Raw genomic sequence first — 48,785 nt, forward strand, 5'->3', positions numbered from 1 at the left:
TGGCGGTGAGCACGCGCCCCTTGTCCGGGATTTCGGTGTCCAAGATGTAGTCGAAAGCGGAGATGCGATCGGAGACCACCATGAGCAGGGTCTCCTCATCGACCTCGTAGATCTCACGGACCTTGCCTGCGGAGACGTGGTCATACGATGAAAGTTCTGGACGCATGATTAAGCAGTGTAGACCTCTCACCCCACGGGTGCACACCTTATGCTCAGGTTTGTTCTGCCCCGCAGGCAAGGCGGGGTTTTAGATGATTTCTCCTGGGGTGTAGTTCACTGCCTCCGGGTACTGATTGGCCAGCTCTTGGACGTGGTTGAGCACCCGCTCCACCTGCGATTCGGCCTCGCCGATGAAGGCGTGACGATCAGCCAGGGCGGCGTTGAGTTCCTCTTCGCTCAAAGGCAGGCGCTCATCGGCGGCCAAGCGCTCGATCAGATCCTGCTCGGCACCATTTTCGCGCATATTCAGCGCCACCGCCACGGCATTTTCCTTAATCACCTCGTGGGCCTGTTCGCGGCCCACCCCGGCGCGCACGGCGGCCATGAGAATGCGGGTGGTGGCGAGGAAGGGCAGGTAGCGATCCAGCTCGCGCTCGATCATGGCGGGGAACACCCCGAACTCGTCGAGGACGGTGAGGAAGGTTTCAAACATGCCGTCGATGGCGAAGAACGCATCGGGCAGGGCGACGCGGCGAACCACCGAGCAGAACACATCGCCTTCGTTCCACTGCTGGCCGGCGAGATCGGCCACCATGGTGAGATAGCCGCGCAGCACCACCTGCAGGCCGCAGACGCGCTCACAGGAGCGAGCGTTCATCTTGTGCGGCATCGCCGAGGAACCCACCTGGCCTTCCTTGAAGCCTTCGGTGACTACCTCATTGCCCGCCATGAGACGGATCGTGGTGGCCAGCGAGGAGGGGCCGGCACCCAGCTGCACCAGCGCGGAGAGCACCTCGAAATCGAGGGAGCGCGGATAGACCTGGCCGACGGAATCGAAGGTGCGGCTGAAGCCGAGGTGATCGGCGATGCTGCGCTCGAGAGCGGCCAGCTTCATGGGATCGCCGCCCATGAGATCCAGCATGTCCTGGGCGGTGCCCATCGGGCCCTTGATGCCGCGCAGTGGATACTCCTCCAGCTGGTGTTCGATGCGCTGCACCGCCACGAGCATCTCGTCTGCGGCGGAGGCGAAGCGCTTGCCCAAGGTGGTGGCCTGGGCGGCCACATTGTGGGAACGACCAGCCATCACCAGCGCCTTGTTCTCTGCGGCCAGCCGGGCCACGCGGCTGAGCACGGCCACGGATTTATTGCGAATGAGCTCAAGCGAGGAGTGCAGCTGCAGCTGCTCGACATTCTCGGTGAGATCGCGGCTGGTCATGCCCTTGTGGATGTGCTCATAGCCGGCGAGGGCGTTGAACTCCTCGATGCGGGCCTTCACATCGTGGCGGGTGATCCGCTCGCGGGCGGCGATCGAATCGAGGTCGATCTGCTCCACTACCTCTTCATAGGCGGTGATGGCCTCGGCGGGGATGTCCACTCCCAGCTCGGCTTGGGCGCGCATCACGGCGATCCACAGGCGGCGTTCCGTGATGATCTTGTATTCGGGGCTCCAAATCTGCGCCAGTGCGGGCGAGGCATAGCGGGAAGCAAGGACATTAGAGATGCGTGGTGTCGACATAGTGGCTATTATCGCACGCCGCGCTCTCGGGGCGCGGGCATTCGCTTATCGACGCTCTCCTGCTGCCCCACGAGTGGGCAGGAATTAGCGGCGCCGCTCGCAGAAACGCTCCAGGGTTTTCACCGGGCCGGCGGCGATGAGAATGTCATCGGGGCCGATAACATCGTCTGGCACGGTGGGCCGGAAGCTACGCCCGGAGCGCTTGAGGGCCACAATATCCGGTTCGGCTTCGGCGACCTGGTGCCCGTGCAGCCAGCGCGGCGCGGCGAGCTTGACCATGGCGTAGTCCACGTCGAACTCGATATAGTCCTCGGCGTGGCCGGAGATCACATGCGCCAAACGCTTGCCGGTGGAAAACCCAGGGCGAATGAGGTTATTCACGCCCATCGAGCGCAGGATTGTGGCATGCGCCTTGGAGTCCGCTTTGGCCCACACCCCCGTGACTCCGAGCTCCTTGAGGTTATTTACTGTCAGCAGCGAGGCCGACATGTCCTCGCCGATGCCTACGATCACGTGTTCCGCATCGAGCACCCCGAGCTGTTTGAGGGCCTCGATATCGGTGGCGTCGGCGATCACGCTGTGGGTGAGTTTTTCCGCCTCTTTGAGGGCGCGTTCGGAAATGTCCACGCCCACCACGTCCACTCCGGAGGCAACCAGCTCCTCGCCGAGAGCGAGGCCGAAGCGCCCCAGACCGAGAATGACAACTCTTTGCTTAGCCAATGAAGGGCCTTTCTTTGGGATAGGACAGATGGCTGCGTTTTTGGGAGGCGAGCGCGGCCACCACGGTAATGGGGCCGATCCTGCCCGCGAACATCAACACGATAAGGATCAGCTGGGCCGCCGGCGGCAGTGCATCCGTGATGCCGAGGGAGAGTCCCGTCGTCGAGAATGCGCTAATGACTTCGAATGTCACCTTCTCCATGCCCAGCTCCGGCGCCAGCATGGTCACCCCAAGGGTAGCGCCAACGATGAGGGTCAGCGACATCATGATCACCGCCAGCGCCTGGCGCACGGTGGCATTGGGGATGCGCTTGCGGCGAATATCCACCTCTTCCCGGCCCCGTACCTCGGCCAGCACCACCACGAGCAGAACGGCCACCGTGGTGATGCGAACACCACCGGCAGTGCCGCCGGAGCCGCCGCCGATGGCCATGAGCACCTCGGTGAGAACGATATAGCCCGGGTGGATGGTTTCCATGTCGATGGCATTAAAACCGGCGGTACGGGTGGTTGCCGAGTGGAAGAAGGACAGCAGCCACGAGGTGTCTTCGAACATGCGCGCACCGAGGGTGCCCACGAGGAGCAGGATGATGGTGCCCCAGACGGTGAACCAGCCAGACAGCGATTTCATCGCCCGGGAGGGGGCGGCCACAATATAGAACCCCACACCGCCGACGATGATCGCCGCCGCCACGGGCAGCAGGATCAGGGCATCATTGGCATAAGGGATGAGTGAGTCGCTGTGCAGCGCAAAGCCGGCGTTATTGAACGCGGAGACGGCGTGGAATCCGCCCTGCCACACGGCCTGGCCGGGAGCGAAGTCATAGCCCTTGGCAAAACGTGCGGCGAGCAGGATCGCGGTGAGAAGCTCCATGGTGAAAGAGATTCCGACGATCGTGAGCACCGCTTTTTTCACATCACCCAGATGCGAGACCCGCCCTTCGGCGGTGGTGGTGATGCTGGATGTGAGACCCACTTTGCCTAGGGCCAGCCAGCTCACCAGCACGGTCAAGGTCATAATGCCTAAACCACCCAGCTGGATCAGCACCATGATGATGGCCTGTCCGGTGTGGGAGAAGTAGCTGGCGGTATCCACCACAATCAAACCGGTTAGACATACAGCCGAGGTGGCGGTGAACAGAGAGGTAATGAAGTCATAGCTCTGCCCTGGCGCATGGGCCACGGGCAGACTCAGTAGCGCGGTACCGATGGCGATGAGGATGAGGAATCCTCCCGCCACGAGGAACGCAGGTCGTTTCATGGAGCGCTAGTATATGCCTCTCTTAGGTTCATAGGTAGTTACACAGGCGTGTTCATTCTTACACCCGTTTCGCACACTTTTCGCTGCGCACACCCCATGACCACGACGCGCACCCGCCCGCCACCGAGTACTGCTCTCGGCGACGGGCGGGTGCGACACAGTGCGGGGCGGTGAACTTTTCTGCGCTGCACTGCGGGGAGGCTGCGCCGCTAGGCGTCGCCCTCCCCCAAATCGAAGGGGATGCCTGCGGGGAGCTCATCCCGTTCAGCATTGGCGCCGGGGTTGACTCCCTTCGTCACCTGCACGGGGTTGCCGGAGGCGATGGAGTGGGCCGGCACATCGCGGTCCACCACGGAACCAGCAGCGATCACGGACTTACGGCCAATGGTCACACCTGGCAGCACGGTGACGCCAGGACCAATCCACACATCGTCTTCGACCGTAATGGGCTTGGCAATTTTCCAGCCATAGGAGCGCATCTCCGCATCGTGCACCGGCGGCATGGCGGTGTAGAGCTGGCAACCGGGGGAGATATTCACGCGCTCCCCGATCTTGACCTCGGCGGAATCGAGGATCGTCACATTGGCCTGGATGCGGCTGCCCTTGCCGATGGAGGTGTGCACGCCGTATTGGATATAGATCGGCGATTCCACCTCGGTGTCCTCGGTATCGAAGTGGCCGAGCAGATCGAGCAGCAGATCCTGCTGACGGATCTCATCGGTGGTGTTGTTGAAGTCACGCAGGGTGCGGGCCGCGGTACGACGGGCCTCTGCGGGCTCCTTGGACTTCGGCAGGTACCATTCGCCGCTGCGCATCTGCTCCAGCGTGGAGTAGGTCTCGGGATCAAAACTGTTTTCGCTCATGGATCCATTGTGCACTACTCCACACTTAAGATGAAGGGCTTGTTGGATCACAAGGGGTAGACGGCCCCCGTTTGGGTGGCAGGGCGCTGGGCGCCCTGCCAGTCCTGCAGCGCTAGATGCTGATCTCGCCGCGCTGCGCCTTTAGAGCGATATCGCTGCGATAAAAACCGCCCTCGAGCTCGAGGGACTCGATCAGTTCATAGGCCTTAGCCCGGGCGTCTTCCACATCAGTGCCCCGCGCCACTGCGTTGAGTACGCGCCCGCCATTGGCCACGAACTCGCCTGCCTCCGTACGCTTCGTGCCGGCGTGCAGTACATAGGAATCCCCCTCATAATCCGCGGCGCCGAGGCCATGGATCACATCGCCCTTCTGCGGTGAGGCCGGGTAGCCTGCGGCGGCGAGAACCACAGTCAGGGCCGCTCCCTCGTGCCACTCAAGCGGCGGCAGCTCCGCCAGACGCCCCTGCGCGGTCGCGGCCAGCACCCCGGCGAGCGGGGTTTTGAGCAGCGCCAGCACGGCCTGGGTTTCGGGATCGCCGAAGCGGCAATTGAACTCCACCACGGCAGGTCCCGCACTCCCCCACGCCAGGCCGGCATAGAGCAGGCCCGAATAGGGGCAGCCGCGGGCCACCATCTCGCGGGCTACGGGCTCGCACACCTCATCGACGATGCGCTGGACGGCATCCTCCGGCAGCCAGGGCAAGGGGGCGTAGGCGCCCATGCCGCCGGTATTGGGGCCCTCATCATTATCGAAGGCGCGCTTGTGGTCCTGCGCCGGCAGCAGCGGCACCACGGTCTCGCCATCGACAAAGCAGAAGAGTGAGACTTCGGGGCCGTCGAGGAAGGATTCCACCAGCACCGGATTGCCGGAGTCCAGCACCGAGCGGGCATGAGCCGCCGCCTCGGCGCGGTCACTGGTGACCACCACTCCCTTGCCGCCGGCCAGGCCATCGTCCTTGACCACGTACTGCGGGCCGTACTCGTCCAGCACGGCCTCGATGTCCTCGCTCGACTCGATGCGGGTAGCCGTCGCCGTGGCCACCCCCGCGGCGTTCATCACATCCTTGGCGAAGGCCTTGGAGCCCTCGATCATCGCGGCCTCCTTCGAGGGGCCGAATACGGCGATACCGGCCTCGCGCAGGGTATTACCCACCCCGGCCACCAGCGGGATCTCCGGACCCACCACCACAAGGTCGGCCTGCAACCCGGTGGCGAGTGCGGTGATCTGCGCGCCATCCTCCACGTCGATGGCGGCGCCCTCCCATTCGGGATGACACACCGCCAGATCCGTCATGCCATCGCCACCAGGGGCGATGTGCAGATCCGTGACGGAGTCGTCTTTACTCAGTGCCAGCAGCAGGGCGTGTTCGCGGGCGCCCGACCCGATAACCAAGATGCGCATGGTTCTTAGTGTAGCGACCGCACACACACGCAACCCCCCGTCTCGTGTGGCGCCACATTCGCGTGGCTAACTCGTCTAGCCTTGAATATATGAGCAGCATTTTCACGAAAATCATTTCCGGAGAACTTCCCGCCCGTTTCGTCTACCGCGATGACCGCGTGGTCGCTTTTCTTGATATTCGGCCCCTCACCTATGGCCACACCCTCGTGGTCCCGGTGACCGAGGTGGATAAGTGGACTGACTTGCCCCAGCCCGAGCTGCGTTCTCTCACTGAGCTCGCCCAGCAGGTGGGCCGCGCCCAGATCGAAGCCTTCGGCTGCGAGCGCGCCGGCACCGTGATCGCCGGTTTCGATGTGCCGCACACCCACATTCACGTCTTCCCCGCCAACGCGATGAGCGATTTCAACTTCAGCAATGCCATCGCCGAGCCCGAGGAGGCCAAACTCGACGAGGCCGCCGCCAAGCTACGCGCGGTGCTCGACACCGACGACAACGGCTACCCCAACCGCTAAGGGGACGCGGCCATGGCACATACCACCGTCGAGCTCGACGGCGAGGACTACAGTTTCGACTGGCCCGCCGACACCACGTTGTTGAGCGCCATGCTCGACGCCGGCATCCCAGCACCCCACTCCTGCACGATGGGTCAATGCGGGGCCTGCCAATGCACGCTCGAAGGCGGGGAATCGCACATGGAGAATAATGCCGTGCTCGATGACTATGACGTGGCCGATGATCAGCGTCTCGCCTGCCAAACCAAACGCGACGCCGAAGGCCCCTACGAGGTCAGCTATCTCTTCTAGGCGTCGGGATCAGGGGTGCGGGGCAGGCGCACGCTAAAGACGGCGCCGCGCCCCTCGGCGGTGTCGAGGCTGATCTGCCCCTGGTGGGCGTCGACAAGCGAAGAGACGATCGCCAAACCGAGCCCGCTGCCGCCCGAGGCGCGGGAACGAGAGGTATCGGCGCGATAAAAACGCTCGAATACATGCTGGGCGTCGTGCTCATTCATCCCTGGGCCACAATCGGCCACACTGATCTCCACCTGCTCGGGGGTGGACTGCACCCGCACCGTGATGGGTTCGGCGCCGTGAGCACGTGCATTATTGAGCAGATTCACCAGTACCTGCCGGATCTTATCGGCATCCACCGTCGCCCGCGCGGGGCTTGGGGCTTCCACGGTGATATCCGCGTCACGATAGTCGCCAACCACCCGCTGACACAGCTCCACCACGTCCGTGTCCTGCAGGTTTAGGGTCATGCCCTCCGCCCGGGCGAGGGCCAGCAGCCCCTCCACCAGCTCGCTCATGCGGTCGGCCTCTTCCCGCACCTTCGCCACGACCCGATCCGGGTCATTCATCGCCCCCGATTGATAGAGCTCCGCATAGCCGCGGACGCTGGTCAGCGGGGTGCGCAGCTCATGCGAGGCATCGCCAACGAAGCGACGCATCTGCTCTTCCTTGTCCTGGGCGGCGGTGAGCGAGGACTGCAGCTGCTCCAGCATGGTGTTCATCGCGGCACCCACCTTGCCCACCTCCGTGGAGTGCGAGGTGTACTGCACGCGCCGATCAAGGTCGCCGCCGGTGATGGCTTCGGCGGTATCGGCCACATTGCGCAGCGGCTGCAAAGAACGATGCACCACCACCGCGGCGATACCGGCCGCCGCCAGCAGCACCATCAGGCCAATACCCCATTGCGCGGTGCGCAGATTCCGCAGCAGCCGCTCCTCGTCCGCCACCGAGCGCGCCACCACGGTGATGCTGCGATTATCGCTGATCGCCACCACCCGCCACTTCGACTCATCCGCCGAACCGGGCGAGGCGCCCACGGTAAAGGGGCCTTCCCCGATGCGCACCATGGACAAATCGGGGGAGGAATTCGAATCGTTATAGCGCACCGAGGTGCCATCGCTAAAGATCTGCTCCACATAGAAGCTCGAGGGCGGCCGGGGCTGGGTGGATTGGGACGAATAGAGCTCGCTATTGCGGGCCCAGCCGCTCGCGGCACCCACCAGCTGGCCATCGACCTCGTTATAGGCAAAATTCCGCATGATCGAATTCACCGCGGTGGCGCTGGCGATCATGCCCACCCCCATGATGGCGACCACAATGAGCACCACAGACACCCGCAAGGGCAGGCGCTGGGGACGACGCCACCTGCGGGGCTGATTCTCCTCGGCGGAATAGGCGGAAGCCATGGGCTATTAATCCTTCGGAACGCGCAGAATATAGCCGACGCCGCGGACAGTATGGATCAGGTGCGGCTCGGTGGTATCGAGTTTGCGGCGCAGATAGGAGATATAGGATTCCACCACATTGCCATCGCCGCCGAAATCGTAGTTCCACACGGCGTCGAGGATCTGAGCCTTCGACAGCACGATCTCGGCATTGTCCATGAGATAGTGCAGCACGTTGTACTCGGTGGGAGAAAGCTCCACGACCTCGCCGGCTTTGCGCACCTCGTGGGTGTTATCGTCCAGCTCGAGATCGGCGTAGCGCAGCACCGGCCGCTGCCCGGCGCGCCCGCCAGGCTCGGCGGGCTGGCTGCTCTGGGCGCGGCGCAGGATTACCCGCAGCCGCGTGACCACCTCCTCCAAAGAGAAGGGCTTGGTCACATAATCATCGGCGCCGAGGGTCAGCCCGCGGATCTTATCCGGCACCTCATCCTTCGCGGTGAGAAAGAGCACCGGGGCGTCATTGCCGTGGGCGCGGATAGTCGATAGCAGCTCGAAGCCGTCCATATGCGGCATCATCACATCAAGGATGAAGGCATCCACCTGCTCGGTTTTGAGCTTCTCCAGCGCTGCCGGCCCGGAGTAGGCGGTGACCACGGTGAAGCCCTGGAACTTCAGCGATACGTCGAGCAATTCGACGATGTTCGGTTCATCGTCTACAACCATCACTGTCACACTCATGGCTTCTATTCTGCCCTAGCCTTTCACCCTGGTTGAAGTGGAGGATGCCGCTGGGGTGGCTGGGGGCTGCGCTCGAGGCCCACCGGCCCCTGCCTTGCAGCGCGAGAAGGCAGGGGCGCGGGGCCGGGGCGGCGAGGTGCCTAGAGGTGTTTAGAGGTGCTTGACGCTGGGGCCGATATTGCGCAGGTTGGCGCGAGCCAAGTTCACCATGCGGCCCACGCCGCCGCCGAAGACGGTGCGGGTAGCGGCCTTGGAGAAGCCCAAGAGCATCTCCATGGTGATGTTCGGCGGGATGGACAGCGCATTCGGATCGGTGACCACATCGATGAGCACGGGGCCGTCATAGGCCAGGGCCTCGGCCAGCTTGGGCTGCACATCCTGCGGATCTTCGATGCGCACGTGCTTGATGCCGATGGCCTCGGCGATCGCGGCATAGTTCACGCCCTCATGGTCGGTATCGCTTTCCGGCAGGCCCTGCACGAGCATCTCCAGCTTGACCATGCCGAGGGAGGAGTTATTAAACACCACCGTCTTGATCGGCAGGTTGTGCAGCTTCACGGTCAGCAGCTCGCCCATGAGCATGCCGAGGCCGCCATCGCCGGACATGGAGATCACCTGGCGCTCGCGGTTGGCGGCCTGGGCGCCGAGGGCCTGCGGCAAGGCGTTGGCCATGGTGCCGTGACGGAAAGAGCCGAGCAGCGTGCGCTCACCCGTGGGGTTGTTGATGTAGCGGGCGGCCCACACATTGCACATACCGGTGTCCACGGTGAACACGGCATCGTCATCGGCCAGCTCGTCGAGGACATCGGCCACGTACTCGGGGTGAATGGGCTTCAGTTTTTCCACGCCCGTGGTGTAGGCATCCACGATGTCATTGAGCTTGGTGTAGTGCTCCTTGAGCATCTTGTCGAGGAAGCTGCGATCCTTCTTTTCCTCCACATGCTCCAGGATATTTTCGATGGTGGCCTTCACATCGCCCACCACCGGGTAGTGCACCGTGGTGCGGCGGCCAATGTTTTCGCCCTTGATATCCACCTGGGCCACGTTCTTCTTCGGCAGGAAGTCATCGTAAGGGAAGTCGGTGCCCAGGAGGATGAGCAGATCGGCCTTATCGCAGGCATCGTGGCAGGCGCCGTAGCCCAGCAGGCCGGACATGCCCACGTCATAGTTATTGCCGTGCTGGATAAACATTTTTCCGCCAAGGGCGTGGCCGATCGGGGCCTTCACCTTTTCCGCGAGGGCAAATACCTCCTCGCGGGCGTCGGCGCAGCCGGCACCGCAGAACAGCGTCACCGTATCGGCCTCATTAATGGCCTCCACGAGGCGAGCAGCGTCCGTGGGGTTCGGGTACACCACGGGGCGCTTGGAGGTGACCGCGGAGTCCAGCCAGCGCGTGTCCTCTACCTCTTCGGTGGAGATATCGCCGGGAATAATCAGCACAGACACACCCTTGCCGGCCAAGGTGGACTGCACGGCGTGATGCGTAATGCGGGCACCCTGATCGCCGCTGAAGACGGTCTCGCAGTAACCGGAGGCCTGGCGGAAAATCTCGGCCGGCTTGGTCTCTTGGAAGAAGTTGGACCCGATCTGGGCCGCTGGGATGTGCGAGGCCAAAGCCAGCACCTTCGCCCCATTGCGGTGGGCATCCATGAGTCCCTGAATGAAGTGGGTATTACCCGGGCCGCAGGAGGCGGCGCACACGGCGAGTTCACCAGTAACGAGGGATTCGGCCCCGGCAGCAAACGCTGCGGCCTCCTCATTGCGTACGTGCACCCATTCAATGCTGGACGAGGATACGGCGTCCACGATGGGGTTCAAGCTATCGCCGACGATGCCATACATGCGCTTGACACCGAGATCTTCCAAGTATTTCACCAATACCTGTGCGTATGAAGCCATGACTATTCTCCTTAGAGGTTTCTGTGCGGGGATTATTGGGGGCCGCTGAGCGTGCAGCGCAGCTGCAGTAGGGCCTCCACCCCGCTCTACTGTGCCCCTTTCCCGCGCCCCGCGCTAGGGCCCCGCCCGCGCCCAGCGGGCCCACCGGCCCAGATTCTCGGCTGTGTGCTGGTTTTTTATTCCCCTCCGTGCCGCTGATCACACATCCAAGCAGCAGGCGGGCTGCGGCGGCGCGGTGGTCTGCGCACTGGCTAGGGACTGCGCAGCACAGGGCGCTTGTTATTCTGAGCCTTGGCACTCACTTAGTACTGGAAAGCTATCTGTTTTCGCGGAATGAGTGAAAGCCCCCGGCACCTAATTTTTCGTAGAGGACACACGCATCATGGGCACTCGCCGCACCACATCGCGCACCGATTCCACCACCGTCTTCTGTTGGGGGCTGTGGGACTGGGGCTCCGCCGCCTTCAACGCTGTACTCGTCACCTTCATCTTCGGGGTGTATCTCACCGACTCGGTGGGCCAGACGCTCAGCGGCTCCACTCCGGCATCATCCTATTTGGGCTGGGCGATCGCGCTCGCCGGAGTGGCCATTGCCCTGCTGGCCCCCATTGTGGGGCGCCGGAACGATGTGCGCGGCACGCGTCGACGCGCTCTGCTGGTGTGGTCGGCCGTGACAGTGGCGCTCATGGCCAGCTTGGCTTTTATCCGCAATGATCACCCCATCTATTTCTGGGTGGGCATCACCATCATGGGCCTGGCAAGCATTACGTTCCAGTTCGCGGAGGTCAATTACTTTGCGCAGCTGGGGCAGGTCTCCACCAAGGCGAATGTGGGACGAGTATCGGCCTTCGGCTGGTCCATGGGCTATTTCGGCGGCATCGTGCTGCTGCTCATCTGCTTCTTCGGGTTTATCTCCGGCGATGGCGGGCTGCTGGGGCTATCCACCGAGGGCGGCTTCAACGTGCGCATGGTGGCACTGCTCGCGGCCGCCTGGTTTGGGGCCTTCGCGCTGCCCACCTTGCTGCGCGTCCCCGAGATCGAGCCGCAGCCCGAGGCGCACACACCGCGCGGGGTGGTGGATTCCTATAAGGACCTCGGCCGGGTGATCGCCCAGCTGTGGCGCAACGACCGGCGGGCGGTATTTTTCCTCATCGCCTCCGCGGTCTTTCGCGATGGGCTCGCCGCCGTCTTCTCCTTCGGAGCGGTGCTCGCGGTCACGGTCTACGGCTTGGGCGCGGACGACGTCATCCTCTTCGGTATCGCCGCCAATGTGATCTCCGCACTCGGGGCCTTAGGCGCCGGCTGGCTGGACGATCGCTTCGGCCCGAAGCCGGTGATTCTCGCATCGCTGGGGCTGATGGTGCTCGATGGGATCGCCCTCTTCTTCGCCGAGGGACCCCGCGCCTTCTGGATTCTCGGGCTGATCCTGTGCTTCTTTGTCGGCCCCGCCCAAAGCGCCTCACGGTCCTTTTTGCAGCGGTTGAGCCCCGCTGGCCGTAACGGGCAAATGTATGGCCTCTACGCCACCACCGGGCGCGCCATTAGCTGGCTCGCCCCCGCCCTCTTCGCGCTGTTCGTGGCTCTGTCCGGCAGCGACCGCGCGGGCGTATTGGGCATCGTGGTCGTACTCGCTGCTGGGGCGCTGCTCCTGCTGCCGGTGCGCCAACCCGAGTTGGATCGCAGCAGCCAGCCCGCCTAGCGGCGCTCTAAGCCCCAGCGCAGAAAAAACCGGAACCTCACGCGGTCCCGAGGGGAATAGACACCTCGGGATAGCGGGCTCCGGTGATTGCATGTGCCTCCGGCCTGAGTACAGGCCGGAGGCTGAGCTATGCTCGCGGTTTAGACCTGAGCGATAAGCTCCTCCAGCGGGGTGGCGGAGAGCAGGTAGGGGGCGACCTCAAGCACGGTGAACGCGCCGGTCTTGCCCTGCTCAGCCAAGCGGTGTGCAGCGCGGCCATAGGCCACCATCACACCACCGGTGAAGTCGGGGTTACGCTCCAGCTGCAGCTTGTATTCCACAAGGTGCTCGGAGAAACCGGCGTGACCGTGGCTGATCACATAACCGCCGTGCGGCATGCCGGTGTGCTCGGCATCGAAGGTGGCCTCATCAATGAAGTTCACCTCTACCTCGTAGCCGACGAAGTAATCCGGCATGGTGCGGATCTCTTCCTCGATACGTGCGTGCTCGGACTCGTCTGCAACGACCCAGCACTGACGCTTGTGCACGGCCTCAACCTGCTCGCCATTGCGGGCCTTCTCCAGCACCTCGGCGTCCGGCAGGGTGTACTGCACAGCCTTCTTCACGCCCTCGATACGACGCAGCGCATCGGAGTGGCCCTGGGACAGGCCCGGACCCCAGAAGGTGGACTGCTGGCCATTGATGAAGGAGCCAGCCATCACACGGTTGAGGGAGAACATACCCGGATCCCAGCCGGTAGAAACGACGGCGACGTTCTCGCCCTGCTTCGCAGCAGCATCCATATCGCGGTAGTGGCGCGGGATGTCGTGGTGGTTGTCATAGGTGTCCACCGTGGTGAAGTGCTCAGCGAACTTCACGGCCTGCTCGGGGATATCGGTAGCGGAACCGACGCACAGGAACAGCACATCGATCTGATCCTTGTAGTCCTCCACCTTGTCCACGGGGAAGACCGGGGTGTCGGTATCGAGGCTATCGCGGCGGGTGAAGATTCCGGCCAGCTCCATGTCGGGCTGATCGTTGATGATCTTCTCCACGCTCTTACCAAGGTTTCCGTAGCCGACGATGCCGGCGCGTACAGTGCTCATTGTCTCTCCTTCAATAGTTTGACTTCTTGAGATAAGCACACGCTACATGGATTCCGGCGCTCTGCCCACTTTTTCTCCGTGCCACTATCCTCTAGCTGCAAGAATTTCCCTGTTCACCTATAGAAAAGGGGCCTAGAGTGGTGAGCTATTTCACATTTTTCCGCTTATCGACGCCACCCTGCCGCCCCACACACCCCGAAAACGAGAACGAGGCCCCTCCCTCAGAAATGAAGGAATAAGGGGCCTCGGGCGTAGGGTGCCGCGCCAGATTTAGGAGCGGGAGTGGCTGAGCATCAGCCCGATGAACAGGCCGGCGCCACCGATGAGGTTACCGACGCTGGCCCACAGGATGTTGTACACCATCCCGCCGAGGCCATACTCCGCCCCGGCGAGCAGACCGGCCGGCATGTAGAACATATTGGCCACGCAGTGCTCGAAGCCGAGGAGCACGAAGAGCATGATCGGGAACCAGATGCCGAAGAGCTTGCCCACGGTGTGGCGTGCGGCCGTGGCCATGAGCACGGCGGCGCAGACGAGAACGTTGCAGAGGATGCCCTTGACCACGATGCTGCCCGCGCCAGCGTGAGCCTTCTTATCGGTGAGCGTGAGCAGGAAGTCGGTCATCTGAGCGTCGAAAAGCCCAGATTTAATAGCGGCCGCAGCGATAGCGAAGGCGCCGACGAAGTTGAAGAGGTAGACGATGCCCCAGTTGCGGAGCATGGCGCCCCACGAGAAACGGCCGCGCAACGGTCCGGCCGCCATCATGGTGTTCGAGGTAAAAAGCTCCATCCCGAGGAGCACGATCGCCATCAGGCCGACGGGGAATACCGCCGAACCCAAGAAGCGCAGCAGGCCGACGCTATCGGTCTCCGACTGCGGGGCGGCGAGAATGACATTGCCCACCGCCCCGAGGCTAATGGCGGCGCCGGCAAAGAAACCCAGAATGATTAGCGATACCAGCGGCTTGGCTGCCTTGGCTTTGCCCGAGGCGAGCGTGGCATCCACGACCTCGACGGGCGTGGCAGTAGGTGCTGGTGCAACGGCAGTGGACATGCGGGAACAACCCCTTCATAGTCGTGGACAATAGACGATAAAACTACACTGACCACGGCCGTGGCCATGCACGGCACGTTCGCAGCCTTAGACATTCTATTTTCCTAGGCTACTCTCAGGAAAACCAGCAGGTACTCAGGAACCCCCTCCGCGCACACAACAAAGGCCAGATGCGAACGGCTACGCTCACATCTGGCCTTCAGGTTGAGCTGGAGACGAGACTTGAACTCGCAACCTACGGTTTACAAGACCGTTGCGCTACCGATTGCGCCACTCCAGCACATACATGCACCGCCCGTAGAGGCGGCGAGGTACGAGGCACGATATTACAGTCCGGCGGCCGGGATTTCCAAGCCAGAACCACCGCGAGGTGGCGTCGTCACGCTAGCACGGACAGGCATGTTTCAGAAGCGCTACAAAAGTAGGGTGTGCGCAGTCTATATGCGCCAGATGCCCAGGCGCGTTAGACTGCCAATCTGCGCAGTACAACGCCTGAATTTCCGGATTCTGCCTCGCCGGCGGACGGCTGTGCGCGCTCTCCCCTATCATTCGCCACCAGAATGGGAAGTTCCACCTCCGTGACTAGCGTTTACTCTCGTTTTAAAGAGTGGGTGTTCCCCTCGGGCCGCGTGGCCACCATCGACGCCTCGCAGGCTGCCGCGCCGCCCTCCCCGCTCGCACCTATTGACCTCACCGATGCCGACCAAGTGGCCTTCGTGATGGACGTCGCCATCCGCATCGGCGATATTCTGCTCTCTTCCGGAACCGCCAATAACGATGTGAAATCGCAGATCCACACCGTGTGCTCGTCCTATGGTCTGCACTACTGCCACGTGGACATCACGATGAACACCATCACCGTGTTCTCCCACGTGGGCGGCAAGCGTCGCCGGCCGGTGAGCGCCTTCCGCGTGGCCGGGCGCATCGACGTGAACTTTTCCAAGCTGAGCGACGTCGACCGTCTCATCCGCTCTATCCAGGCCGGCGCCACCCCGCCGGAAGTGGCAGACAAGATCCTCACCGAGATCATCGCCGCCCCGCCACCCTATGGCGCCAAGATTTCGGTGCTGGGCTGGGCCTCGATGGCGGCCGCCGTCTCGGTGCTGCTCGGCGGTAATGCGCTAGTGGCCTCGCTCTCCTTCGCCACCACCCTGGCCATCATGGTGATTAATATCCTGCTCGACCGGCAGGGCATGCCCTCTTTCTTCCAGAACGTCTTCGGCGGCTTCGTCGCCACCCTGCCCGCCGCCTTTGGCTATCGCCTAGCTACCGAATTGGGCTGGTCCTTCAACCCCAGCCAGGTCATCGCGACCGGCATCATCGTGTTGCTGGCCGGTCTGACCCTGGTGCAGGCACTCCAAGACGGCATCACCGGCGCGCCCGTGACGGCCTCGGCCCGCTTCTTTGAAACGATGCTCATCACCGGCGGCATCATCGGTGGCGTCGCCCTCGGCATCGAGGTGGCCTCCACGATGGGCGTCGAGCTGCCGCCGATTCAGACCTCTCCGCCGCTGCAGTTCTCCTCCTCGGTGGTGAAGGTGGCGGCGGGTTCACTCGCCGCGGCCACCTTCGCGGTGGGCTCCTATGCGGAGTGGTCGACCGTGGCGGTGGCCTGGCTCACCGGCGCAGCCGGCTTCTCCCTACACCTGCTGGTGCTGCAGCCGCTCGGAGTGGGGGCGCTGACCTCCACGGCCATGTCCGCCACCATGATCGGCCTGGCCGGCGGCCTGCTGGCCCGCCGATTCTTGATCCCGCCGCTGATCATCGCCATCTCCGGCGTGACCCCCTTCTTGCCGGGTCTGGCGGTCTATCGCGGCATGTACTCCATGCTGAATGAGCAGCTGATCAACGGCTTCACCTATATCGCTCTGGCAGTCGCCACCGCCGGTGGGCTCGCTGCGGGCGTGGTGTTTGGTGAATGGATTGCCCGCAAGCTGCGCCGCCCGCCGATCATGCGCGCCTATCGCGCTATTCGCCACCCCCGCCGCTACAGCACCGCGACGACGACAACGCAGCCCCACTCCGGTATTGACCCCGTCTAGGCTGCACGTCCGCGCCACCCATGGCGTATAATTGCTTCCTTGACGTCTGTTTACGCTTTCTCTTATTTCTCACAGGAGGATCCTTGCCACCCAAGGTGACTGACACCCGTTCCACTGCCGCCGAGTCGCTGCACGCGGTTGAAAAGGAGACAGCCGAAGCCGCACGGAAGATCGTGTCCAGCTACTCCGAAGACTTCCTCGACGCTGTCACTCTCTCGTGCATGCTCGGAATCGAACCAGAGGGGCTGATCTACTCCAAGGTGGCCGCCGAGTTCGAGGAGCCGGAAGAGAAGAAAGCAACCAAGAAGGCGACGAAGAAGGCCAGCAAAAAAGCCTCCAAGAAGTCCTCTAAAAAGACCACGCGCAAAAAGGCTACGAAGAAAGCGTCGAAGAAGGCCAGCAAAAAGGCCACCAAGAAGTCCTCTAAGAAGACCACGCGCAAAAAGGCTACGAAGAAAGCCAGCTCCAAGGCCACTAAAAAGGCCACCTAGACCCTAGCGTGGCGTCGTCGCTAAGCGGAAGGAACGATGCCGCGAACCACCTCCGCTTGAGAAGTAAGGCCTGCCCGTGTCCAGCGCTAGCAGTGAACGCTATTCCTTTATCGTCGTTGCCAACCGACTCCCCGTAGATCTCGAGCGCGACTCGAAAGGCAATCAACGCTGGGTTCCCAGCCCCGGCGGGCTGGTCTCTGCGCTGACCCCCGTGCTCGCTGCCCATGAGGGCGCGTGGGTGGGCTGGCCCGGCATCCCAGATGTTTCGCCCGAGCCGCTGCACTCCGAGAAGGGCTATGATCTCCACCCCGTCACGCTGCGCCAGCGCGACTTCGAGGAGTTCTACGAGGGCTTTTCCAATGCCACTCTCTGGCCGCTCTACCACGACCTCATCGTCACCCCCGAATACCATCGCCACTGGTGGGAGACCTACCGCGAAGTGAACCTGCGCTTCGCCGAAGCCACCGCCGCCATCGCCGAAGAGGGCGCCACCATCTGGGTGCAGGACTATCAGCTGCAGCTGGTCCCCGGCATCCTGCGGCATCTGCGCCCCGATCTCACCATCGGGCTCTTCTTACACATTCCCTTCCCCTCCCCCGACCTGTTTCGGCAGCTGCCGTGGCGCGAGGAGATCGTGCGCGGCATGCTCGGCGCCGATGTGATCGGCTTCCACTTAGACCGCGACGCCGCGAACTTCGTCCACCTGGCCCGTAGCGTCGGCGGGCTCGCCGGCTCCCATACCGGCCAGCCCGATGAGCTCGCTATCAGCGAGTACTGCGCCGACGGAGAGTGCGATCTGGACACGGATGTCTCCGCCCGAGAACACCACTGCTACCGGGCCACGGTGACCACCGCGACCGGCCGTAGCGTGCGCATCGGCTCCTTCCCGATCTCGCTCGATACCTCTGAGATCACCGCCGCTCTCCAGTCGGCGGATGTGCCCGCCCTGCGCTCCCGGCTCGGCGACCCCGAGGTACTAATCCTGGGCGTCGATCGCCTGGACTACACCAAGGGCATCGAGGCCCGCCTCGACGCCTGCGAGGAACTATTCGATACCGAGGCGCTCGACCCGGCCAGTACCGTCGTGGTCCAGGTGGCCACCCCTAGCCGCGAGCGCATCGAGCACTATCGCACCACCCGCGCCCGCGTGGAACACACGGTGGGCCGGATTAATGGCCGCTTCGGCGAGATCGGCCGCCCCGTGGTGCACTATCTGCATCACGCCGTGGACAAAACGGAGCTGGTCAATCTCTACGCCGCTGCCGATATCATGCTGGTGACCCCGCTCAAAGACGGCATGAACCTGGTGGCCAAAGAGTATGTCTGCGCCCATCCCGAAGGCGATGGCGCGCTGGTGCTCTCCGAATTTGCGGGTGCCGCCGCGGAATTGCACGACGCCTATCTGTGCAATCCGCACGATATCGAATCGATCAAACGCGCCCTGCTCTCCGCAGTCCGCGATCTGCGAGACGATTCCACACAGAGCAAGGAGCGCATGCAGGCAATGAACCACACCGTCATGGAGCATGACGTGCACTACTGGGCCGAGTCCTTCCTCTCTGCTCTCGCCACTCCGGCTGGGGGTGAGAAGTGATGCGGCCCTATGCGGCGATAACTGCAGTCCTGTCGCTGGCCCTGCTCAGCGGCTGCGGCAGCGAGGAACCCCAGGAGAGCCCAATCACGGGGCCTGCGTGGTATATCACCGATGTGTACACCCAACCGGATTCGCCCTCCCAGCTGCCCGATTCCATCGCCGGCCAAGCCGTTATGGCGCTGGGCGAACACACCGTCGCCGGCGATACCGGCTGCGCCCCCTTCCAGGCCGAGGTGCACTACTCCCACGATGGGGAGGGCTCGACCTCTGCCGACGCCACCCACCTGCGCTTCGAGCATCTGCGCATCGACGAGCCCACCTGCGAGGGTGCCGCCCAGTACTTCCATGAGCACATCGTCTCCCTGCTTAATAGTGAGCTCGACATCGAGTACAAGGAGTCCAGCCTGCTGCTGCGTTCTTCTGCGGAAGAGATCGACGCCCCCGCCCTGCGGCTTACCTCTGCGCTCTAAGTGGGTCTCATGCGCACAGCGCCATCAGTACACTAGGGCCCTATGGCTATGAGCAGCATGACCGACCGCATTATCGACGCCGCCAAGAGCATCAAGCTCCTCGTGGTCTCCGACTTCGACGGCACGATCGCCGGTTTCGCCGACGATCCCACGCAGGTGCCCATCAACACGCGCACCATGCACGCCCTCGAGGAGCTCGCCCTTTTGCCCAATACCTTCGTGGCTATCTTGTCCGGCCGCGACCTGGACAATCTCACCTCCCTCGTGGAGCTCAACGCCCCCATCATGCTGGTGGGCTCGCATGGCGCTGAATCCTCCTCCTCGCCGGTGACACTCAGCGACGAGCAGGTCACTGTTCTGCAGCGCTGCACCACGGCGCTCGAGGCCGTGGCCGAGGACTATCCCGGCGCGTATGTTGAGCGCAAACCCTTTCACCGCGTCTTCCATGTGCGCCGCATGGACAACCCCGAGGAGCGCGAGACTGCCTTGGCCCGCGCCCGCGAGGTGCTCTCCGGTGAAGATGTGATTGTCAAGGGCGGCAAGAACATCATCGAGCTGGCGATGCTGGACATCAACAAAGGCACGTGGATCGATGCGGTGCGCGAGCAGCTGAACTGCGATTGCGTGGTATTCGCCGGCGATGATGTCACCGACGAGGATGGCTTCCGTGCCCTGGGCGACTTCGACTTTGGCGTCAAAGTGGGAGCGGGTGAGAGCGCGGCACATATGCACCTCGAGGACGATCTCGAGGCCGTTGCCGATATGTTCACCGCCCTCTACGAGGCACGCCGCGACTATAAATAGTGCTCCACTAGCCGGCGGCGGGGCCTAGGACCGTGGCGGGGCGACGGTGGAGCCCTCGTTGAAGGTGGTCTCCAATTGCACTCGGGTGGATTCCGGTTCCGCGCCGCCCTCGGCGGCGTCGATGACTGCACTGAGCAGCTCGCCGGTGGTCTTGCCTTTGAGTTTATTGGGCTGGATCACCGTGGTGAGGTTGCGCAGCAGCGCCACGGCGGTGCCATCGAAGCCGGTGACCGAAAGATCCTGCGGCACCGAGAGCCCCTGGGAGCGGGCATACTCGAGCACCCCGATAGCCATAGAGTCGGTGGTGCACAGCACGGCGGTGAGTTCGGGATGAGAGCTCAGGAGCTCGCGGGCGGCGTCGACATTGTTCTCGTGATCGTTGATATGGCGCTCCACAATCGGCACCGTCGCCGGATCGATACCGGCGGCCGCCAGCACATCGAGCGCGCCGCGCACTCGGTCTTGCTGCACATTCATGGTGGCGCTGCGCAGGCGCTGCTCATCGACCATGCCGTCATGACGCACATTGGCCAAGCGGATACAGAGGATGCCGATCTTCTTATGGCCGGCGTCGATCAGTGCCTGGGCGGCCGGGGCGATCGCGTCGTAGTCATTAATGCCCACATAGGGCAGGTCCTCATAGCGGTCGGGTTGATCGCAGACCACCAGCGGCAGTCCGCGCTGCCGCGCCGCATGCAGATAAGGATCGGCAGCGGAGACGGAGTAGACCACAAATCCATCGACAGAGCTGGAGTTCACCACTCCCGCGGCGAGGTCCTTATCCTCGCTGGTTTCTGGGCCGCAGGGCACGAGGGTGAGAGCCACATCGCGACCGACGGTGGATTCCGCGAGCCCGGCGAGAAAATCCACCGAGGCGGAATCTTCGAAGGCATAGGGCAGGTGCTCGGTGAGGAGCACGCCCACGTTGCCTGTCTTCTTCATCCGCAGCGAGCGGGCGGTGGGGTCGGGGCCGGTATATCCCACGCGACGAGCGGTGGCCAGTATCTTTTCGCGCAGCGCCTCAGAGAGCTGTTCGGGGTGATTATAGGCATTCGACACCGTGGTCCGGCTGACACCGAGTTCCGCAGCTATGGAGGCAAGAGTCCCTCTACTGCCGGTGGTACTGCGCCCGTTATTACGCCTGCGAGAGTTGGTGGCCATAGCAAAAATCTAGCACGCCGCCCATTTTCACCGATTCCCATTTGACAATGCTTTTCATTACACGTTCACTATTGGCTATGAAGCACCTAAAAGCCCTCATTGGTATCGCCAGTGCCAGTGCCCTTGCACTAGCCGGATGTTCCTCAGCCTCCGATTCGGCCGACTCTAGCTCGGCCTCGGATTCCAGCACTAACGCTGACGCCATCACCATCGTCACCTCTACCTCCATCTGGTCCGATGTGGCCGACGAGGTAGTGGACAGCGACGACGTCACCATCACCCCGATCATCGAGGGCGATGGCATCGATCCCCACTCCTTCGAGCCCACCGCCTCTGATATGGCCAAGGTTGAAGAAGCCGACTATGTCATCGTCGGTGGCGGCGGCTACGACGCCTGGCTCTACAACGCCCTCGACAACAACGACAAGATCATTCACGCCCTGCCGCTTACCGAGCACCACCATGACCACGACCACGGTCACGATCATGGGCACGATCATGGACACGAGGGCGAAGATGGTCACGATCATGACCATGCTCATGAGGGCGAAGACGGCCACGACCACGATCACGGCCACGGCCATGAGGGCGAAGACGGCCACGACCACGATCATGACCATGCCCACGAGGGCGAAGACGGCCACGACCATGACCATGCCCACGACCATGGTCACTCCCTCGTTGAGGGCGCCGCTGAGAACGAGCACTCCTGGTTCAACCCGAAGCTCGTGATGTCCGTGGCAAATGACCTGGACCAGCGCCTAGAGAAGGACCACCCTGAGGTTGATGCAGATGCACAGCGCGTCGATGAGCGCATGGACAGCCTGCACGATCAGCTGCACGAGCTGCCGCACATTCACTTCCTGCAGACTCACCCGATCGCAGACCAGCTCTTCCTGCACACCGAATTCCACGATGTGACCCCCAAGGATTACCGCAAGGCCACCTTGAACCACTCGGAGCCCTCGGCAGCAGCCCTCGCCGAGGCGCTGGAGACCGTCAACGGCGGTGAGGTGGAGCTGATGGTGGATACCCCGGAGACCTCCACCGAGTACACCGAGCGCCTGCGCGACGCCGCGGAGGAGCAGGATATTCCGATCGTGGAAATCACCGAGACCCCCGCACAGGGCGAGAACTTCTTCGACTTCCTCGACAACATCGTCAAGGAGCTGAAGGAAAAGGCCGAGCAGATTAAGAAGTAGGCCAGCCCCTCTTTCACCTACCTCAACGCCAACCCGCCGGCTCTGGGACGATCATCGCCCTAGGGCCGGCGGAAACGAAGGCTAGAATTGCAGCAATGATTCTTTCGCTGACGAGCGCGGCGGTTACTCCCCTATGGCACGATCTTTCTTTTGATCTCGCGCCAGGGGAGTTTCTGGCCGTATTGGGCCCCAATGGTGTGGGAAAGTCCACGCTGCTCCACGCCATCATGGGCAACCGCGCCCTCTCCTCCGGCTCGATCTCCGCAACCAACAAGATCGGCTACATTCCCCAGCAGCGGATGTTCGACCCCGAGCTGCCACTGCGCGCCCGCGACCTCGTATCGCTGTCCTTGGCGCACGGGGTGCTGCGGCATCGCCGCCCCCGGTCCGGCCAAGTTGATGAGCTCCTCGACATGGTGGGGGCAAGCAGCTTCGGCTCGAAGCGCGTGGGCCGACTCTCCGGTGGACAGCAGCAGCTGATTCGCCAGGCCCAGGCTTTTGGCGGCAACCCCGAGCTGCTGCTCTGTGACGAGCCCTTGCTCTCCCTCGACTTCCGCGCCTCGAGCGCGACAGTGCGGCGCCTCGATGAGCGCCGCCGCGCCGGCATGGCGGTGGTGTTTGTGACGCACTCGATTAACCCGATTCTCTCGGTCACCGACCGCGTGCTCTACATCGGCCCCAGGGGCCACACCTTAGGCACCGTCTCTGAGGTGATGCGCTCCGACATCCTTAGTGAGCTCTACGGAACCAAGGTCACGGTCGCCGAGGTCGATGGCCGTTTGGTGGTGGTGTAAATGACTATCTCTACTCTCATGGAAGACACCGCCTACCTGCTGAGCGTCGGCTTCGTGCAGGATGCGCTCATCGCCGCCGCCCTGCTCGGCATCGTCTCCGGCGTGATGACACCTCTGATTGTGCTGCGACAGATGTCCTTTTCTGTGCATGGCACCTCGGAGCTCGCCCTGATGGGCGCCTCCGCCGCACTATTGGCCGGAATCAATATCGGCATGGGAGCCGTGGTGGGCTCCGTGATCGCCGCGGTCGTCCTGGCGCTGTTGGGCATGAAACGCCAAGACAGCGCCGTGGGCGTGGTGATGAGCTTCGGCATGGGCCTGTCCGTGCTGTTCATTCACCTCTACCCCGGTAAAACCTCCACCGCCTTTTCCCTTCTCACGGGCCAAATCGTGGGCGTTTCCTCCGCTTCGCTGTGGCTTCTGGCCGCCGTGGTCGTGGTCGTGGTGGGGGCCGTGGTGATTTTCTGGCGGCCCCTACTCTTTGCCAGCGCCGATCCGCAGCTGGCCGCCGCGAGCGGCATCCCCACCCGCTGGGTGGCTGTGGGCTTCGCGGTTCTGGTTGGCCTCACCGCCGCCCAGTCAGTGCAGATCGTGGGTGCCCTGCTGGTGATGAGCCTGCTCATCACTCCCGGCGCGGCAGCCGTGCAGATCACCTCCCACCCCGTGCGCGCCGTGATCTATTCCACCCTGTTTGCGGAAATATCTGCGGTGGGCGGCATTATTCTCTCGCTCGCCCCGGGCCTTCCCGTCTCGGTCTTTGTCACGACCCTGTCCTTCCTCATCTATCTCGTATGCCGCGGCATCGGCGCGGTTCGGGGCCGCCGCATCACCTCGGCGGAGCACACGCAGCACCTGCAGGAATCACACTGCAATCCCCGCTAACGCTGCCCTATAGGCATCATCCTTGTGGCGAGTGCACGCCCGCAGCGCCACCCACGCTCGGCGTGCACTTTTCGCTATCTACTTCCCCTCGTCCTGTCCCTCACTCACTCCCGCTGCACACCGCACTCGCCACGACGGTATTGCTGCTGCACAGCGGACAAATATTACAAATCAATAACGTTTGCTAATGTTTAGTGAGTCAGCGCACAACATGCGCGACAACGCGGGCTAGCTAACCCTCACCTACCTCGCGATTCGACCTCCCATGTCACACGTCCTGCAGTTGCCTGGGAGGACGGCTGAAAATATACTTGCGTCAATTTCCATAAATCCCTCCTACCTCACGGATATACATATGGCACACGAACCACACACTCAGGGCATTTCCTTTGCCGAGCGACGCCGCGTCCTCGCGGCCACCACTATCGGCACTGCCATCGAGTGGTATGACTACTTCCTCTATGCCGCGGTTGCCGGACTGGTGTTTAAGACCACCATGTTCGGTTCCCTCGAGGGGGGATTGGCCACGGTCATTGCCTTCCTCACCGTTGGCTTGTCCTTCCTCTTCCGCCCGCTTGGCGCCTTCCTCGCTGGCCACTACGGTGACCGCGTCGGCCGCCGCCTAGTACTCATGATCACCCTCTTTGCCATGGGCTTGGCCACCACCCTCATTGGCCTGCTGCCCACCTATGAGACCGCCGGCATCTGGGGGCCGATCCTGCTCATTGCCCTGCGCATCATCCAAGGCATTTCTGCCGGTGGCGAGTGGGGCTCGGCAGTGCTGCTGGCCGTGGAGCACGCCCCGAATAATAAGCGCGGCATCTACGGCGCCGGCCCGCAGATCGGTGTGCCTTTGGGTCTGCTGATGTCCTCGGCCGCGCTGTCGATGATGACCTATATCGCGCCCGGCGATGCCTTCATGGAGTGGGGCTGGCGCATCCCCTTCCTCTTCTCCATCGTGCTGGTGGCGATCGGCTACTTCGTGCGCCGCGGGGTAGACGAGTCCCCGGTGTTCTCCGAGATCGCCGAGCGCAAGCAGGACGAAGTGACCAACCCCATCGGTGTGCTCTTCAAGAATTTCTTCCCCGTGGTCATCACCGGCGCCCTCATCTTCGCCGGCAACTCTGCCGTGGGCTACATGACGGCCGGCGGCTACATTCAGAACTACGCCAGCGACAATGTGGGCATTGAGCGCTCCGTGGTGCTCAATGCCGTGACCGTCTCGGCGTTCACGTGGATGATCTTCACTCTCTTCGCGGGCTGGGTCTCGGACTATATCGGCCGTCGCGGCACCTATCTCATCGGCTTTGTGCTGCAGGCCGTAGGCGCTGCTGCCCTCTTCCCGCTCACCAATACCGGCGATGTGAGCAAGCTCTACATGGCGCTCATTCTGCTCACCGTTGGCCTCGGCCTGACCTATGGCCAGCAGTCCGCCATGTACGCCGAGCTCTTCCCCGCCTCTATCCGCGCCTCGGGTGTGTCCATCACCTACGCCTTCGGCTCAATCTTGGGCGGCGCCTTCGCCCCGACCATCGCGGCGGCGCTGGTGGGTGCCACCGGCACCACCTTCGCCGTGAGCGTCTATCTGGTCGTCGCCTCGTGCATTGGCTTCTTCTGCGCGTTCATCCTGCGGGAGCGCGCCGGCATTCCTTTGACTCCCACCCACGAGTCCCGCCAGTCTGAAAGCCACTTCCGGTTCCAGCCGGCCCCGCAGGCAGAGTCCGCCACCGTGTCCTAGTAGCCCCCTGTGCTCGCCTGCCGAGCACAGGGCATCCTTTAGTGCGCTATCTCACTATCGTGTTGTAGCTTGGGCATTATGGCTCGGACATCTTTTTCTCAGCTCACGAGGCCGCGCCCGCTTCCTACGTGGCTGTGGTTCGCGCCCACGAACCCGCCCGAGGAAGAAGAGATCGCCCTCGTTCGTTCTGCGGCGGAGGGTTCGTGGCCGGGTAATACTCGCGCCACGTGGCGCGCCTTCTTCTCCTTCCCCAAGGTCGCCTCGCTCTCGCTGGCCTTGGGGCTTTTGATCACCCCGCTGTCCGTGGTGGTCTCACGCCTGCTCGGTGTCATCACCGATCGTCTCCTCGGCGAGGCCATCTCCTTTGCAGAGGTGCTCATTCCCCTGCTGATCATCGTGGTTCTCTACGTCATCAGCTGGATCGCAGAGATTCACAGCGCCGCCTTCGTGGAGCTCGGGCGTGTCCGTCTCGTGCACCGCATCCGTAATGCCGTGGTTGAGCGGCTCTTAAGCGCCCATGATCTGCACACATCACCGGGCACGGTGATGAACACCATCGACGAAGACTCCCACACCGTCTCGCTTACTAAGTACCTCAACACCTTCCCGCTGCAGATGGTGATGATGCTCCTCGCCACCACGATCGTGGCGATTCCCATCGACTACCGCCTAGCCCTGCTCATCCCCCTCGGCGGCCTCACCACTCTCGCCGCCTCGATGTACACCGGCCGGTTCATCACTCAGGTTGCGTCCTCGCGCCGCACCGCTGAGGCCCACGTTGTCTCCTTGGGCACCGATTTTGCCCAGGGCTCCCGCGTGATCAAGGGGCTTGGCGCGGTCGACACCTGCGAGAAGCGATTCGATGAGGCCGCCACCCACTCGCTGCGGGCCATGCTTCACGACGCTCGCATCGCGTTTTATGCCTCCCTTGCCCGGCAGTTCGTCCCCGTGGTGTTCATTGTTGCCTGCGTGGCTTTGGCCGGAACCTTGGTGAGCGCGGGCGATATCACCCCCGGCGAGTTCATGACGATCATGCTCAGTGCCCCACCGGCACTATTTATCAGTGGTAAGGCCCTGGGGCTCTCGGTGGAAACCGTGGCCCGCGCCAGCACCTCCGCCGGTCGTATTCACCAGCTCGTGGCGGGCTTCGATACCACGAGCGCCGCACAGCGCTACACCGCTACCTCCGCTACCGGCCTAGTGGTGGCCGATAGCGATCCCGGCTGGGCAGGGCTGCGGGTGCCGCATGTGAGCACCATTTTCGCCACCAGCCTGCGGGAAAACCTGGACCCCGAGCACAGCCACAGCGACGCGGAACTACGCCACGCCCTCGATGTCGCCTGCTGTGACGACATCGTGCGCCGCCTCGGCGGCTATGGGCCCCATGGCGAGCTGCCCACCGGGGCCATCGGCGAGGCCGGGTTGAATCTCTCGGGCGGGCAACGCCAGCGCATTGGTGTGGCCCGCGCCGTACTCAGCGACGCCGAGGTGCTCATCTTCGATGAACCCACCACCGGCCTGGACGCGGTGACGCTCTCGCGAGTGATACACAACGTGAAGCAGCAACGTGCCGCCCAGCTCACCGTGGTGATCAGCAGCTCGCGGGCATGGCGCCACGCCGCTGATCGCATCCTCGCCGCCGAGGACACACCCGCGAGCGCTGCGACGCAGGACAAGGAGGACGCCTCATGAGCCAGAGCGAGAATCTTGGGGCCGATGCCCTCGCCCCCGCTACTCCCCGCGAGAGCCTGCGCTATCTGCGTAGCCTGCGCGCCTATCCCCGTCGCTGGTGGTGGGCACTGCTGGTGGCTGTGGCGATTGTGACGGTGGCGGCGCAAAACCTCAGCTCGGTCATCATGGGCCGCTCCATCGACGTGTTCTCGGGGCGCTCCTTCAGTATTTTTGGCTCCGGCCCCTCCGCGGTCACCTGGGTACTTATCGCTATCGGCGCGCTCACCCTAGCCCGGATGTTCACCACCGAGCTTCTGGTCTATATGTTGTCCATTCTCACCCGCACGGTCTCGGTTGAGCTGCGCCAGCGCTGTCTTTCGGCCGTGCTCCGCGCCCCCGCGCCACGCATTCTGGAGCTCGGCACGGGCAATGTGATCACCCGCCTGACGCGCGATATCGATAACCTCTACCGCACCGTCACCATGGTCGGGGCGCGACTGGTGATCACCCTGGTGATGTTTCCGCTCACGCTCATCGCCACGGTGGCGATCCACCCCGCGTTCCTGCTGTGCTGGGTGCTCGTGGCCGTGCCCGTGGGGCTATTTTTGCGCCGCTCGCTCAGCGAGCTGCCCGCCGCAGTCAACCGTGCCGCCGCCGCCGAAGCGCAGCGCAATAACGTGCTCCTCGACTCGATCCGGGGTTTCGACACCATCCACAACTATGGGTTGTCCCGCTGGGCCCGCCACCGCATGACTACTACCTCGTGGCAGGTCATCAACGCCGAGCGCATCATCATTCCTCTCAATGCGCGCATTCTCAGCGGCGGCTATGTCGGATTCTCGATTCTTTTGCTCTCCACCACTGCGCTGGGCGCGTGGATGGCGGTGCAGGAGATCATCACTCCCGGCCAAGCGGCCGCCGCGATCCTCTTGGCGTTCCGCATGGAAATTCATATTTTCAATGTGCTCGACTTCGCCAGCATGATCCAATCGGCCTCTACCTCCTTGGGCCGCGCGGTGTCCTTGGCGCTGCTCAGCGGCCAGGACAAGGACGATAACGAGGAGGATCTCACCACCCCTCCCGCGATCACCGTGGAGAATCTGAGCTTCAGCTATGACGGCGGCCAATCGAATGTGATTGAACCCCTCAACCTCACCCTCGAGGCTGGCAGCACCACTGCGCTCGTGGGCACCTCCGGCGCCGGAAAATCCACCCTCGCCCAATTGCTGAGCGGGCTGCTCGAGCCCAGTGGCGGCGCCATCTACGTAGACACCCCCACCGGTCGCATCAACACTGCGGAGGTCTCGCACAACTGGGTGGCGCGACATATCAGCATGGCCAACCAGGAAATGCACGTCTTCTCGGGCACCTTGCGGGAGGATTTGCAGCTTGCTCGGCCCGGCGCGAAAGACGCAGAGCTCATGGCGGCGCTGGCGGCCGCGGGACTGCAGCCGCGGTCTCCGCTCTGGCAGCGCTGGCTGCCCCAGGGACTCGACACCGAGGTCGGTGCTGGGCACGAGGATCTCGCACCCGAGGTGATGCAGCAGATAGCGCTGGCCCGGATCAGTTTGGTGGATCCGCCCGTTCTCATCTTGGATGAGGCCACCTCGGAGGCAGGCTCGGACTATGCCCAGGATCTCGAGGCCGCCGCCCAGCGCGCCGTCGAGGGTCGCACCTCCTTGGTGATCGCGCACCGGCTCGATCAATCCCGCAGCGCTGATCGTATCCTCGTCATGGAGCAGGGCCGCATCATCGAAGACGGCACGCACGAGGAGCTCATCGCCAATGGGGAGCACTACGCCAGCCTCTATACCCAATGGGCGGGCTAGGCCCTCAGCCCGCGCGGATATCCTCTTCGCAACACGCAGCAGCGCCTCCCGAAAGCATCCCGGGAGGCGCTGCTGCGTAGTGCTGCGTTCTGTTGCTAGTGGCCGACGCGGCGTTGGCGGGCGAACTCGCTGAGCACCACGCCCGCTGCCACGGAGGCGTTGAGTGATTCCACCCAGTCCGCCATGGGCACGGACATCAGGGTGTCACAGTTCTCCCGCACCAGCCGGGAAATACCCTTGCCCTCAGAGCCGACCACGATCACCACAGGAGTGGTGCCATCATAGGTATCAAGGGTGTGATCGCCACCGGCATCGAGGCCGACAACCTGGTAGCCATTGTCTTGGAAGGTCTTGACGGTACGGGTCATGTTCGTCACCTTCGACACAGGCACGCGGGCCGCCGTGCCCGCGGAGCTACGCCAGGTCACGCCCGTGACGTGGGTGGAACGACGCTCGGGAATCACGACCCCGTGGCCACCGAAGGCTGCCACCGAGCGGATGATCGCGCCCAGGTTGCGCGGGTCGGTGATGTTATCCAAACACACCACCATGCCCGGTTCGGGGAGCGCGGCGATCTCGGCGATGAGATCCTCCACGTTTTTGTAGCTATAGGGCTCGATGAGCAGGCCAATACCCTGATGCAGGCCATTGCCGGTCATCTGATCCAGCTCGGGGCGCGGCACCTCCACGATGGCGATGTCCTTGGACTTGGCCAAGGTAACGGCCTCGTTGAGGCGCTCATCATAGGAGGTTCCCGCCACCACGTATAGAGTCTGGGCGGGCACCTTGGCGTGCAGGCACTCCACCACGGGGTTGCGGCCGACGACCAGCTCATCCACGGTGGTCTTTTTAAAGTGGCGGCCCTGATCGCGGCGCTTCTTTTCCTGCTTGGCCTTATAGGCCTTGTGGTACTCGCGGTCCTCGGCCTTCGGGGTCGGACCCTTGCCGCGCAAAGCCCTACGGCCCAAGCCGCCGCTGCCCTTGGGCGCGCCCTTCTTATTGGATTTACGAACGCCGCCGTGCCGGTTCTTCTGTCCCATGATTGTCTCTATTCCTCATACATCGTCTCGCGCACACCGCGGGTGCCTTCTCCAGGACGCAACGCCGCGTCTGCGATGAACTGTCACTGGGCTCGCATCTACGGTGGCGCCGGTGCCAGCGCATCCGGTTAGCTTAGCTTAAAGTCCAGCTCGCGCCATCTTTGCCGTCTACCACGGTGATGCCTGCGGCCTGGAGGCGATCACGCACCGCATCGGCGGTGGCCCAATCCTTGGCGGCGCGGGCCTCGGCGCGGCGCTCCAGCTCGGCTCCGACCAAGACGTCGAGGGCCTTGGTGGCCTCGGAGTCGCCGCTATCGCGGCGGGCGGCCCACACTGGCGACTGCGGATCCACACCCAGCACCGCCGCCATGGCGCGCACCTGGCCGGCAACGGCGCGCGCGTCCTCGGTGCGGCCATCGGCCAGTGCTTGATTGCCGCGACGCACCGCATTGTGGATCTCTGCCAGCGCCGCGGGCACGCCCAGATCGTCGTCCATGGCCTGCTCGAAGGCCTCGGTCCAGGTGGTGGACTCCACCGGGCCCACGCGATCGAGGAATGCCTCGATGCGGCGATAGCCTTGGGCGGCCTCGGTGAGCGACTGCTCCGAGTACTCCAGCATGGAGCGATAGTGGGCGGAACCGAGGTAGTAGCGCAATTCCACCGGCCGCACCAGCTCGAGGATATTCGGTACGGAAAGCACATTGCCGAGGGATTTCGACATCTTCTCCCCGGACATGGTGACCCAGCCGTTGTGCATCCAGAAGTTGGCGAAGCCATCGCCGGCGGCGTGCGCCTGGGCGGTCTCGTTCTCGTGGTGCGGGAATTGCAGATCCAGCCCGCCGCAGTGGATATCGAACTCCGCGCCAAGATAGGCGGTGGCCATGGCGGAGCATTCGATATGCCAGCCGGGACGCCCCCGACCCCAGGGCGAGGGCCAGGAGGGCTCACCGGGCTTAGCGGCTTTCCAGAGGGTGAAGTCGCGCGGATCGCGCTTGCCGGTGCCCGCCGATTCGCCTTGGTCCAGCTCCTCGAGCTTCTGGCCGGAGATCATGCCGTAGTTCTCGATCGTGGTGGGCTGGCAGTACACATTGCCCTCGGCGGCATAGCCGTGGCCATTGTCGATGATGCGCTGGATATAGTCGATCATCTCGGTGATATGGCCGGTGGCGCGCGGCTCGAGCGAGGGCGGGGTCACGCCCAATTGATCATAGGCCCAGGTAAAGGCGCGCTCGTGCGTGGCGGCCCACTCCCACCACGGCCGGCCGGCCTCGGCCGCTTTGCTCAGGATTTTATCGTCGATATTGGTGACGTTGCGGATAAACGCCACATCAAGGCCCTTGGCTTCCAGCCAGTTACGCAAAATATCGAAGGCCACACCGGAACGCACGTGCCCAATATGCGGGATGGTTTGCACGGTAGCGCCACAGAGGTAGACGCTGGCGTGCCCTTCCCGCACGGGGATGAAATCACGTTGGCTACGGGTTGCGGTATCAAAAATGCGTAAAGTCACGCCGCTTAGTCTAACGGTTGCCACACCACGGCGGTAGCAACGGCGGCGCGCCCCTCATGGCGGCCGGTGAAGCCTAAGTGGTCGGTCGAGGTGGCCGCGATGGATGCCGGGCAGCGCAGAATCTCGGAGATCTTTTCTTCTGCTTCTTGTCGACGCTGCCCTAATCGTGGAGACTGGCCCACAAGCTGGGCGGCAACGTTGCCGATGACAAACCCGTGCTCATCGAGCAGCTGGCGGCATTCGCGCAGGAGCTGCCCGCCACTGACGCCGTCATATTCGGCCCGCCCCACACCGACGAAACTACCCAGGTCGCCGAGGTTGGCCGCCGAGAGCAGGGCGTCGACAAGCGCATGCGCCACAACGTCACCATCGGAATGCCCCTCACAGCCGGGCTGGCCGGGGAAGAGGAGGCAGGCGATCCAGCAGTCTTTGCCGTCTTGGACTTGGTGGGCATCGGTGGCGATGCCGACGCGGGGGATGATGGGGCTAGTCACTGGGCACCTCGAAAATCGTGGACTCGGCGCTATCGGTCACCTGAGTGGCCAGGAGCATGTCCATGGGGGTGGTTACTTTAAAGGCCATGGGATCGCCCTGCACACAGCGCACCGGCACCCCGAACCATTCCATGAGGCTGGCATCGTCGGTGGCCACAAAACTCGGCTGGGCAAAATAGGCGCGGTTGGCCTCGCGGAGCACTGCCAAATCAAAACCCTGCGGGGTTTGCACGGCGCGCAAGGTGGAGCGATCTGGGGTGGATGCCACCTGCTGCTGCCCATCTACCTCGCGGATCTCCTTGATAGTATCCGCCACCGGCAGCACCGGGATCACCGCGGGCGCGCCCTGGACCACGGCCCGGGCGACGCGGGCGATCATGCCCGGCGGGGTGAGCGCGCGGGCGCTATCGTGCACCAGCACAACGCCCTGCTCATGAGTGATGGCCTGCAATCCGCGCCACACGGAATCGGCGCGCTCGGCACCGCCATGCACCAGGGTCACCTCGCCGTCGAGGCCCCGTTTCCGCAGCAAGGTGCGGGCGTAGTCCTCCATGTCGGGGCTGACGGTGACCACGATGGCATCGACCACCTGGGAGGTGAGCATCGCGGTGATGCTGCGCTCTAATAAGGTCACCCCGCGCAGCGGCACATAGGCCTTCGGCATCGGCGCACCGAGGCGGGTGCCGGAACCGGCGGCGGCAATAATCGCAGTCACTGTGGGGGACATGGCGGCGCGGCGGGCTGCGGGTTAGTCGTCGAAGTTGAGGTCGTCGAGGTCCACATCATCGAGGTCATCGTCCTCCACCGGGGCGGTGACTCCCGACGCGGCGGCGCGATGCCGCGCGATGGCGTCGGCGTACTGCTTCTCGAGCTCCTCCGCCTTGGACTCGTCCAGCTCCTTGGCAAGGGCCAGCTCGCCCACCAGGATCTGGCGGGCCTTGGCCAGCATGCGCTTTTCACCTGCGGACAGGCCGCGGTCCTGATCGCGGCGCCACAGATCACGCACCACCTCGGCGACCTTATTCACATCACCCGAGGCGAGGCGCTCCTGATTGGCCTTATAGCGGCGAGACCAGTTGCCGGCCTCTTCCACATCCATATCGCGCAGCACCGAGAAGACCTTGCGCAGGCCCTCATCGCCCACGACATCGCGAACGCCCACCAGCTCCACGTTCTTGGCAGGAACCCGCACCACCAGATCGGACTGCAGGATCTGCAGCACCAGGAAGTCGAGCACGTCGTCTCCCATCTGCCGCTGCTCCATGGCCTCGATGCGGGCGGCACCGTGATGGGGGTAGACGACCGTGTCTCCGACCTTAAAATCCATACCTTTTTGCACTCTCTTCACTGGGAAATGTGTGACTCACTGCGTTGGCGGCTCCACAGTTCGCGGCGCGCACTGCGCCACGATACTGATACGTAAAGCGCGTCTATTCTAGCACGCCAGCACCGCCACCTGCGGCGCCGGCCTCGCCGGTCTGGGCGCCTCCCCGACCCTGCCGCATCCGGTGTCACGCCGCGCCGGCGGGTATAGCTCGGCAGCCGTGGGCACGCGCCCGCAGCACCGCTGCTGAAGAGTGCCCAGTTCAGCTCGTACGATCACCGCGAAAACGGACCACATCACGCCCCACACAGCCGGCCGGGGCGGGGCCTGCGCGCCGGGGATAGTGTGCCCTAAGCAGGCGGTAATACCCGTCTCAGTCTCGCCCCCGTACGGGGAAGAAACTGTGTGAATAACCTTAGAATTAGCTAGAGTGACTGTTAATAATCTAGATCCATGCGAAGCCTTAGATGGAGGGCATTGAACGTGAAGAATCCACTGAACTCGGCAGCCCGTCGCGCCGGACTGGCTGCGGTGGCCGGCCTCTCGGCCCTTGCACTCGCCGCCTGCGGTGCCGGACAGGTCTCCCAGACCTCTGATCAGGTTGCCGCTGTGGACGGTGCCTCCGCTGGCACCGAGGATGGCCTCATGGCCGTGCGGGATGTCCACGTGATTGTGGAGGAAGACGCCACCACTGGCCTGAAGTTCACTGCGATCAACCAGGATCCGAGTGGCACCTCGCACACCCTTAAGTCCGTCGAGATCGAAGGCAATGAGGTGCAGCTCTCCGCTAATCCCTCGCTGGGGCAGAACTGCTCTCTCGTGGCCGATACCGCGCAGAATATTAAGGCCCTGAAGAAGCCGGGCAAGGACGATGCCTGCATCACCTACGCCACCTCCACCGTGAATAACCCGGGCTTCCCCATCGGCGGCAATGTGAGCGTGACCTTCACCTTCGATGACGCCACGATCGACATGATCGCCACCGTCGCCGGCAACCAGCAGGAAACCTTCATGAGCGATCGCGAAGTGGAGAACTAAACCATCACCGCGCGTGCCCTATCCGGTATCCTCAACACTTCCTCCAAGAGTTGATGATGCCGGATTTTTGCATGCTGCTGCGCTCGCCGCGGGCGTGCCTCCCGCCTGCCCCGCGCACCCGCGTCTGCCCAGCCCATCCACTCCCCTTGTCTAGAAAGGCTCTGCTGCATGGCCCGCAAACCTAAAACAGCATTCGTCTGCTCCGAGTGTGGCCATTCGAGCCCGAAGTGGCTGGGACGCTGCCCCAGCTGCGGCGAGTGGGGCACGCTGACAGAGCAGGCCGCCCCAGCCCAGCACGCCACGGGACGCGGCGGTGCGGCGGCGTCTCGTTCTACCCAGGGGCTCACCCCCACCACGGCGGCAGCATCGATCACCAGCATCGACCCCACCTCCTCGCTGGCGATGACCACCGGTATCTCCGAACTGGATCGTGTGCTGGGAGCGGGCATTGTGCCCGGATCCGTGGTGCTGATGGCCGGTGAGCCGGGCGTGGGAAAGTCCACCTTGCTGCTAGAAGTCGCCGCCCGCTGGGCCGCGCAGCGTGAGGGGGAGAGCACCCGCACCGCCCTCTATGTCACCGCCGAAGAGTCCGCGGGGCAGGTCCGCATGCGCGCCGAGCGCACCGGCGGGCTGCGGGAGAGCCTCTACCTTGCGGCCGAGTCGGATCTCGACACCATTTTTGGCCACATCACGCAGCTGCAGCCCTCGCTGGTGATCGTGGACTCGGTGCAGACTGTCACCGCCGCCGATGTGGATGGCGTGCAGGGCGGGGTGGCCCAGTCGCGCGCGGTCACCGCCGCCCTGACCAGCATGGCCAAGGCCTCCGGTATCCCCGTGCTGCTGGTGGGGCATGTGACCAAGGACGGCACTGTTGCCGGCCCACGGGTGCTCGAGCACCTGGTGGATGTGGTGCTCAACTTCGAGGGCGATAAGCACTCCTCGCTACGGATGCTGCGCGGGATGAAGAACCGTTTCGGTGCCACGGATGAGGTGGGCTGTTTCGAACAGACCTCCTCCGGAATCAAGGAGGTCAAAGACCCCAGCGGGCTCTTTCTTTCCCACATGGGCACCACCCCCGATGGCTCGGCGGTGACGGTCACCATGGATGGGGTGCGCCCCATACTCGCCGAGGTGCAGGCCCTGCTCGTAGACACGCAATCGAAGAATCCGCGGCGTGCCGTCACCGGCCTCGACGCCACCCGCGTGCCGATGATCCTGGCGGTGTTGGCGGCCCGCGCCCAGAAGCGCTCGGACGATAAAGAGGTGTATGTAGCCACGGTCGGGGGCATGCGGGTCAGCGAGCCCGCGGCGGATCTCGCGGTGGCGCTGGCCACGGTGAGCGCGATGAATCGTCGCCCGCTGCCCTCCCGCACCGTGGTGCTTGGCGAGGTCGGCTTGGCTGGGGAGATTCGGCGGGTCCCGGACGCCGATAAGCGCCTCGTGGAGGCCAGCCGCCTCGGCTATACCCGCGCCCTGATTCCCGCGGGGAATCTGCCCGCCGGATCACCGAAGGGCGCCCGATCGATGGATATTAGAGAAGTAGCCACGATCCAGGATGCGATCGTGGCTCTCGATTCTCGGCGCTAGCGGCTATTTCAGGTTGAAGGTCACAGCCTCGGAGGCATTATCGCCGATGACGGTGTGCAGGAAGTAGGCGCCGCTGGGCACCCGCTGCCGGTTATCGCATTGCCCCGGCGCCGAGGTGGTCTTGGACCACTGCGCCTCATAGTTGGTCTCGGTTCCTGCCTCGAAGACCTTATCGGAGTCATCCTCCGGCGGGTTGCAGTCCGTGTCCGCCCACACCCGCTCGCTGGTGTCGAGGTTATACACCTCATAGCGCAGCTGCTCCTTGCTCAGGTCAATGGTGCAGTCCGCCTTGGTGGGGTTATTGACGATCATGTAGAAGGTCGGAGTCTGGTTCGGCTCGAACTCCGATTGCCTCATCTCCGCCCGGATCTCTAGATCCTCCAGGCGGCAGCTGGGCTTCGGCTCTTCCTTCGCGGAGGTTTCGACGCTTGTCGACGCCTCCTTCGAGTCAGCTTCGCCCTCGTCCGTGTTCGTCTCCTCATTACTAGCAGAGGTGGCGGTGGTCTGTGCGGCGTTATCCGGTTCGGTGGAATTATCGTCCCCGCCGGCCAGCGCGCTGATGATCCACACAAGCAGGCCAATGACGACAACCAAGATCACCACGGCCGCAACGCGGCGGCGCATGTAGATCTCATCGGGCAGTCTCTTCTGCGGTCTGGGAGTGTTCACGCCCTCTAGCTTAACTGCACTCCCTGCGAGACAGCCGGCAACTACACCGGCGTGTCTGCCTCATTCTTACAGCTCAGCGCCCGAATCCTGGGCCAGAGCCTACTCCACGCCGAAGGCGATGAGCTTCTCCACCACGCCGTCGTCGAGGCGGTAGCGCGCGCTGACGACACCGAGCGTGCCGGCGTCGACAAGCTCCTGAATGATGGGGATACGGTGAATGACCGACTTCAGCGTTTGCAGGGCGTGCTCGCGCTCGTAGTCATCGGTGCTGTCACCGCCCTTGCGGCGGGCCTCGATGACCGAGGGGGCCACCTGCTGCACCAGCTCGCGTTGGAAACGCTCGGGAATGGGGCCCTCGTCGAGCGCGCCGACGGTGGCAGCAACCGCACCGCAGTATTGGTGGCCGAGTACCACCAAGAGCGGCACGCCGAGGCCCTCCACCGCGAATTCCAAGGAGGCCAGCACGGCGTTGTCCACGGTTTCTCCGGCGGTGCGGATCACGAAAACATCGCCGAGCCCCTGATCGAAGATGGTCTCAATGGGTGCACGCGAATCCGAGCAGGCCAATACGCACACGCTCGGCGCCTGCCCCTCACGCAATTCTTCGCGACGCTGCGAGCACTGGCGGGGATACGCGGGACTCATCTCCCGCCATCGCCTATTGCCCTCCTGCAACACATCCCAGGCTTCCTGCGGAGTGAGCGTCTTGTAGTTTTCAGCTTTACCCATACGTGTCATTCTTCCACTCCGGCAGGACATCATGGGTGCTTATTGCTCTACATATCCCCCCTACTAGGCTAATAAACCCTGATGTTTAACTCGGCCGCACTTCTGACATGGTTCACCGCCCACCGCCGCCCGTTGCTGTGGCGCGCGCCTGGCACCAGCGCCTGGGGCGTGCTCGTCTCCGAGGTCATGAGCCAGCAGACCCCGGTGGCGCGGGTCGAACCGCAGTGGGAGGCGTGGATGCGGCGCTGGCCCACCCCGCAGGATGTGGCGCAGGCCTCCACCGCAGACATCCTCACCGCTTGGGATCGGCTGGGTTATCCGCGCCGGGCGCTGCGGCTCAAGGAATGCGCCCAGGCCATCACCGACCGCCATCACGGCGAGGTTCCCGACGATCTTGCAGCGCTGCTGGATCTGCCCGGTATCGGCGACTACACCGCGCGGGCGGTCCTTGCTTTTCATTATCGACGCCGCGTTCCGGTGGTTGATACCAATGTTCGGCGCGTTATCTCTCGGGCGGTGCATGGCCGCTATCTGCCCCGGCCTGCCCGCAAGAAGGACCTGGCCGATGTGGAGGCGCTGCTGCCCGCCGGCACCGATGCCGCAGCGGAGGAGCGCGCCGCGGAGCTGTCCACCGCCATCATGGAGCTCGGAGCACTGGTCTGTACCGCCTCCTCGCCGCGCTGCACGGAATGCCCCTTGCTGAAGAGCTGTCGCTGGCAGCTCGCGGGCTGCCCGGAGCCCAGCGCGGCGGAACTAGCGGCCAGCAAGAAGCGAGTGCAGAAATTCCAGGGCACCGATCGCCAAGTGCGGGGAAAGATTATGGCCTTGGCCCGCGCCCACAAACAGGTACAGCGGGCAGAGATCGATGCGGTGTGGGAGGACAAGGCACAGCTGGCGCGGGCACTATTTTCGCTGCTCGACGACGGTTTACTCGAAGCGGTAGCCGACGATCATTTCGCCCTGCCGCGCTAAGAACACGGCACGGGAGAGCAACCAGCACAGCACTCTGGCGACAGGGTAGGCTTACTTTAATATTTTGTCTGCGTACTAAGGGAGCCCATGACTACCCTCGCCACTCGACGTCGCCGCGCCGACGCCGCCCAGCGGCCGCGCGGCCAGCGCTATCGCACCCTCTGGATCGCCGCGCTCATCGGCGCCTGCCTGCTCAGCATAATCGCCAATATCGCCCTGGGGCAGTACGGCATAGCCCCGCAACGCACCATCGAATCCTTATTTGCTGGACCTTATGGCGACACCGGGGTGGATGCCACCCATTCCGTGATCTGGAATGTGCGCATGCCCCGCGTTGTGTTAGGGCTGCTCGTTGGTGCCGCCTTGGGCGTAGCGGGGGCGCTGCTGCAAGGATTATTGGGCAATCCCCTGGCAGAACCCGGCGTGATCGGCGTGACCAGTGGCTGCGCCGTGGGCGCGGCCGTGGCCATCGTGTTCAACCTCGTGTTTGTCTCCACCGCGACGGTGCCCGTGCTGGCGTTTATCTCCGGTATCGCCACCGCGGCCTTGGTGTATCTGCTCTCCTCCATCCGCGGCAGCGTCAAAGTGGTGACCCTGATCCTCACCGGCATCGCCGTCAATGCCGTCGCTGGGGCCGCGATTAGCTTCCTGGTGTTTTTGGCGCCCACCACCTCCCGCGAGCAGATCATCTTCTGGCAGATGGGCTCGCTCAACGGCGCCCAATGGCCGCACGTGGTGACAGTCCTTATTCCCATCGCGGTCTGCATTGCTCTTGCTATTCGCATCTCCCCCTCACTGGACTTATTGGCGCTCGGCGAGCGCGCCGCCGCCCATGCCGGGGCGAATATGAAGGTGCTGCGCCCAGGAGTGATCGCCCTATCCACTGCGCTGTGCGCCGCAGCGGTGAGCTTCGCCGGCATCATCTCCTTTGTCGGGCTGATCGTGCCGCATATTCTGCGCCAAGGTATCGGCCCCTCGAATCGCTGGCTGGTGCCGCTTTCTGCGATCGGCGGCGCCACCCTCGTCACCGGCGCGGACCTGGTGGCCAGAATCCTCATCCCCTATTCCGAATTACCCATTGGCATCTTCACCGCCCTCGTGGGCGGGCCGATGTTCTTCGTGCTGCTGCGCCGCAACTTGCTCAAGCGCGGCCAGCTCTAAACCCACCGCCCCCGTTTGAAGAGGACACACCGAGTCGAGTACCCCATGAGCACTCCCCTGCTATCAGCGAAGAACCTGAACGTGAGCATCACCGTAGATAACACGGAACGCGACCTGCTCAGCGATATCTCCATCGAGCTTCAGCCCAGTGAGGTGCTCGGGCTGATCGGCCCCAATGGCGCCGGCAAATCCACCCTCCTCGCCGCACTCTCCGGCGACTACACCCCCAACTCCGGCGAGGTGCAGCTCGCCGGGCGCAGCTACGCCGAAACCTCACCGCGGGAAGCCGGACAGCTGCGTTCGGTGATGCTGCAAGACACCTCGGTGGCCTTTTCCTTCACCGTCGAGGACGTAGTGGCCATGGGTCGCACCCCCTGGAAGCCCGATCCGGACCGCGACGCGGAGATTGTGCAGGAGGCCCTCGAACTGCTCGATCTCACCGAGTTCGCCGACCGCGAAGTCTCCACGCTTTCCGGCGGTGAGCGCGCCCGGGCCGCCCTGGCACGCGTGATTGCGCAGCAATCGCAGGCGATGCTTCTCGACGAACCGATCGCTGCCATGGACATCGGCCGGGCCGAGGCCACCATGCGCACCATCCGTCGCGTCGCCCAAACCGGCCGCGGGGTGCTCATCATCGTCCACGATCTCGCCACCGCTGCCCGGCACTGCGATCGGCTCGTGCTGCTGCAACACGGCCGCGTGGTGGTCTCTGGCACCCCGCGCGAGGTGTGCACCCCCGAGATTCTCAGCTCTGTCTACGGCTGGGACATCGACGTCACCTGGGAGGGCGATCACCCGTGGATTCGCCCGCGCTAAAGCGGCGAAGGCGAGAATAGAAAAACAGCGGTGAATGCTCACCGCTGTTTCTCTTTAGGCATCGAGACTGCGTATTTAGCGCTCGTTCTTCGACCGTTGCACGCGAGCACGCACGATCAACGCCACACCAATAGCGCTGATGAGTCCGGCGACAATCGCCATGCCGCGCACCGCCGCACCCGTGCGGGCCAAACCGGACTGCTCCGCTGCGGCAGAGCCTGCGCTCGCCGCCTCACGCTCCTGCGGGGAGACGGGCGCCGCCGAGTTTTCTACCGGCTTCGGGGCAGGCTGTGTCTCGGCTGGGGTCTCCACGCCTTGAGATGCGGGGCCACTGACAACGCTGGGCTCGGGGGAGATGCTGGTCTCGCTCGGCGAGGGAACACTCGACGATGACGGAGCGCTCTCGGAGGAAGGGGCCTCGGTGGTTGTGGTGTCCTCGGCGTCTGGGGCCTCCTCTACCGAGGTCTCTGGCGCGGCAGGGCTCGGCTCGGGAGTCTCGGTGGCACTGCTTGACTCCGAGGGCTCAGTGCTCGTCTCGTTGTCCTCGGCTGGCTCAGAGGTGCTCTCTGGAGCATCCTCGCTATCGCCGTCCTCGGCCGCACCTTCATCCGTGTCTTCTGCGTCGGGTTCAGCGGTCGTGCTGGGGCTGGGCTCTTCGCTGGGTTCCTCGCTCGGCTCTGCGCTGGTGCTCGGCTCGTCACTAGGTTCAGCGCTCGGCTCGGTGCTGGAACTCGGCTCCTCGCTGGGTTCAGTGCTCGGCTCGGTGCTGGAGCTCGGCTCTGCGCTTGGGTCACTGCTGGGTTCAGTACTGGGATCCTCGCTCGGGCTCGGCTCCGAGGAGGTCTCGCTGGCATCCGTATCTCCGGATTCCGATGCGTCGTTGTCCTCCTCAGGCTCAGCAGCGTCGGATGTCTCGGTGCTCTCACCGCCCTCTTCGCCCTCAGCGTCCTCGCTCTCGGTGTCCTCGCCCTCGGTGCCTTCACCGTTCTCAGCGTCTCCGCCCTCGGTGTCCTCATCCTCCTCGCCGAGGAGTTCTTCATCCTCGGCTTCGCTATCCACAGCCAGTGCCTCGCTGGTGGCGAAGCGATTGACCTCGAGGAAGTCCTCATAGGTTGTGGTGTCGGTGACGACGCCGCCGGTGATGATGTCTTCGGGGCTGCGGACTAGAAGCACGCGGGTCGTGCCGCTGGTGCCCTTGGTGTTCGGAATGGTCTGTTTATCGATCACTTCCAAGGTGCGCATATCCACCACATTCAGGGAGCCATCGCTTTCGGCGGTCACTACCGCGGTGCCATCGCCGAGGGGCGCAACCCCTGAAATGCTGTGTAGTTCACCGATGCGGGCGGCGTCGCCAAGCGGAGTGAGCTCACCGTTGTTGTAGGTAAAGAACTGCACCCGAGAACCCGTGGTGTAGCTGTCGTTGTAGAAGGCCACCGTGTTCCCGGAAACCACCATGCCCGAGGGGCGCATATCGGCGGCCACCGGATCGCTGCCAGGCACCACTGTGGCTTGGAGGTTGTCGGCGGCGGGATCAATACGCAGCGGCGGCACTCGCCAGGTGCCCTCGTCCTGATCCACCCCAGAGGCGGGGAAGAACAGCAGCGAACCGTCATCAAGCACAGCCATATCGCGCATCGGAGCGAACGAGTAGCTCTCGCCGTAGACGGAGCCCAATGCCTGATCGGAGGCAGCATCCAGCCCGTCAATGGTGGAGCGAACATTGGCAATCGCGCGGTCGCTGCGGGTGCCATCGGAGCTGCGGGTGATCAGCGTGGCATTGCCGGCGCCCTCATTGCGCAGCGCGTAGAGCACCCAGCCATCCTCGGTGGGGGCGCTGGCGATGCCGGTGATGGTACCGGCCTCGTCCTTCGCGATCACCTCAGTGATGTTCTCCAGACCCTTCGGCCCCACGGAGGCCTGTTTCACGGCGCCGTCATCGAGGAAGAACAGCGTGTTCTTGCCTGGCGAAACCACCCAGGCGCTGTCATCCGAGGAAATGGACAGGTGCTGAATCTGCTGCATCGTGCGCACATCCAGCACGCTCAGCCCGCTCTTGGTGGCCAGCACGAGATAGTCGCCCACCATCACGGCGCGGGAGGATTCCGCCTCCAAATCGGTGCGCACCCCACCAACTAGCTTGCGTCCGCCTTCCGCACCGGCCGGCATGCCGCCGCTTCCCTCATACGCGAAGGAGACCGGCGCCAGCGGGCTGCCGAGATTGTAGAAATTGGAGAATGCACGCACCCCATCGGCGGTGAGCGTCGGCACCAGATTGCTCCACTGCGCCATTGATCCGTCCTGCGTGAACGTGGCTGAGGAGGGGTTGATCGTCGCGATGCGCGCTCGTTTCTTCTCAAAGACGTCCCCGCTGGGGTACTGCTTGGCGTAGACGTCCATCTCGAGATAGGAGTCCTCGCCCACCACGATCGTCGGATCGCTGAACTCTAGGTCCAGAGCGCAGCTGCCGCGGGCGGGCGTCGATCCGCTGCAATATTGCAGGAAGTGCACGGTGCCGTTGAACTCGGCGCGGGTGGTTGCGGTGTCCTCGTCGTAGCTGACCTTCTTCAGCGTGAATCGATAACCGCGCTCGACCCGGGCATCACCCTCGATGGTCTTGCTCGCCCCGCCGCTCACACTCGTCGCGCCGCCCACATAATTGATGAAGCTCTCGCGCAGCGCCCACTCCATGTATTCCGCACTCTGCTGCTTATCGCTTGTCGACGCCACCTCGCCGCCACCGGCCTCCACCGCACCAGCGATAGCGCTGGGGTAGAGCATCCCCGCCAGAGAGACGGTCGTGGCGGCCGTGCAGGCCACGATGGTGCGGTTAAGAATATTTCCAGTCTGTGCTCGATTGGAAGATGTCACTGTGCCCTCACTCCATAATCCACGCAGCCCCTAGTTAGGCTGCCCTTGCTCCTAATGAGGTAACTACACATAGGATGACATGGACAATAGGGGGTAATCACGCCTATCTATATACGCAGAACAGGCACACCCCCACAGGGGGGATAGATTGATATTCATTTATTTCATACATTGCTCAAAGCGAGCTGAGTAGCCGCAATTGAACATAGACCAACAGCTATATAGCCCACCATTGTGAGCCACTCCTCCGGCGGGGTCCAAGCGGAGAAAATAATGATGAGCATAAACACCACTGCCCACATCGCCACGGTCACAACTATTGTCTTAGCTGGGCTTTTCACTCTTTCCTCCGCGGCCCCCATGGCCCGCAACCGCCGCCGCAGAGGGTGAAAGAATATAGCAATTACGCAGGCCAGCAATGCTGTGGCGAATCCAATAAACAGATAAGCGTTCCCCGTCGTTATGGACACCGCCACTGCCGCCATCACGAAGGCGAACAGCCCCCTCTCTATGGGGGTAACGGCATAATATTTATGTTCATCTAAGACCCCTGCTGGGCCCCTTTTTTCTGGTGCAAAATAATCTCGGTCCGAACACATGCCTCGTTAGCCTACCCTATACTTTTCCTCTCTCTTGGTTTAACCTTTGCGCAAACATGTAAAGGAGGGGTGAGTAGATGTCACTCTCACTTCTGCCCCGCGTCCGTCGGCAGCGCACCCGCCGCCGACTGGCAGCGGGGTTATCAGCGGCTGCCTTGACGGCCGCATGTGTCATGCCGCTAGCTCCCACGGCCGCGGCGGAAGACACCACCACCACAACGACAAGCAGTGCCGCATCCTCTACGACTAAGGAGCAGCCAGACCCAAGCACCAGCCAGTCCAAGGCATCGTCATCCGCAGATCTGTGGAGTTCCTCCGGCAGCTGGCAGCAGCCAGAACCATCCCCCGCCGAGCCGACGGAGACCACCAAGCCCTCCCCTAGCCCCAAGCCCAGCCCCTCGCCCAGCCCCGAGCCCGAGCCCGAGCCATCTTCACCCTCGCGATGCTCCGCATCTGAAGGCGTGAACATTTCTGGCGATCTGTCCTGGGGTGTGCGGGAGTCCTTCCGGAAATACATCAAGGGGCCGATCGCCAAGGGCAGCTGGAAGGTCAGCGCCCCAGCGAAGGAGAACAACGGCAGCTTCATCTTCCCCATCGACAAGGAGTTTGTGACTACCGGTGAGGTTAAGGGACTGATCCGTAGCGAAGGCAAGGTGGAGTTCAACGGCCACGGTGGGCTGCTCAAGACCAGCTTCGAAGATCCCGCCGTGAAAATGATCTCCCCGCGCAAAGCGAAGCTCCTTACCTCGATGTACAGCCAAGACGCCGAAGGTAACCCAGTGAAGGAGCTGGGAAAAGATGTACCCTTCGCCGATCTCGAGTTCCGGACGGCTCCCATTACCTCGGGTACGCACGTGGCTGAAGCGCGTATCACCGAGCGTGGTTCCCAGGCGCTTTCCGAGTTCTACCGCGCCGGCGACACTCTGGACCCAGTCACCCTCACCATCAAGGTGAAAAAAGCCTGCGGCACAGTCCCCAAGCCCACGCCTGGGGATTCCGGTGGAGACTCCTCGAACTCCGGAAAGAAGCCGCAGCCTGGCCGCGAGACCGATAACGGGAACTCGGACAACTCCCGCCCAGGTGGCGGGGACTCCGAAGCACCCGCCGGTGGCAACGCTGGCGGCGACCCCTTCGGTGACGCCCCTTGGGGCGCGGACACTCCCGGTAATACCGACTCCGACGGCGGTATTGTTCCCCCGAACGCGCCTGGTGTCTCCGGCAACGCGGGTGGCACGAAGCCCGTGGCGGCCGCACCCGGACAGTCCGCGTCGGCGCGCACCTGTAATGGCGTGTCCTCCGGACAAGTGGCGTGGGGAGTCAAGCAATCCTTCCGCAGCTATATTCGCGGCTCGATTGCGAAGGGTGGCTGGCGCACCAGCGGCGTTCGCGATAATGGCGGCATCTTCGTGTTCTCCGGTCGATCCGGCAGCTTCGATCCCGATGCACGCGCCGGCACGATCGCTACCTCCGGCACCGTGGCCTTCAATGGCCACAAGGGGAAACTGGACATGAAGATCCGTAACCCACGCGTGGTGATCAAGGGCAACACGGGCCAGCTCGTAGCCAATGTCACCTCCTCCGACACCTCGGGCAACCCCTCCAACTTCGGTGATGTGGCTATCGGCACCCTGCAGGTGACCAGCCTCAACGCCACTAGCTCCGCTGTGTCTGGTTCCGCGAACGTGGTGCTCACCCAGGCCGGATCCCGCGCCTTTGCCGAGTTCTATCCACCCGGAACAGCCATGGACCCAGTGAACTTCCGCGCCAAGCTCAGCGGGAAATCCGCCTGCGCTGATGGTTCGGCCGCCACCTCCAGCTCCGCCGGCGGCACCGGCGGAATGGCCTCGATTGGTGCGGCCGCTGCCGACGCCCTCGCCAATGGCGATTCGGTCGACGCTGTGGACCTCAACGGTGACGGCGTGATCGATGAAGAAGAACTGGCCGAGGCCGAGGGCGAAGGCGAGGAAGAGTCCATGTTCGAAGAGGGCAAGGACGTCGAGTTCAAGAACAAAAAGAAGAACAAGAAGGCGGAAGACACCGCTCTGGCGTCTGTCAGTGAGGGCATGAGCCCATGGCAGCTCCTCGCCGGTGGCGTCGTGTTCATCTTTGCGGCAGCCGGAACCAGCTACCTCGCGGTGCGACAAAAGAAAGGAGCCTAAGTGAAAATTCGCCTCGCGGCACTGAGCCTCATCGGCTCCGTTGTGCTCGCCGGATGTGGACTCAACGTATCCACACCCGGTGATAACAACAACAACGCTCGCGCCGAACAAACCAGTTTCGAGCAGGCGTTGGAGAACCTGAACAGCAGCTCCGCAGAGGTCGGCGATAGCGGAGCTGTAGAGACTCAGCTCGTCGGGGATGTCACCCCCGTAGCCGAGGACGTCAGCCCTGAGCTTCCCGTGGAGCTCAGCGACTCTGATGGCTACGACGTCACCGTCACCGATGTCTCGCGGATCATGCCTCTGGACCTCTACGGCACTACCTCCCGCACCATTGCGGGCCTGGGGCTCAGAGACAACATCGTGGGCCGCACCGTCAGTTCCGAAGAGCCCAGCTTGCAGGAGCTGCCGGTGGTGACCCAAGGTGGCCACAACATCAATGTGGAGGCCGTGCTGGCTCTCGACCCGAGTCTGATCATCGTGGATCACTCCATCGGCCCAGACTCAGCTATTGACCAGCTCCGCGATGCCGGCGTGACCACCGTGGTGATCAATCCGAGCCGGAAGATGGCATCGATTGGCGACGACATCCGCACCATCGCCGGGGTCGTAGGCCTCGACGACGAGGGTGAAGAACTCGCGGAACGCGCGGAAAAGGAACGCGATGAAGCAATCGACGCCGTCAGCGAGATCGTCCCCGATCAGGCTCCCCGCGCTGCCTTCGTGTACGCGCGAGGTTCCTCTGGGGTGTTCTTCATTCTTGGACCGGAAAGCGGCACCGCAGAACTCTTCGAGTCTGTGGGCGCGGTGGATGCGGCCAAGGAAGCCGATATCGCCGACATGGCCCCGGCCAATGCCGAAGCCTTCGCCAAGCTCAATCCCGATGTCATCGTGATGATGTCCAAAGGGCTCGAGTCCACCGGCGGTGTCGATGGCATGCTCTCCCGCCCCGGCGTGGCCGAGACTGAGGCAGCCAAGAATAAACGCTTCATCACCATCGCGGACAGCCAAGCCTTGAGCTTCGGCCCTCAGACGGGCGAGATGATTCTCGCCTTCGCCACTGCCCTGTACAACCCCAACTCCCAGTAACACCGATCCTCATATCGAAAGGTATCTAACACCATGTCCCTGAATCGCTCTTCCCGCGCCCGGATTCGCCGCATGGCGCTTGCTGGTGCAGTCTCTGCGTCACTCGCAGTCTCCCTCACCCCCGCCACTGCCTTCGCAGAGGTAGTGCAGGACAAGAACTGTGTTGCCGACAATAAGATCGTTGCCGCCCACAGCGGTACCTTCGAATGGAGTGTGCGCGACTCCCTTGTTAGGTACATCACAATCGGTGCCGCCCGCGGCAGCGTGGAGTCCACTGGCTCCGTGACCGATGCGGGTAGCGGAAAGAACTGGACCTTCACCGCTGGGCAGGCATACTCCGCGGATCCCGACTCCGTAACCCTGTTTGTTCCCGGTACCCTCCACTTCATCGGGCACGGAGAAGGCGAGAATGCGAAATTGAACATTACTTTCTCCGATTTCCGCCTCGAGATCACTGGCACGCAGGCCGTGATGTACCTGGATGCAAAGTTCCGCAAGTTTGAGGGTATCACGACCATTGGCGAATGGGAGACCATGAACAATGTTCGTTTCGCAGAGTGGACCCTCTCCGAACCGTTCACTGGCCAGTGGGGCGAGACCGTCACCTTCACAAGCGACGGTGAAGGTTACATGACCGAAGAAGGAAAGGTCGCATTTGGCGGCTTTTACTATAGTGAGAAGGAACCCGTATCACCGCTGAAGGTGGGCTCTGTGACCTTCGGTGAGGACTGCAATAAGCCTGATTCCGAGCCGGTCCCGGGTGACGGCGATGCCGACGGTGGCGATGCTGACAACGGCGACTCCGAAACCCCCGGCGACACTGACAGCGGCGACGCTGGCGAGGGCGACACCGATAACGGCAACACCGACGGTGGCGATGCCGACGCTGACAACGGCAACACCGACGGTGGCGACGCTGACGGCGATGCTGACGGCAGCGACTCCGAAACCCCCGGCGACGCTGACGGCAGCGACGCTGGCGAGGGCGACACCGATAACGGCGATGCCGACGGTGGCGACTCCGAAACTCCCGGCGACGCTGACGGCGGCGACGCTGGCGAGGGCGACACCGATAACGGCGATGCCGACGGTGGCGACTCCGAAACCCCCGGCGACGCTGACAGCGGCGACGCTGGCGAGGGCGATGCCGACGGTGGCGATGCTGACAACGGCGACTCCGAAACCCCCGGCGACACTGACAGCGGCGACGCTGGCGAGGGCGACACCGATAACGGCAACACCGACGGTGGCGATGCCGACGGTGGCGACGCTGGCGAGGGCGACACCGATAACGGCGATGCCGACGGTGGCGATGCTGACGGTGGCGACGCTGACGAGGGCGACACCGATAACGGCGATGCCGACGGTGGCGACTCCGAAACCCCCGGCGACGCTGACGGCGGCGACGCTGGCGAGGGCGGGGCGGGGGGGGGGGGGGTGGCGGGGGGGGCGGGGGGGGGGGGGGGGGGGGGGGCGGGGGGGGG

Annotated in this window: 43 protein-coding genes and 1 tRNA gene (1 of these 44 only partly in view); 22 read left to right on the forward strand and 22 right to left on the reverse strand. The window is 63.5% G+C overall.

All coding sequences use genetic code 11. The annotated features are described in order from the left end of the window. From KR227_RS05810 to purD, 6 genes are all read right to left on the reverse strand, one after another. Nucleotides 1-166, reverse strand: partial view of a phosphoribosylaminoimidazolesuccinocarboxamide synthase gene (locus KR227_RS05810; protein ID WP_218364263.1) — the beginning only. Its footprint begins 728 nt before the window's first position; 166 of the gene's 894 nt are visible here — the first part of the coding sequence; it begins with the start codon at nucleotides 164-166; the stop codon falls past the left edge of the window. An 81-nt stretch (nucleotides 167-247) separates the two neighbouring features. Next, the gene (gene purB, locus KR227_RS05815) at nucleotides 248-1,675 is read right to left on the reverse strand and encodes an adenylosuccinate lyase (RefSeq protein WP_218364265.1); all 1,428 of its coding nucleotides are present in this window, start codon (nucleotides 1,673-1,675) and stop codon (nucleotides 248-250) included. Nucleotides 1,676-1,759: 84 nt separating this feature from the next. After that, complete coding sequence (locus tag KR227_RS05820) at nucleotides 1,760-2,395, reverse strand: TrkA family potassium uptake protein (protein ID WP_151529796.1); 636 nt, start codon at nucleotides 2,393-2,395, stop codon at nucleotides 1,760-1,762. After that, nucleotides 2,388-3,656 carry a TrkH family potassium uptake protein gene (locus KR227_RS05825; RefSeq protein ID WP_218364267.1) on the reverse strand — a complete coding sequence of 423 codons (1,269 nt, stop codon included), beginning with the start codon at nucleotides 3,654-3,656 and terminating at the stop codon, nucleotides 2,388-2,390. The genes KR227_RS05820 and KR227_RS05825 overlap by 8 nt, the downstream gene beginning before the upstream one ends. Nucleotides 3,657-3,865: 209 nt before the next feature. Next, on the reverse strand, nucleotides 3,866-4,519 hold the full coding sequence (locus KR227_RS05830; RefSeq protein WP_218364269.1) for a sugar O-acetyltransferase: 654 nt from the start codon (nucleotides 4,517-4,519) through the stop codon (nucleotides 3,866-3,868). Nucleotides 4,520-4,631: 112 nt separating this feature from the next. Continuing rightward, nucleotides 4,632-5,921, reverse strand: coding sequence for a phosphoribosylamine--glycine ligase (gene purD, locus KR227_RS05835; protein ID WP_218364271.1), 1,290 nt, complete (start codon nucleotides 5,919-5,921; stop codon nucleotides 4,632-4,634). A gap of 89 nt (nucleotides 5,922-6,010) precedes the next feature. Between purD and KR227_RS05840 the strand changes: the two genes are divergently transcribed. Beyond that, the gene (locus KR227_RS05840; protein ID WP_218364273.1) at nucleotides 6,011-6,433 is read left to right on the forward strand and encodes an HIT family protein; all 423 of its coding nucleotides are present in this window, start codon (nucleotides 6,011-6,013) and stop codon (nucleotides 6,431-6,433) included. A gap of 12 nt (nucleotides 6,434-6,445) precedes the next feature. Further along, nucleotides 6,446-6,724 (forward strand): 2Fe-2S iron-sulfur cluster binding domain-containing protein, encoded by a 279-nt coding sequence (locus tag KR227_RS05845; RefSeq protein ID WP_218364275.1) that lies wholly within the window; start codon nucleotides 6,446-6,448, stop codon nucleotides 6,722-6,724. On the opposite strand, the gene KR227_RS05850 is transcribed toward KR227_RS05845, so the two are convergent. From KR227_RS05850 to KR227_RS05860, 3 genes are all read right to left on the reverse strand, one after another. Then, nucleotides 6,721-8,115, reverse strand: a complete 1,395-nt coding sequence (locus KR227_RS05850; RefSeq protein WP_218364276.1) for a cell wall metabolism sensor histidine kinase WalK — start codon at nucleotides 8,113-8,115, stop codon at nucleotides 6,721-6,723. The two genes, KR227_RS05845 and KR227_RS05850, sit on opposite strands and share 4 nt — an antisense overlap. A gap of 6 nt (nucleotides 8,116-8,121) precedes the next feature. After that, nucleotides 8,122-8,832: a response regulator transcription factor gene (locus KR227_RS05855; protein ID WP_218364278.1), complete on the reverse strand. Its 711-nt coding sequence runs from the start codon at nucleotides 8,830-8,832 to the stop codon at nucleotides 8,122-8,124. A gap of 150 nt (nucleotides 8,833-8,982) precedes the next feature. After that, nucleotides 8,983-10,731 (reverse strand): pyruvate dehydrogenase, encoded by a 1,749-nt coding sequence (locus tag KR227_RS05860; RefSeq protein WP_218364280.1) that lies wholly within the window; start codon nucleotides 10,729-10,731, stop codon nucleotides 8,983-8,985. A 382-nt stretch (nucleotides 10,732-11,113) separates the two neighbouring features. Here KR227_RS05860 and KR227_RS05865 point away from each other — a divergent pair, with 382 nt between their 5' ends. Beyond that, nucleotides 11,114-12,430: an MFS transporter gene (locus KR227_RS05865; RefSeq protein WP_218364282.1), complete on the forward strand. Its 1,317-nt coding sequence runs from the start codon at nucleotides 11,114-11,116 to the stop codon at nucleotides 12,428-12,430. 140 nt (nucleotides 12,431-12,570) lie between these two features. Here KR227_RS05865 and KR227_RS05870 read toward each other — a convergent pair whose 3' ends face one another. The 3 genes from KR227_RS05870 to KR227_RS05880 form a co-directional block, all read right to left on the reverse strand. After that, entirely contained in the window at nucleotides 12,571-13,515 is a 945-nt protein-coding gene (locus tag KR227_RS05870; protein ID WP_151529806.1) for a diaminopimelate dehydrogenase, read from the reverse strand. Between the two features lie 270 nt (nucleotides 13,516-13,785). Continuing rightward, the gene (locus KR227_RS05875; protein WP_218364284.1) at nucleotides 13,786-14,568 is read right to left on the reverse strand and encodes a formate/nitrite transporter family protein; all 783 of its coding nucleotides are present in this window, start codon (nucleotides 14,566-14,568) and stop codon (nucleotides 13,786-13,788) included. Nucleotides 14,569-14,775: 207 nt separating this feature from the next. Continuing rightward, a tRNA-Thr gene (locus KR227_RS05880) sits at nucleotides 14,776-14,848 on the reverse strand. A 298-nt stretch (nucleotides 14,849-15,146) separates the two neighbouring features. Here KR227_RS05880 and KR227_RS05885 point away from each other — a divergent pair. From KR227_RS05885 to otsB, 5 genes are all read left to right on the forward strand, one after another. Continuing rightward, on the forward strand, nucleotides 15,147-16,610 hold the full coding sequence (locus tag KR227_RS05885; RefSeq protein WP_225979241.1) for a threonine/serine exporter ThrE family protein: 1,464 nt from the start codon (nucleotides 15,147-15,149) through the stop codon (nucleotides 16,608-16,610). A gap of 83 nt (nucleotides 16,611-16,693) precedes the next feature. Next, on the forward strand, nucleotides 16,694-17,101 hold the full coding sequence (locus KR227_RS05890; protein WP_151529809.1) for a hypothetical protein: 408 nt from the start codon (nucleotides 16,694-16,696) through the stop codon (nucleotides 17,099-17,101). Nucleotides 17,102-17,177: 76 nt separating this feature from the next. Continuing rightward, nucleotides 17,178-18,695 (forward strand): trehalose-6-phosphate synthase, encoded by a 1,518-nt coding sequence (locus KR227_RS05895; protein WP_218364286.1) that lies wholly within the window; start codon nucleotides 17,178-17,180, stop codon nucleotides 18,693-18,695. Further along, nucleotides 18,692-19,165, forward strand: a complete 474-nt coding sequence (locus tag KR227_RS05900; RefSeq protein WP_218364288.1) for an META domain-containing protein — start codon at nucleotides 18,692-18,694, stop codon at nucleotides 19,163-19,165. Before KR227_RS05895 ends, KR227_RS05900 begins: the two co-directional genes overlap by 4 nt. Before the next feature lie 42 nt (nucleotides 19,166-19,207). Then, nucleotides 19,208-19,969, forward strand: a complete 762-nt coding sequence (otsB, locus tag KR227_RS05905) for a trehalose-phosphatase (RefSeq protein ID WP_255549109.1) — start codon at nucleotides 19,208-19,210, stop codon at nucleotides 19,967-19,969. Nucleotides 19,970-19,993: 24 nt separating this feature from the next. Here the strand turns inward: otsB and KR227_RS05910 are convergent, their stop codons facing one another. Continuing rightward, nucleotides 19,994-21,130 (reverse strand): LacI family DNA-binding transcriptional regulator, encoded by a 1,137-nt coding sequence (locus KR227_RS05910; protein ID WP_218364290.1) that lies wholly within the window; start codon nucleotides 21,128-21,130, stop codon nucleotides 19,994-19,996. A gap of 77 nt (nucleotides 21,131-21,207) precedes the next feature. On the opposite strand from KR227_RS05910, the gene KR227_RS05915 reads away from it, so the two are divergent. The 6 genes from KR227_RS05915 (at nucleotide 21,208) to KR227_RS05940 (ending at nucleotide 29,246) form a co-directional block, all read left to right on the forward strand. After that, nucleotides 21,208-22,332, forward strand: a complete 1,125-nt coding sequence (locus KR227_RS05915) for a metal ABC transporter solute-binding protein, Zn/Mn family (RefSeq protein ID WP_218364291.1) — start codon at nucleotides 21,208-21,210, stop codon at nucleotides 22,330-22,332. A 95-nt stretch (nucleotides 22,333-22,427) separates the two neighbouring features. Further along, the gene (locus KR227_RS05920; protein ID WP_218364292.1) at nucleotides 22,428-23,126 is read left to right on the forward strand and encodes a metal ABC transporter ATP-binding protein; all 699 of its coding nucleotides are present in this window, start codon (nucleotides 22,428-22,430) and stop codon (nucleotides 23,124-23,126) included. Next, complete coding sequence (locus KR227_RS05925; RefSeq protein ID WP_218364293.1) at nucleotides 23,127-24,008, forward strand: metal ABC transporter permease; 882 nt, start codon at nucleotides 23,127-23,129, stop codon at nucleotides 24,006-24,008. Nucleotides 24,009-24,363: 355 nt separating this feature from the next. Next, nucleotides 24,364-25,746, forward strand: coding sequence for an MFS transporter (locus tag KR227_RS05930; protein WP_218364294.1), 1,383 nt, complete (start codon nucleotides 24,364-24,366; stop codon nucleotides 25,744-25,746). A 78-nt stretch (nucleotides 25,747-25,824) separates the two neighbouring features. Continuing rightward, nucleotides 25,825-27,438, forward strand: coding sequence for an ABC transporter ATP-binding protein (locus tag KR227_RS10850; protein ID WP_218364295.1), 1,614 nt, complete (start codon nucleotides 25,825-25,827; stop codon nucleotides 27,436-27,438). Then, the gene (locus KR227_RS05940) at nucleotides 27,435-29,246 is read left to right on the forward strand and encodes an ABC transporter ATP-binding protein (RefSeq protein ID WP_218364296.1); all 1,812 of its coding nucleotides are present in this window, start codon (nucleotides 27,435-27,437) and stop codon (nucleotides 29,244-29,246) included. The genes KR227_RS10850 and KR227_RS05940 overlap by 4 nt, the downstream gene beginning before the upstream one ends. Before the next feature lie 95 nt (nucleotides 29,247-29,341). On the opposite strand, the gene rlmB is transcribed toward KR227_RS05940, so the two are convergent. From rlmB to KR227_RS05965, 5 genes are all read right to left on the reverse strand, one after another. Then, a complete protein-coding gene (gene rlmB, locus KR227_RS05945) occupies nucleotides 29,342-30,286 on the reverse strand; it encodes a 23S rRNA (guanosine(2251)-2'-O)-methyltransferase RlmB (RefSeq protein ID WP_218364298.1) in 945 nt (314 codons plus the stop codon). A gap of 133 nt (nucleotides 30,287-30,419) precedes the next feature. Continuing rightward, the gene (cysS, locus tag KR227_RS05950) at nucleotides 30,420-31,796 is read right to left on the reverse strand and encodes a cysteine--tRNA ligase (protein ID WP_151529820.1); all 1,377 of its coding nucleotides are present in this window, start codon (nucleotides 31,794-31,796) and stop codon (nucleotides 30,420-30,422) included. A gap of 5 nt (nucleotides 31,797-31,801) precedes the next feature. Next, nucleotides 31,802-32,290: a 2-C-methyl-D-erythritol 2,4-cyclodiphosphate synthase gene (ispF, locus tag KR227_RS05955; protein ID WP_218364300.1), complete on the reverse strand. Its 489-nt coding sequence runs from the start codon at nucleotides 32,288-32,290 to the stop codon at nucleotides 31,802-31,804. Further along, nucleotides 32,283-33,017, reverse strand: coding sequence for a 2-C-methyl-D-erythritol 4-phosphate cytidylyltransferase (gene ispD / locus KR227_RS05960; protein ID WP_151529822.1), 735 nt, complete (start codon nucleotides 33,015-33,017; stop codon nucleotides 32,283-32,285). Before ispD ends, ispF begins: the two co-directional genes overlap by 8 nt. A gap of 21 nt (nucleotides 33,018-33,038) precedes the next feature. Beyond that, complete coding sequence (locus KR227_RS05965; RefSeq protein WP_218364301.1) at nucleotides 33,039-33,617, reverse strand: CarD family transcriptional regulator; 579 nt, start codon at nucleotides 33,615-33,617, stop codon at nucleotides 33,039-33,041. Between the two features lie 480 nt (nucleotides 33,618-34,097). On the opposite strand from KR227_RS05965, the gene KR227_RS05970 reads away from it, so the two are divergent. Both KR227_RS05970 and radA read left to right on the forward strand, forming a co-directional pair. Further along, nucleotides 34,098-34,652 carry a hypothetical protein gene (locus KR227_RS05970; protein WP_218364302.1) on the forward strand — a complete coding sequence of 185 codons (555 nt, stop codon included), beginning with the start codon at nucleotides 34,098-34,100 and terminating at the stop codon, nucleotides 34,650-34,652. A 168-nt stretch (nucleotides 34,653-34,820) separates the two neighbouring features. Next, nucleotides 34,821-36,239, forward strand: a complete 1,419-nt coding sequence (gene radA, locus KR227_RS05975; RefSeq protein WP_218364303.1) for a DNA repair protein RadA — start codon at nucleotides 34,821-34,823, stop codon at nucleotides 36,237-36,239. Nucleotides 36,240-36,242: 3 nt separating this feature from the next. Here radA and KR227_RS05980 read toward each other — a convergent pair whose 3' ends face one another. Beyond that, on the reverse strand, nucleotides 36,243-36,908 hold the full coding sequence (locus KR227_RS05980) for a hypothetical protein (protein WP_218364304.1): 666 nt from the start codon (nucleotides 36,906-36,908) through the stop codon (nucleotides 36,243-36,245). A 99-nt stretch (nucleotides 36,909-37,007) separates the two neighbouring features. Then, nucleotides 37,008-37,637: a carbonic anhydrase gene (locus tag KR227_RS05985; RefSeq protein WP_218364305.1), complete on the reverse strand. Its 630-nt coding sequence runs from the start codon at nucleotides 37,635-37,637 to the stop codon at nucleotides 37,008-37,010. Nucleotides 37,638-37,718: 81 nt separating this feature from the next. On the opposite strand from KR227_RS05985, the gene KR227_RS05990 reads away from it, so the two are divergent. From KR227_RS05990 to KR227_RS06000, 3 genes are all read left to right on the forward strand, one after another. Then, complete coding sequence (locus tag KR227_RS05990; RefSeq protein WP_218364306.1) at nucleotides 37,719-38,609, forward strand: A/G-specific adenine glycosylase; 891 nt, start codon at nucleotides 37,719-37,721, stop codon at nucleotides 38,607-38,609. Nucleotides 38,610-38,696: 87 nt separating this feature from the next. Continuing rightward, nucleotides 38,697-39,770: an iron ABC transporter permease gene (locus KR227_RS05995; RefSeq protein WP_151529828.1), complete on the forward strand. Its 1,074-nt coding sequence runs from the start codon at nucleotides 38,697-38,699 to the stop codon at nucleotides 39,768-39,770. Nucleotides 39,771-39,815: 45 nt separating this feature from the next. Next, the gene (locus KR227_RS06000; RefSeq protein WP_218364307.1) at nucleotides 39,816-40,586 is read left to right on the forward strand and encodes a heme ABC transporter ATP-binding protein; all 771 of its coding nucleotides are present in this window, start codon (nucleotides 39,816-39,818) and stop codon (nucleotides 40,584-40,586) included. A 75-nt stretch (nucleotides 40,587-40,661) separates the two neighbouring features. Here KR227_RS06000 and KR227_RS06005 read toward each other — a convergent pair whose 3' ends face one another. Further along, nucleotides 40,662-43,454 (reverse strand): HtaA domain-containing protein, encoded by a 2,793-nt coding sequence (locus KR227_RS06005; protein WP_218364308.1) that lies wholly within the window; start codon nucleotides 43,452-43,454, stop codon nucleotides 40,662-40,664. 164 nt (nucleotides 43,455-43,618) lie between these two features. Further along, the gene (locus tag KR227_RS06010; RefSeq protein WP_218364310.1) at nucleotides 43,619-44,053 is read right to left on the reverse strand and encodes a hypothetical protein; all 435 of its coding nucleotides are present in this window, start codon (nucleotides 44,051-44,053) and stop codon (nucleotides 43,619-43,621) included. A gap of 77 nt (nucleotides 44,054-44,130) precedes the next feature. Between KR227_RS06010 and KR227_RS06015 the strand changes: the two genes are divergently transcribed. From KR227_RS06015 to KR227_RS06025, 3 genes are all read left to right on the forward strand, one after another. Continuing rightward, complete coding sequence (locus KR227_RS06015; RefSeq protein WP_218364312.1) at nucleotides 44,131-46,212, forward strand: HtaA domain-containing protein; 2,082 nt, start codon at nucleotides 44,131-44,133, stop codon at nucleotides 46,210-46,212. Then, entirely contained in the window at nucleotides 46,213-47,301 is a 1,089-nt protein-coding gene (locus KR227_RS06020) for an ABC transporter substrate-binding protein (protein WP_218364314.1), read from the forward strand. It abuts the gene before it with no gap. Nucleotides 47,302-47,334: 33 nt separating this feature from the next. After that, nucleotides 47,335-48,785: HtaA domain-containing protein (locus KR227_RS06025; RefSeq protein ID WP_218364316.1), on the forward strand; the 1,451-nt coding region annotated here is incomplete at its 3' end.

The sequence above is a fragment of the Corynebacterium sp. TAE3-ERU30 genome (genome assembly GCF_019209925.1).
In the GTDB taxonomy this organism is placed as follows: Bacteria; Actinomycetota; Actinomycetes; order Mycobacteriales; family Mycobacteriaceae; genus Corynebacterium; species Corynebacterium megadyptis.

Bases quoted from the DNA above. Each gene is read 5' to 3' on its own strand.
- purB (WP_218364265.1), bottom strand. From the start codon at position 1,675: ATGTCGACACCACGCATCTCTAATGTCCTTGCTTCCCGCTATGCCTCG.
- KR227_RS05825 (WP_218364267.1), bottom strand. From the start codon at position 3,656: ATGAAACGACCTGCGTTCCTCGTGGCGGGAGGATTCCTCATCCTCATC.
- KR227_RS05830 (WP_218364269.1), bottom strand. From the start codon at position 4,519: ATGAGCGAAAACAGTTTTGATCCCGAGACCTACTCCACGCTGGAGCAG.
- purD (WP_218364271.1), bottom strand. From the start codon at position 5,921: ATGCGCATCTTGGTTATCGGGTCGGGCGCCCGCGAACACGCCCTGCTG.
- KR227_RS05840 (WP_218364273.1), top strand. From the start codon at position 6,011: ATGAGCAGCATTTTCACGAAAATCATTTCCGGAGAACTTCCCGCCCGT.
- KR227_RS05845 (WP_218364275.1), top strand. From the start codon at position 6,446: ATGGCACATACCACCGTCGAGCTCGACGGCGAGGACTACAGTTTCGAC.
- KR227_RS05850 (WP_218364276.1), bottom strand. From the start codon at position 8,115: ATGGCTTCCGCCTATTCCGCCGAGGAGAATCAGCCCCGCAGGTGGCGT.
- KR227_RS05855 (WP_218364278.1), bottom strand. From the start codon at position 8,832: ATGAGTGTGACAGTGATGGTTGTAGACGATGAACCGAACATCGTCGAA.
- KR227_RS05860 (WP_218364280.1), bottom strand. From the start codon at position 10,731: ATGGCTTCATACGCACAGGTATTGGTGAAATACTTGGAAGATCTCGGT.
- KR227_RS05865 (WP_218364282.1), top strand. From the start codon at position 11,114: ATGGGCACTCGCCGCACCACATCGCGCACCGATTCCACCACCGTCTTC.
- KR227_RS05870 (WP_151529806.1), bottom strand. From the start codon at position 13,515: ATGAGCACTGTACGCGCCGGCATCGTCGGCTACGGAAACCTTGGTAAG.
- KR227_RS05875 (WP_218364284.1), bottom strand. From the start codon at position 14,568: ATGTCCACTGCCGTTGCACCAGCACCTACTGCCACGCCCGTCGAGGTC.
- otsB (WP_255549109.1), top strand. From the start codon at position 19,208: ATGGCTATGAGCAGCATGACCGACCGCATTATCGACGCCGCCAAGAGC.
- KR227_RS05910 (WP_218364290.1), bottom strand. From the start codon at position 21,130: ATGGCCACCAACTCTCGCAGGCGTAATAACGGGCGCAGTACCACCGGC.
- KR227_RS05915 (WP_218364291.1), top strand. From the start codon at position 21,208: ATGAAGCACCTAAAAGCCCTCATTGGTATCGCCAGTGCCAGTGCCCTT.
- KR227_RS05920 (WP_218364292.1), top strand. From the start codon at position 22,428: ATGATTCTTTCGCTGACGAGCGCGGCGGTTACTCCCCTATGGCACGAT.
- KR227_RS05925 (WP_218364293.1), top strand. From the start codon at position 23,127: ATGACTATCTCTACTCTCATGGAAGACACCGCCTACCTGCTGAGCGTC.
- KR227_RS05930 (WP_218364294.1), top strand. From the start codon at position 24,364: ATGGCACACGAACCACACACTCAGGGCATTTCCTTTGCCGAGCGACGC.
- KR227_RS10850 (WP_218364295.1), top strand. From the start codon at position 25,825: ATGGCTCGGACATCTTTTTCTCAGCTCACGAGGCCGCGCCCGCTTCCT.
- KR227_RS05940 (WP_218364296.1), top strand. From the start codon at position 27,435: ATGAGCCAGAGCGAGAATCTTGGGGCCGATGCCCTCGCCCCCGCTACT.
- rlmB (WP_218364298.1), bottom strand. From the start codon at position 30,286: ATGGGACAGAAGAACCGGCACGGCGGCGTTCGTAAATCCAATAAGAAG.
- ispD (WP_151529822.1), bottom strand. From the start codon at position 33,017: ATGTCCCCCACAGTGACTGCGATTATTGCCGCCGCCGGTTCCGGCACC.
- KR227_RS05965 (WP_218364301.1), bottom strand. From the start codon at position 33,617: ATGGATTTTAAGGTCGGAGACACGGTCGTCTACCCCCATCACGGTGCC.
- radA (WP_218364303.1), top strand. From the start codon at position 34,821: ATGGCCCGCAAACCTAAAACAGCATTCGTCTGCTCCGAGTGTGGCCAT.
- KR227_RS05985 (WP_218364305.1), bottom strand. From the start codon at position 37,637: ATGGGTAAAGCTGAAAACTACAAGACGCTCACTCCGCAGGAAGCCTGG.
- KR227_RS05990 (WP_218364306.1), top strand. From the start codon at position 37,719: ATGTTTAACTCGGCCGCACTTCTGACATGGTTCACCGCCCACCGCCGC.
- KR227_RS05995 (WP_151529828.1), top strand. From the start codon at position 38,697: ATGACTACCCTCGCCACTCGACGTCGCCGCGCCGACGCCGCCCAGCGG.
- KR227_RS06000 (WP_218364307.1), top strand. From the start codon at position 39,816: ATGAGCACTCCCCTGCTATCAGCGAAGAACCTGAACGTGAGCATCACC.
- KR227_RS06010 (WP_218364310.1), bottom strand. From the start codon at position 44,053: ATGTGTTCGGACCGAGATTATTTTGCACCAGAAAAAAGGGGCCCAGCA.
- KR227_RS06015 (WP_218364312.1), top strand. From the start codon at position 44,131: ATGTCACTCTCACTTCTGCCCCGCGTCCGTCGGCAGCGCACCCGCCGC.